Here is a 57671-nt window from a genome sequence, read left to right on the forward strand (position 1 = left end):
CATGGAAGTTTCGGCAAAAAAATGTAGGTATGTGGTGTAATTAAGGCCAAGTCAGTTGAACAATAATAAACAGTTGAAAACGAAGGTAGAGTATTTTACACAATATTGAGGACTTGACTTAAAAACACAGATCCTCCTCTTAAAGCCTGGGTTACCCCTCATAAAAACACAGATCCCCCTCTTAAAGCCTGGATTACCACTCATAAAATCTCAGAGCCCACTTAAATTCCGGATTTACTCCTCATAAAACACAGGTATCCCACTTGAAATCCATATAACTCCTACAAAAAAACACAGGTAATCCACGTAAAACTCGTTTTATCCTTCATAAACTGATGTACCACTCTTAAAAGGATATGGCACAATATGAGTGCACTGCAAAAAGGGGTAGATCGTACAAAAAAATTGCACCATAGTGTACTTTATTTATTCTTCGTCTCAAACCACATTTAATAGCCAGCATAAATTCCATTCCTGCCCCTCATGATAAAGATCGTATAGCCGGCCAAGTTCCTGCTTCCCCATTTTATTAAAATTAATTTTTTGCCCGTCAACGTCTGGAAAATTCTGTTTTCCTATGTAACGAAAATGTCATAATTATGTAATCTTTTATTAAAAATAGGACTATTAACACAGAAATATTCCATTTTGCGTCATAGACAGAGTGGGAGGATTTCATTAGAATAGGAAATGAGTTCTTGCGTTTACAAAATATGGCCTTATTCTACATAATTCTCCTTTTTTCCTAAAAATACTCATTTTTAAGAGGTGAACAAGATGAAGCTCTTTTCTAATTCAATAACAACACTAGAACGGGCCCTTGATTATTCATCAGTAAAGCAAAAGGTAATTTCTCAAAATATAGCAAATGCTGATACTCCAAACTATAAAGCTAAGGATGTATCGTTCAAAAATATGCTTCAGCAGGAAAAAGAGTTGGGACTAAATGCCTGTAAAACAGATAGCAGACACTTTGATTTTTATGGAAGTTCATCTGGGACTAATGGAGTATACACAAGAAATGACGTCCAGTATAACCATAACGGAAACAGTGTGGATGTTGATAAAGAAATGAGCGATCTGGCGACGAACCAAATCTATTACAATGCTTTAACGGAACGAATCAGTGGGAAATTCCAGACACTTCATTCTGTTATAAAAGGCGGGAGATAAACCATGAGCATGTTTCAAAGTATGAATACCACTACCTCGGCTCTGACGGCTCAGCGCCTTAGAATGGATGTTATCTCCTCAAACATGGCTAATGTAGATTCCACAAGAGGGACCTATAATGCTGAAACAGGGAAATGGGATCCTTATAAGCGGAAGGCTGTTGTACTTCAAGCCAATGAAGGAAGCTTTTCCAATTATTTAAACTCAGCTGTTTCAAATAGAAGCGCAGCGGAACAAGGTGTCCGGATAACAAAAATTGTCGAAGATGAAATTACTCCAAATAAACTAATATATGATCCTGAGCATCCTGATGCTGACCAGGATGGCTACGTACAAATGCCCAATGTGGATCCATTAAGAGAAATGGTCGATTTAATGAGCGCAACAAGATCATATGAAGCTAATGTAACAGTGTTCAATGCATCTAAAGGAATGCTTATGAAAGCGTTAGAAATCGGGAAATAGGCAGGTGGCAGATAAATGATTAATGGAATAACCCTTGCACCGCTTCAGCAGACAGCTAAACCGGAAAATTTGCAGACACCGGCTGCTGCTACACCATACGAAGCTCAGAAGAGTTTTGCGTCGGTATTAAAGGAATCAATAGAAAAAGTTAATGAATCACAAGTACTATCTGATCAATATACTTCGAAACTGGCCAGAGGTGAAAACGTGGATCTTCACCAGGTGATGATTGCTTCTCAAAAAGCGAGCATAACTCTTGAAGCTGCCATGGAAGTCAGAAATAAAGTAATCGAGACCTATCAGGAAATGATGAGAATTCAGGTTTAGGCGGTGGGCTTTACTAAATAGAGAGATAACTAGTGAAGAGATAAACAGATTAACCGGGGGATCAGGATGAACGAAACTATAGCTAATCTAAAAAATAGAATAACAGGGTTTTGGGGCAGCAGAACGAAAAAACAAAGAACGGTGCTAATCAGCTCCGTTATTCTTGTGCTCGTGCTGATTACTGCAGCAGCCCTTTTTTCTACCAGAAAAAATATGGTCCCTCTATACAGCAATCTCGCTCCGTCAGAAACAGGAACGATTAAGCAGAACCTGGATGGAAGAGGCATATCTTCAGAGATTGCAGATGACGGAAAAACCATACTGGTTCCTGAAGAGAATGTAGATTCCCTGAAAGTGGAGTTAGCTGCAGAAGGAATTCCTGAATCCGGAAGTATAGACTATTCTTTTTTCAGCGAGAACGCTGGATTTGGAATGACCGATAACGAATTTCAGGTTGTAAAGCTTGATTCCATGCAGACTGAGCTAGCCAATCTTATTAAAGGAATCGACGGGGCGGAAGAGGCGAAAGTCATGCTCAGCCTTCCCGAAAAAGGAATATTTGTCAGTGATTCAAAAGAAGAGGCCTCTGCTTCGATTGTCTTAAAAACAAGACCGGGTTACCAATTCCAGGAGAGCCAGATAAAATCACTGTATCATCTGGTTTCAAAGAGTGTTCCTAACCTTCCTACAGATAATATCGTCATCATGAATCAGAATTTTGAGTACTTTGATTTAAAAAATGAAAATAATTTCCAGAACGGTACTATTTTTACAGCACAGCACGAAATGAAAAAGGAAGTCGAACGGGATATTCAAAGGCAGGTCCAGAATATGCTGGGCACCTTAATGGGGAGAGACAAAGTGGTTGTCTCAGTAACTGCCGATATAGACTTTACCCAGGAAAATAGAGAAGAGAACCTTGTTGAACCGGTTGATAAAGAAAACATGAAAGGCATTGCCCTAAGCGCCCAAAAAATAACCGAGACGTTTACAGGAACGGGTAATCCGGCTGAAGGTACACCGCAGAGTGAAGATCCATCCGATTCGCTGGGAACTCAATACCTAGAAGGCACAAACGGGAACGGCGACTATGAAAAGATAGAAGATACCATAAATTATGAGGTAAATAGAATCAAAAAGGAAATTGTTGAAAGTCCGTACAAAGTCAGAGATCTAGGCATACAAGTCATGGTCGAACCCCCTAAGAAAAATGACACTAATTCTCTTCCTCAGGAAAGAATAGACGATATTACTAAAGTATTAGGAACCATTGTCCGGACATCGATTGATAAAGATTACCTTCCTGAAACAGTGACTGAAGAGGATATAGATAATAAAATTGCTGTTTCAGTCCAGCCGTTCAATGGAAAAATGGCGTTTGATTCAGAGACAAAAACTGCAATTCCGCTATGGGCCTTTATAGCAGGCGGGGTGTTACTGCTCGCGCTGGCTGCTGCCATTTTCTTATTCCTGCGTTCAAGAAGAAAAGATGAAGAGGAAGAGTATATAGTCGAGGAAGAAATTGAATTCAATATTCCTGATGTGACGGAAGAAACTGAAACAGAAGCAACGGCCCGCAGAAAACAGCTGGAAAAACTTGCGAAAGAAAAGCCAGAGGAGTTCGCAAAACTGCTGCGCACCTGGATTACGGAAGAATAGGAGGAGAAGAGGTTGTCACTTAAAGAAAGAAAAGGCGAATTATCTGGAAAACAGAAGGCAGCTATCTTGCTCATTTCACTAGGTCCAGATGTTTCTGCTTCAGTGTACAAGCATTTATCTGAAGAAGAGATTGAAAGACTCACTTTGGAGATATCCGGTGTAAGAAAAGTAGATTCAAAGAATAAAGAAGAAATACTTGAGGAGTTTCACCAGATAGCGATGGCCCAGGATTATATAAGCCAGGGCGGGATTGGATACGCAAAGCAGGTGCTTGAAAAAGCATTGGGAACAGAGCAGGCTTCAGCCATCATAAACAGACTGACATCTTCACTTCAAGTCAGGCCTTTTGATTTTGCCAGAAAAGCAGATCCCGGGCAGATCCTCAACTTTATCCAAAATGAGCATCCCCAGACCATTGCCCTGATTTTATCTTATTTAGATCCGGCACAAGCCGGACAGATTCTCTCGGAGCTTCCCCAGGAGGTGCAGGCGGATATTGCAAGGCGGATTGCAACAATGGACAGCACATCTCCTGAAATCATCAATGAGGTGGAACAGATTTTAGAAAGAAAGCTTTCAGCCACCGTTACTCAGGATTATACGCAGACAGGCGGAGTAGAGGCAGTTGTGGAAGTGTTAAACGGAGTAGATAGGTCGACAGAACGAACGATTCTTGACGCTCTCGAAATCCAGGATCCCGAGCTTGCTGAAGAAATCAAAAAACGGATGTTTGTCTTTGAGGATATTGTCACTCTTGACAGCAGGGCTATTCAGAGAGTCATCAGAGATGCAGAGAATGATGACCTCATGCTTTCACTCAAAGTTTCCAGTGATGAAGTCAAGGATATTGTGTTTAAGAATATGTCCAAGCGTATGGTGGACACCTTTAAGGAAGAAATGGAATATATGGGGCCAGTCCGCCTCCGTGACGTAGAAGAGGCTCAATCAAGAATTGTTGCCGTTATCCGCCGTCTGGAGGAAACAGGTGAGATTGTTATAGCACGTGGTGGAGGAGATGACATCATTGTCTAGGATTATCAAATCCAGTTATCCCATAAAGGAAAAAGAAAAAAAGCTTATCCGGATAAAGAGCTTTAATACTTCGCAGGAAGCCTTCGCTGATGATCCTGCGACTTCTGCTGACTTCTTGCATGAGTCGTATTTAGATGATGCCAAAAAGCAGGCAGAGGAAATAATTTCATTAGCACATGGACAAGCAAGCCAGATTACAAGTGAAATCGCCCTTCAAAGGCAGGAGTGGGAGCATGGTGAACTGCCCCTGCTGAAGGAGCGTGCCTACCAGGAAGGATATAACGAGGGGTTTGAAGCTGGAATTAAGAAGGGTTATTCAGACATATCTGCAAGTATTCATACAGCAAAAAAAGTGATTGATGCCGCAAGGGAGGATTATAAAGAGCATATTGAATCCTCTGAGGAAACCATTCTTGCTTTAAGCCTTAAAGTTGCAGAGAAAATAATCGGAGAAAAATTGGCAGAGTCAAAAGCCTCTTTTCTCTCATTGGTAAAACAGGCCATTAAAGAAGCAAGGGAATACAAAGAAGTCCAGCTTCATATTCATCCTGCCCATTTTGAATTTATTCTTTCTGAAAAGGAAAAGCTGACGGCTCTCTTTCCGAAAAATTCAGAATTATACATCTATCCAGATGAAGAATTAGCAGAAACAAGCTGTGTGATCGAGTCCTCCAACGGAAGAATAGATGCCAGCGTCGACAGCCAGCTGTGTGAAATTCAGGAAAAGCTGCTCGGGCTGCTAGAAGGGGATCAATCGTGAAAGCACAAGAATTGCTGCCATTCATAGATGAACTGAACACCTTCAAACATTATGGACGGGTAAAAAGAGTAGTCGGAATTATGATTGAATCCCAAGGACCGGAAAGCTCAGTAGGGGATGTGTGTTACATCCACACTGGTGTAAAAGGTGCTAAGAAACTGATTCGTGCAGAAGTGGTCGGATTTAAAGATGAAAATGTCATCCTGATGCCATATACAGCAGTTAGTGACATATCCCCAGGAAGCTTGGTGGAAACAACATCTCAGCCGCTTGAGATTAAAGTGGGTACAGAGCTGATCGGCAAAGTGGTCGATTCCCTTGGCCATCCGTTAGATGGTTCGCCGCTACCAAAAGGGTTGTCAGCTGTACCAACGGAGCAGGATCCGCCTAATCCAATGGAAAGGCCGCCTATCTCTGAGAGTATAGATGTCGGAGTCAGAATGATTGATTCGCTGCTCACTGTCGGTAATGGCCAGAGAGTCGGAATATTCGCGGGCAGCGGTGTGGGGAAAAGTACGTTACTTGGAATGGTAGCCAGAAATACAAAGGCCGATTTGAATGTGATTGGGCTGATAGGCGAACGTGGAAGAGAAGTCCGGGAATTTATTGAACGGGACTTGGGGGCTGAAGGATTAGCGAGATCCATCGTTGTCGTTGCAACCTCTGACCAGCCAGCTCTGATGAGGATCAAAGGTGCATTCACTGCTACAGCCATAGCGGAATATTTCAGGGATAAGGGTCTGAACGTCATGCTTATGATGGATTCCGTTACGAGGGTGGCCATGGCACAGCGTGAAATAGGGCTTGCAGTGGGTGAACCACCGACTACAAAAGGATATACACCATCCGTGTTTGGGATTCTTCCACGCCTTCTTGAGAGGACAGGTACAAATATTCATGGATCTATCACGGCATTTTATACCGTACTGGTCGATGGGGACGATATGAACGAGCCGATTGCCGATACTGTAAGGGGAATATTAGACGGACATTTTGTGTTGGACAGAAGCTTGGCCAATAAAGGTCAGTATCCAGCCATTAACGTCTTGAAAAGCATCAGCAGAATCATGAACCATATTGCGGATGAAGGACATGTCCACAATGCTGAGAGGCTTAGGGATTTACTGTCCACTTATATCGAATCCGAAGATCTTATTAATATTGGAGCGTATAAAAGAGGCTCCTCAAAGGAAATCGATGAAGCCATTAGAAAATATCCTGAAATCATTTCCTTTTTAAAGCAGAGTACAAAAGAAAAAGTGTCCAAGGAAGAAAGTGTATTTCGCTTGATGGAATTAATGGAAAGTGGTGAATAGGCCATGCAGTATCAATATAAGTTCGAAAAGATCCTTTCTATTAAGGAAAAAGAAAAAAATGATGCCTTTTCTAAATACAGCGAAGCCTTAAGGCAATTTGAAGAAGCAGCAGAGAAATTGTACAAGCTTTTAAAGAAAAAGGAAGAGCTCCATGAATTTCAGCAGCAAAGGCTGGGAAACGGGATGTCTGTACAGGATATCCGCCATCACCAGCTCTTCATGGAAAATCTGGAAAATATCATCAGCCATAACCAAAAGGCTGTAATAGATGCAAGGCACAAAATGAATGTTTTTCAGGAAAAGCTCATGGAAACAAATATGGAAGTCAGAAAATATGAAAAGATCAAAGAGAATGATTTAAAGAAGTTTATAGATCACAATAAATACCTCGAGAACATACAGATGGATGAAATTTCGATTCAGCAGTACTTAGCAGGGGCAGACAGGTGATGACATGGATAAGAACATAGAACTTGAAGAAAAAAAACAAAACAAACTTCAATGGTTTTTATTTGTTATACTGATTCCCCTTATGGCAGCGATTCTCTTTTCGATCGTGATCTTAAAGGTTGCCGGTGTAAACGTAGGGAGTGCGGCAAAGGATTTAGGAGTAAAACTGCCTGGTATATCCAGTCTGATGAAAGAAGAAAAAACAACACCATCCGTAAAACAGTACCAAAACAAAATAAAAAGTCTTGAAGCTTCTCTCAAACAAGAGAAAACAAAGATCGCTCAGCTGGAAAACTTAATCGACAGCCGTGATAAGAAAATTAATAACAATGAAATTGAAAAACAAAGGCTGGAGCAAGAAATAAAAGAATTAACAAAAGCTCAGGAAGAGAACAAACGGGCCTTCAAGGATATTATTCAAACCTATCAGTCCATGTCACCAGGAAAGGCAGCTCCCATACTTTCAGAGCTTAGTGAGGATGAAGCTGTGAAGATTTTATCCAATGTAAACAGTGAGTCTCTGACAGCGATTCTTGAAAAAATGGAACCGTCACAGGCTGCAAGCCTTACTCAAAAGCTTACAGTAAATATGGAAAAAGAACAGTCAGGGACGGAATAGGGAGCTTGAGTAATGAAAGGAGGTGAAAAAAGTGAACACAGCCATCGCAGGAGCCAGCCTGTCCGGCATGTTAAACAGCAGTTCAGTAAAAGAATCAGTTGCAAAAAACACTATAAACGGCCAGTTTGGCTCCGTTTTTGCCGGGATTAATCAGCTGCCGGCATCATCCGCCGAGGGTAAACAACTGGATGAACAGCAATTAAAATTAGTCCAGGATCTGCTGAATGTTTTAAACATGGGAAGCATTACTGAATCGGAAGGCGGACCCGGCTTCGCTAAAACGCTGGTTATGGGAGAAGGTGATGTAACCAGCCATCCTCTCGTTTCGGAGCTTGCTGAAAGCGGCTCGTTAAAAGAATCGATCATCCAGCTGTTAAAGCAGCTTGGAATCAAAGAGGAAGAAGCAGGAGGCGATGATAAAGATATTACTGATTTATCGCAATTAGTTTCTCTTATTCTGCCAATCTCACAGATGGAAATAAAAGAACTTGCTAATCTGAATTTTGATTCTCTTTCCCAAGTTTTAAAGTTAGCCAAATTGATGGTGCTAAGTGCCGAATATACTGATTTATCAAGCAGGGAAGAAGGATTGATTAAGAATCTTGATGAGGTTTTGCAGACAGTGGCCAGCAATCTTGAGAAAGAAGATTCCTTAACAATTAAATATATAGACACCCAGTCAAGTGGTAATACAAAAAGGACATATAACATAATCCATGATGTTTTTACCCGTATGAATCAAGGAGTAAACCTTGAAAACCAAAAAAATGCAGGAAAAGTTTCCGGCAGTGAGCTGCCGCCTGCTGCAGCGACTTTTCATATGCCTGTTTCTAAGGTCGAGCTTCTCGTCCTCAGTCTTGAAAAAGCAGGACAGCCCGTCAGCCAGGAACAGTTCATCAAGCAATTCGAGAACTTATTGGCTAAAGCAAACTTTTCAAGTATCCAGGGAACACAAAAGTTATTTATACGCCTAAATCCTGAGCACCTTGGTTCGCTGAGAATTGAGATCATTCAAAGAGATTCATTGATTACAGCAAAAATCATAGCATCAACTAGCCAGGCTAAGGAAGCTCTTGAAAACCATATCCAAAATCTGAAGCATGCTTTTTCAACTCAGAATATCGGACTTGAAAAAATAGAAATTTCACAGGCTATGAGCCAGTATACAGGTGAAAGGTTCTTCCAGAAAGATCACCAGCAGCAAGAGCAGCAGCCTTTCGAACAAGATATTCCTGATGAAGATAAACCGGATGGAACGCTTGACTTTAATCAGTCCTTTGAAGAGGCCTTAGTAACTATGAAAGTGTAGGTGATAGCATGGACAAGATTCAATCGTCGCTGCTCCTCAGCAGCTATCAGGAGCAAAAAAGGCAGACCCATGGCGACAATTTAGGGAAAGATGATTTTTTAAAAATCTTAATGACCCAGCTGCAAAATCAAGATCCGATGAACCCGCTGGAAGATAAAGATTTTATAGCCCAAATGGCCACTTTTTCCACCCTCGAGCAGATAACAAACATGGGAAAGTCCATTGACAAATTCACAGCCATGCAGCAGCAGAGTCAATTAGTTTCTTACAATCAATTCGTCGGCAAAGAGGTAACATGGCATAAAATAACTGAATCTGCTGATGGTGGGGCTCTTCCGAACATCGAAGAAGGAAAGGGCAGAATTACTTCTGTTCAGTTTAAGGAAGATACGGTCCAGTTTACACTTGAAGATGGAACGAAATTAGAGCCCGGAAATATCTCCGAAGTGAATCAATCTGCAAGTCAAAGTGGAAGTTCTCTTATGCAGGCAAGTGAATTGATTGGAAAAACCGTTACATGGCTTACTGATCAAAAACAAGAATCTACAGCCATTGTTAAATCAGTCGGGTTAAAGGACGGCAAAACCTCCATTGAAATGGATGATGCTTCCGGAACGAAGATTAATATGGATCAAATGATTAAGATCACCGGTTGATAAAAGGAGTCGTTTGTATGGAAAAGGTAAACATCAGGCCCATTTCCACCGCTCCGCTGTCTATTTATAAAAAACAGGGAGCAATCCAGCAGAAGGCGCTGAAAACAAGCTTTGCCCAGCAGCTGCAAAATGCCGCCCGCCCTGAACCCTCAAAGCTTATGGTGAGCAAACATGCAAAAGCCCGGCTCGAACAGAGAAATATCCAAATCGATCAGGCCAGCTGGAATAAACTTGAGGAAAAGCTGCAGGAAGCAAAGAAAATGGGAGTACAGGACTCGCTAGTCCTTTTGAAAAACGCAGCACTAATCGTCAGTGCCAAAAATAATACCGTCATAACAGCCATGGATCGAACGGAAGCCAGTGCACAAATATTTACTAATATAAATGGAACCATTGTAATGGAGTAGGCTGGACCTTTTAAGGAAAGCCTTGGCTGCGGACTGATAGAAGCAGCCATCATGAAAGGGGAAAAAAACATGCTTAGATCAATGTATTCAGGAATAAGCGGTATGAAAAACTTTCAAACGAAGCTCGATGTTATCGGTAATAACATTGCCAATGTAAACACATATGGATTCAAAAAAGGTCGTGTGACTTTCAAGGATACCATGAACCAAACCATCTCAGGGGCAAGTGCTGCCCAGAATAATCGAGGCGGGAAAAACCCGATGCAGGTGGGACTGGGTTCCACAATGGCTACTATCGATACGATCCATACTCAGTCAAGTCTGCAGACGACCGGCAGATCGCTGGACCTGGCGATTAATGGTGATGGGTACTTTGTGGTCAAGCAGGGGGATGCAGAGTTTTACACGAGAGCCGGTAATTTGTATTTAGATGATAATGGGAACTTGGTTACCGGTGACGGAATGAAAGTCCAGTCTTTAGAGAATGGAGTGCTAAAGGATATTGCTGTGAATGTGAATGAGCTATTACCGGCAAAACAAACGGTGAACATTCCCTTATCCGGGAACTTGCCGACTGACGCTAAAGGAAGTACCTCTACCACACAACAAATTAAAATAGTTGACGAAATCGGAATATCACATACTTTAGACTTGAAAATTACACCTGTAGATGCAAGTGCCGGCACATGGAAATTTTCTTTTGTTGATAACACTTTACCAGTAGACCCAGATAACCCCGAGGAAAATATTGTTTCTCAGGACATCACCCTTAGCATGGATCCGGCTACTCCGAACCCTGCTGTTCAATTTGATTTGAATATTAATGATGGGACTGGTGCTGTAAAGCAATTTGCGGTTAACGTTCCAATGAAAGATTTGACTGCCAAATCAGGTAACGTTTCAGCCCAGGCGAATCCTGACGGCAATACACAGGGAAGCTTAGAAAGCTTCAACATTGGTTCGCTTGGCGAAATTAACGGTGTATTCTCAAACGGTCTAGTTACTACACTTGGACAGCTTGCGATAGCAAAATTCAGTAATCCTTCCGGGCTCACCAAAACGGGGGGCAACCTGTTCCAAGAGTCGATTAACTCCGGTACTGCTAACATAAATATCGCAGGAGAAGGCCGTGGAACGATAGCATCCGGTTCTCTTGAAATGTCCAACGTCGACCTTTCAGAGGAATTCACGGAGATGATCACGGCGCAGCGCGGCTTCCAAGCCAACACTAAGATTATTACTACATCAGACGAAATTCTCCAGGAGCTTGTGAACTTAAAACGATAGATTTGGAGGGAGAGAGCTGGGGATAAATCTTTAGCTCTCCAACATAATTGATTAATGTAACGAAGTTAAACGGCAAAAGCTTTTATATAAATGCTATTTATATTGAAACTGTGGAATCTCATCCTGATACGATCATTTCATTAACAAATGGAAAAAAATATATCGTGGCTGAAACAGAAGAAGAAATTGTTCAATCCATGATCGGTTTCTACCGGGCCATTAATATTCTGGGACTGACTAATGATAAAGGGGGTGCTTTAGATGAAGAATAAACTGGTGAAAATCATGCTGATTTTATTATTGTCGATTACTCTTGTCGGAGGAATAGCACTCGTTGTTGTTATGAAGTTTACGGGAGAAGAGGAGGCACATGCTGAACCCAGCATTGATGAGATTATTGAATCTTCTGTTGATGTTCCTGAGATTACGACTAATTTAGCCAGCGGCGATTTTATCCGAATTACGTTTACGGTTCAAACAGACAGCAAGGATGCAAAAGAAGAACTGGAGAAGCGCAATTTTCAGGTGAAGAACATTATTGTTACTGAACTGTCAGACATGAAAGCGGCAGACCTTAAAGGAAAAACAGGGAAAACAAAATTTGAAGAACTAATTAAATCTAAAATAAACAGCATTATGCAGGACGGTAAGATTATCAAAGTATATATAACCTCCTCTATTCTTCAGTAGAAATTTCATAACATACTAGTTTGGGAGGTGGCGCAAATGTCTGGCGAAGTATTATCGCAGAGTGAAATAGATGCTCTATTATCCGCCATTTCCACAGGGGAAATGGATGCGGATGAATTAAAGAAGGAAGACACCGAACGCAAGGTCCGGGTCTATGATTTCAAACGGGCGCTCCGGTTTTCAAAAGATCAAATTAGAAGTTTAACCAGGATACATGAAAATTTCGCTCGCGGATTAACCACTTACTTCTCTGCTCAGTTAAGGACATATGTACAAATCAATGTGGCTTCTGCAGATCAAATTCCTTACGAGGAATTCATCCGTTCCATTCCGAAGATGACGATATTGAATGTCTTTGAAGTTCCGCCGCTTGATGGCCGGATCCTCATGGAAGTGAATCCGAATATCGCATATGCCATGCTGGACAGGGTACTTGGAGGCAGAGGCACCAGTGTCAATAAAGTGGAAAACCTAACGGAAATAGAAACCAAAATCATGTCCAATATGTTTGAGCGAGCGTTTGAACACTTGCAGGAGGCGTGGGCTTCCATTGCTGAGATTGATCCAATTTTCACGGATTTTGAAGTGAATCCACAGTTTTTGCAAATGGTGTCTCCAAATGAAACGGTTGTGGTGATTTCGCTGAATACCCATATAGGTGAAACAAGCGGAATGATTAATATTTGTATTCCTCATGTAGTGCTGGAGCCCATCATACCTAAACTCTCCGTCCATTACTGGATGCAGACAGCTAAGAAAGAGCGTCTGCCGCAGGAGATTGAAGTCCTTGAACAAAGAATCAAGAAGGCTGAATTGCCGATTGTTGCAGAATTGGGCAGCACGGATATATCCATCCAGGACTTTTTAACTCTGGATATAGGAGATGTGATCGAGCTGAATCAGATCATTGATGCTCCATTAGTCGTAAAGGTGGGGGATGTCCCGAAGTTTATTGGACAGCCAGGGAAGGCCAATAAAAGATTAGCTGTACAAATTCTCGAGAAGATAGAGGGGGGAGACGAAGATGGTAAGTGATGAAATGCTCTCGCAGGATGAAATTGATGCATTGCTAAGAGGCGATGATTTCGGAAGCGACGATAATACAACACCAGATATAGAAGATTATTTTACTACCATGGAAAAAGACGCTCTCGGAGAGATTGGAAATATATCGTTTGAAAGCTCTGCGACTGCACTGTCAACACTACTAAACCAGAAGGTAGATATTACGACACCGAGTGTGGATATCATTTCTGCAGCTAAGCTCGAAGATGAATTCCCCCACCCTTATGTCGGAATCCAAGTGAAGTATACAGCTGGATTTTCAGGTACAAACCTGTTTGTCATCAAGCAGAGTGATGCAGCAATCATTGCTGATCTCATGCTTGGAGGAGATGGATTAAACCCATCAGAAATGATGGGAGAAATTCAACTAAGCGCTGTTCAGGAAGCAATGAACCAGATGATGGGATCAGCGGCTACTTCCATGTCTACGATTTTTAATAAAAAAGTGGATATTTCACCGCCAAGTATTGACTTGTTAAATATGAAAGAAGGCTCGGGCGCAGGCTCCATCCCTGATGAAGATCTGCTTGCGCGCATTTCTTTCAGATTGAAAGTTGGCACTTTAATAGATTCAAATATCATGCAGCTGCTTCCGCATACTTTTGCAAAGAGTCTTGTACATGATCTGTTAAATCCACCGGCCCCTGAACCTCCGCCGTCAACGTTTGACAATGCTGAGAACCTTGCCGTGAAGCAGGCGCAGTCCTCACAACCTTCAAACCCGGAAAGCACGCAGAGTCCGCTGCAGGGAGTTGACCTTCAACCTAATTATCCAGCCGACCCTGTGTATATGCAGCAAAACCAGGGCGGGCAGTCTTATGCGATGCAGCAGCCCAAGGGACCGCAGCATTTTGGAACGGGGACTATACAGCCTCAGGCTGAGGTTAACGTGCAGCCGGCCAGCTTTTCCAGCTTCAACACGTCCCCGGTGCAGGAACAAGAGTCTAGTAATTTAGATATTCTCTTGGATATACCGCTCCAGGTGACAGTGGAACTCGGCCGTACAAAGCGTTCAGTTAAAGAACTGCTCGAGCTTTCTTCCGGTTCCATCATTGAGCTGGATAAACTAGCAGGTGAACCGGTTGATGTACTGGTAAACAACAGGCTCATCGCAAAGGGAGAAGTTGTTGTCATCGACGAAAATTTTGGAGTGAGAGTTACAGACATTATCAGTCAATCAGATAGAATCAAAAAATTACGATAGGTATGGGGGATAAAAAATGGCACACAGAATTTTAATAGTAGACGATGCAGCATTCATGAGAATGATGATTAAGGATATTTTATCCAAGAACGGTTATGACGTGGTCGCAGAAGCGGCTGATGGCCAGCAGGCTGTTGAAAAATACAAAGAACACCAGCCGGATTTAGTGACCATGGATATTACGATGCCGGAAATGGACGGAATTACAGCTTTAAAAGAAATTAAAAAAATGAACCCGGCTGCAAAGATCATTATGTGCTCCGCAATGGGACAGCAGGCTATGGTGATTGATGCCATCCAGGCTGGAGCTAAAGACTTTATTGTAAAGCCCTTTCAGGCAGACCGGGTATTAGAAGCAATCAGTAAAACATTAAGCTAAGCAATTTAGGTAAGAGGGTGTCTGAAGTTGGTTATAAAAAAAGTCATAGGGATCTTACTTCTGTTGTCGCTTATGTTTTATGGCACAGGTAACCATGTGGATGCCAAGCAGGTCGAAAAAAGTGTTAAAGACTGGTATGAACACCCTGACAAATCGAAAGAAACAGCTGATCAAAATCAAGAACCGGCCAGCACTAAGGGAACGGATGGTGCTGATTTTTCCGCAGGGGACTTCTTTCGTATGATTTCTGCAACTATTTTTGTAGTTGCTCTTCTTTATTTTATGCTTCGTTTCATGAACAAAAAAAATAGAAGCTACCAAAAAGCAAATTTTGTAGAAAATCTCGGAGGCACATCTCTTGGGGGAAACCGGTCGGTCCAGCTTGTTAAAGTTGGTGAGCGGGTGCTTGTTGTCGGTGTCGGAGATAATATTCAGCTGTTAAAAGAGATCAGTGAAGAACATGAATATAAAACACTCATTCAAGAACACAACAAAAAATTGGATGGAATGCTCCAGCCTTCCGATTTACTTTCAAAATGGAAGCAGCGGGGTAAGGAGCAAAGCAGCGAAAACCGCTTTACCGGACAGTTGAAAAAACAGCTGGAGGAACTTTCGACATCCAGAAAGAAAGCGATTGACGAGCTGAGGAGTAAAGGGGGAACAGAGGATGAATGAATTCATGGACTTTTTCAGCGGATCGGATCCTGAAAATGTCTCCACTTCTGTGAAACTCTTATTGCTTATGACCGTTCTGTCCCTTGCGCCAAGCATTTTAATCCTTATGACCTGTTTTACAAGAATTATTATTGTGCTGAGCTTTGTCAGAACATCGCTTGCGACACAGCAAATGCCTCCGAACCAGGTGCTGATCGGGTTAGCGCTGTTTATGTCTTTTTTCATCATGGCGCCTACCTTTCAAGAAGTGAATAAAACAGCGCTGACTCCTTTATTCGAGGAGAAAATTGAGCTCGATGAGGCTTATGAACGTGCATCGATACCGTTTAAGGAATTCATGAGCGCGCATACAAGACAAAAAGACCTGGAGTTATTTCTATCATATGCAAAAATGGACAAACCAAAAAAGATAGAAGATATTCCAATCACGGCTCTTGTCCCGGCTTTTGCCATCAGTGAGATCAAAACGGCTTTCCAAATCGGTTTTATGATTTTCATCCCGTTTTTGGTCATCGACATGATTGTCGCAAGCGTCCTAATGTCTATGGGGATGATGATGCTTCCGCCAGTCATGATTTCGCTGCCATTTAAAATACTGCTTTTTGTGCTGGTTGATGGCTGGTATTTAGTAGTTAAATCTTTACTTCAAAGCTTTTAAGCAGGTGATAAAGGATGAATTCAGAGTTTGTCATTTCCGTTGCAGAAAAAGGAATTATGACGGTATTAATAATAAGCGGCCCGCTGCTCGCACTTGCATTGGTTGTAGGTTTAATCATCAGCATTTTTCAGGCTGCTACGCAGATCCAGGAACAGACACTTGCTTTTGTTCCGAAAATCGTAGCCGTTTTGGTAGCGCTTGTGTTTTTTGGCCCATGGATGCTGAGCCATATGCTTTCCTATACAACCGAAATATTCTCAAATTTAACAAGGTTCATAGGGTAATAGAATGGAAGAATTGGTTCCGAAATTCGCAGTTTTCTTATTGGTGCTTGTCAGGGTGGCGTCCTTCTTTGTCGTCAGTCCCATATTCGCCTACAGAACCATTCCTGCGATGCATAAAATAGGCTTAAGCTTTTTTCTGGCCTGGATCATGTATTACACAATCAAAGCACCGACGATAGATATTGATGCAGCTTACTTTTTATTAATCATCAAAGAAGCGATAGTAGGACTGGCACTTGGGTTCATTGCCTATATGATTATGTCTGCGGTCCAGATGGCAGGCGGCTTTATAGACTTTCAAATGGGCTTTGCCATTGCCAATGTAATCGATCCCCAGACTGGTGCCCAGGGACCGCTGATGGGGCAGTATTTCTATACGATAACACTTCTCTTTTTACTGGCGACAAATGGACATCATCTCCTGCTGGATGGAATTTTTTACAGCTATGAGACCATTCCGATAAATGAAATGTTTATCCCGTTTGGTGATGAGAACGTCGTGAGTTATATGGCACGCGCCTTTAACCAGACCTTTCTCGTTGCTTTTCAGATGTCCATTCCTCTCGTGGGGAGTTTATTCCTGGTTGACGTCGCCTTAGGCATTGTTGCGCGGACAGTTCCCCAGGTGAATATATTCGTAGTTGGCGTGCCGGTGAAAATCATTGTCAGCTTCATTATCCTTATAGCGGTATTTGGGGCCATGATGATGTCTGTTCGCAGCTTGTTTGAATATGCACTGCTTACCATGCGGGGATTCATGCACCTGATCGGAGGAACATAATGAAACAGCTTCAGCTTGACCTGCAATATTTCTCAGGGGAAAAAACAGAAAAAGCCACTCCAAAGAAAAGGGAGGACGCAAGAAAAAAAGGCCAGACAGCCAAAAGCCAGGATCTGAACACAGCTATTGTCCTGCTTGCGGTATTTTTCCTCTTGATGATCACGGGTCCGTCGATGCTTGAAAAAATGATGTTCCTTTTTACGGAGTATCTGAGGGATTTCAGCACTGTGAGCCTGGAGGCCGAAAATATCCAGCCGCTGTTTGTCGGTGTCATCACAGAACTTGCAAAGCTGCTTGCCCCTGTGTTAGGCGTTGCACTTATTGCAGGAGCCGCTGCCAATTATTTTCAGGTAGGCGTTATGTTTTCCACGGAAGCCATCCAATTTAAGCTTGAGAAATTAAATCCTATCAGCGGGTTCAAACGGATCGTTTCCATGAGGGCTATTGTTGAGTTATTGAAATCCATCCTGAAAATCGCGATTGTCGGACTTGTCACTTTCCTGGTGATTTGGAATAAGCTTCCCGAAATCATGCTGTTATCCCAGAAGACCGCCGGCGCTGCACTGTCAACCCTTGCTAAAATAACCATCACGGTCGGTTTATTTGCTTCAGGTGCCTTATTGTTTTTGTCGCTGCTTGACTATATGTACCAGAAGTTTGATTTTGAAAAAAGTATCCGAATGTCCAAACAGGATATTAAAGATGAATATAAAAACATTGAGGGCGACCCTTTAATCAAATCAAAAATTAAACAGAGACAGAGAGAAATGGCCATGCAGCGAATGATGCAGGAAGTCCCAAAAGCGGATGTAGTGATCACGAACCCGACTCACTATGCTATTGCCTTAAAGTACGATGAGGAAAAGGGGGATGCGCCCTATGTGGTGGCTAAGGGCGTTGATTTTATGGCCCAGAAAATAAAGTCTGTGGCAGGCGAACATGATATTGTCATGGTTGAGAACCGGCCGCTGGCAAGAGCCCTGCATGATGGCAGTGAAATAGGACAGGCCATTCCCGAAGAGTTTTTTAAAGCAGTTGCTGAAATTTTAGCGTATGTCTATAAGTTAAAAGGTAAAATTTGATTCATTTTTGATAGGAGAGAGATTTATGCCAGCAAGAGATTTATCAGTCCTAATGAGCGTTATCCTAATTGTTGCCATGTTGATTATTCCATTTCCTACCTGGCTGTTAAGCTTATTGATCATTATCAACATTTCTCTTGCATTATTGGTGCTGCTCACATCCATGAATATGCAGGAACCGCTTCAATTTTCTATATTTCCATCTCTCTTGCTGTTATTAACATTATTTAGGCTGGGCCTGAATGTTTCTACAACCCGATCGATTTTAAGCACAGGAGAAGGCGGTGGGGTTGTAGAAACATTTGGAACCTTCGTGGTGGGCGGAAATATTATTGTCGGGCTGGTTGTTTTCTTGATTCTGGTCATCATTCAATTTGTTGTCATTACAAAAGGAGCAGAGCGTGTGTCAGAGGTAGCAGCCCGATTTACATTAGACGCGATGCCGGGTAAACAGATGAGTATTGACGCAGACTTGAATGCCGGGATGATTTCCGAGAAAGAAGCCAGAGAAAGACGAGAAAAAGTAAGCCGCGAAGCTGATTTCTATGGAGCTATGGATGGTGCCAGTAAATTCGTTAAGGGCGACGCTATTGCGGGGATCATCATTGTCCTGATCAACCTTATCTTCGGGATTGTAATCGGAATCATGCAGCAGGATATGAGTTTTGCAGAAGCTGGACATCACTTTTCATTGCTGTCCGTTGGGGATGGCATCGTAAGCCAAGTGCCGGCTCTGTTGATTTCTACCGCAACAGGAATCGTTGTAACCCGTGCTGCGTCTGAAGGCAATTTAGGCTCTGATATTTCCTCACAGCTTCTGGCATTTCCCCCTATGCTGTATGTGGCGGGTGGAACAATTGCACTTCTCGGTTTATTTACACCGATAAATGATCTCGTAACTTTGCCGGTTGCTGCGTTCTTAATTATTGGGGGATATATGGCAAATCGAAAGCCTCGGGCAGACGAGGCAGAGCTTCAGGAAATAGAAGAAGAAATTGAAACAGACGAAATGAAAAGTCCTGAAAGTGTCGTCAATCTTCTGAGTGTCGATCCAATCGAGTTTGAGTTCGGCTATGGACTTATCCCTCTGGCTGATACCAATCAGGGAGGAGATTTACTGGATCGGATTGTGATGATCAGGAGACAGCTGGCGATAGAAATGGGACTGGTCATTCCGGTGGTGCGGATCCGGGACAATATACAGCTTAATCCAAACGAATATCGTCTGAAGATTAAGGGAAATGAAATGGCGAGAGGGGAGCTTCTGCTGGATCATTATCTAGCGATGAGCCCGGGCATTGAAGATGATGGCATTGAAGGAATTGATACGATAGAACCTTCCTTCGGTCTCCCGGCGAAATGGATTTCCGATGAAGCCAAGGAACACGCTGAAATGATGGGATATACAGTGGTAGATCCTCCAAGTGTCGTTTCAACACACATTACTGAAGTGATAAAAGCAAATGCACATGAGCTGCTTGGAAGGCAGGAAACAAAACAGCTGATCGATCATTTAAGGGAAAGTTCGCCGATTTTAGTCGAAGAAGTAACGCCAAACCCGCTTACAATCGGTGAAGTTCAAAAAGTGCTGTCAAAGCTGCTTAGAGAAAAAGTATCGATTAGGAACCTGCCGATCATTTTTGAAACATTGGCAGATTTCGGCAAGCTTTCTACAGACACAGATCTTTTAACGGAGTATGTCAGACAGGCTCTGGCCAGACAGATCACAAGTCAATATACAGTACCGAATGAAAGCATGAAGGTCATCACCTTATCAGGCAGAGTGGAAAAGCTGGTCGCTGAAGGTGTACAACAAACCGAGCATGGGAATTACCTAAGTCTCGATCCGGAAGTTTCGCAGGCCATTTTAGAATCCATAGCCAATAAACTCGAAGAATCGTCTCTGATGGAGCAGACCCCGATTGTCTTATGCTCCCCTGCGGTCAGGATGTATATCCGGCAGTTATCCGAAAGGTATTTTCCGCAAGTTCCCATACTTTCATACAATGAACTAGAAGCAAACGTTGAAGTACAAAGTGTAGGGGTGGTGAACGTAGAATGAAAGTGAAAAAATATGTGGCGCCGACAATGGCACAGGCAATGAATGAAATCAGAAGTGAACTGGGAAATGATGCCGTCATTCTAAATTCAAAAGTGATACATTCAGGCGGTTTTATGGGCCTGTTCAAAAAAAGGAATTTTGAGGTAGTGGCAGCCATCGACCCGATGGCTGCCAGGCCCCAGAAACCTTTAGTGAAAGAAAAACCGAGAAAAGCAATCGTTAAAAAGGAAAAAAAACCCGAGCAAAACAACATTGAACCTGCTGAGAAGATAAGCAGGCTGCACAATGAAACGCCGCCATTTCCTGCAAAAGTCATGCATGAAATCTCTCAGCTTAAACAGATGCTTTCCGGGTTATCTCAAGATAACGCTCTGTTAAAAGAGAGTCTTCCTGAACCGATTCGACTTATCGATATTCATCTTCAAAAAATCGATGTGGATCTTAAGGTCCGGCAGGCGCTGGTCCATAAGCTGCTGGAGAAATGGTACTCCAGCCAGGGAAAGGCAGCAGTCAGCGACGTCAAGAGCTGGGCCAGGGAAGAGCTTAAACAGCAGCTTGCAGCCATCAGGCTCCCTAAGCGGGTCTTTACGAAAAAATTTATTAATGTTGTGGGTCCAACAGGAGTAGGTAAAACGACCACTCTAGCGAAGATAGCGTCAGAAATTGTGCTGAAGCAGCAAAAAAAAATCGCTTTTATCACGACAGACACCTACCGGATCGGAGCTATCGAACAGCTCAAAACGTACGCGCAAATATTGGGTGTTCCGCTGGAGGTTGCCTACAATGCGGAAGACTTTAGCCGGGCATCCAAAAGGTTCGCCGAATATGACCATATTTTTGTCGATACAGCCGGACGGAATTTTCGCAATCAGTCATATGTCCAGGATTTAAAGGGAGTAATTCAATTCCAGGAAGAGATGGAAACCTATTTAGTATTGTCCCTGACTTCGCGGCAATCTGATATGGAAGATATTTTCCGCCAGTTTTCCATCCTTCCAATTAACGGATTTATTTTTACAAAAGCTGATGAAACCGCGTGTCATGGGGCGATGCTCAATGTGATGCTGGAGCACCAAATGGGTGCGGCGTTTCTTGCTTCAGGCCAGAATGTTCCAGATGACATTGAAGAAGCGACTCCTGACACTATTATAAAAACATTATTTGGGGATATGAAACATGAAGGATCAAGCTGAAGTATTACGGCACAGATTAGACAAGCTGAGGACAAAAAAGCACACAAAAGCCATCTCCGTGATCAGCGGGAAGGGCGGTGTAGGTAAATCCAACTTCTCCTTGAATTTTGCCATTGCCCTTTCGCAAAAGGGGAAGTCTGTCCTTGTGTTTGATATGGATATCGGGATGGGCAATATAGATATTCTTATGGGAAGTACATCTTCAAAGAATATCGTCCATTTTTTTGAAGGGAGCCTGCCGCTCGAAGAGGTGATTTCCAAAGGGCCGGCGGATATTTCGTATATTGCGGGCGGCACCGGGTTACCAACTATCTTTCAGATGGCACCTGAAATGGTCGATCAATTTTTCAAAGAGTTTGAAAGAATCATGGAAGATTACGATTATATTATTTTTGACATGGGTGCAGGAATTTCGGAAGATACCGTCCCTTTTCTTCTAGCGGGGGACGAGATCTTTGTTATTACCACTCCTGAGCCGACTTCAGTAACCGATGCATATGCAGCCATTAAATATCTGGCATTACAGCAGCAGTCTATTCCTTTTTTTCTTATATGCAATAAAGCAGGAGATGAGAAGGAAGGAAAGCTGACATTAAACAGGCTGCAGAACGTGGTTAGACAATTTTTGAAGCTTGAGATGAATGTGCTGGGAGTTCTGCCCGATGACAAAATAGTCTCGAAGTCAGTGATCAGACAGACGCCTTTTATTATAAACAGCCCTTCTTCAAAGATTTCGACAGCATTGAATATATTAATTTCTTCATATTTGTCAAACGAATATCCAGAAGTGCCTTTAGAATCAATCAAAGGCTTTGTCAGCCGCCTTCGACAGTTTGTGTTCGGGAGGAAGGAAAGCCCATGGAAACAATAAAAGTCCTCGTGGTCGATGATTCCGCTTTTATGAGGAAATTGATTACAGGATTCTTATCAGAACATGCCAGGATTGAGGTAGCGGGAACAGCAAGGAATGGGAAAGATGCCATTGAGAAAGTCAAAGCTCTAAGGCCCGACGTTGTAACCCTGGATATTGAAATGCCTGTGATGAATGGCTTGGAAGCACTTGAAAACATAATGAAGGAAAAGCCTGTACCCTGCATTATGCTCTCAAGCACAACCGTGGAAGGAGCTGAAAACACACTGCATGCCATTTCTTTAGGTGCGTTTGATTTTGTTCCTAAGCCATCCGGTGCTATTTCTCTCGATTTACATAAAATCAAAGAATCATTGATTGGGAAGGTTCTGGCTGCAGGAAGCATCAATACGGAATTGTTAAGCAGGCAGACCGACAGGATTAAAGAGACAAGTTTAATTAAAGCGGCTGGGGACAACTCTTTGAAAAGAGACACCAGGCAAAAGTCTGTGCCCGGGAAAAAAATCATTTGTATCGGTACCTCCACCGGCGGGCCGGGAGCCCTTCAAAATGTATTATGCAGAATGACTGCAGATTTGGATGCCCCCATTCTGATCGTTCAGCATATGCCAGAAGGATTTACGAAGTCGCTGGCAAGGCGTTTGGATACTCTGTCTGACATTCATGTAAAGGAAGCCGAAGAAGGAGATATCCTTCAAAACGGTACTGCGTACATTGCGCCGGGGGGCTCCCATCTGAGAGTAAAAAAGGCAGGGGATCACCTGGCCGTTTCTCTTAGCAGAGATGCAGTCCGAAACGGTCACAGGCCATCTGTTGATGTGATGTTCGAATCTGCCGCCGAACTTGAAGATTATATGAAAATAGCGGTCATTATGACAGGAATGGGAAATGATGGATCACATGGACTTTTAGCCATGAAAAAAACAGGAACCACCAAAGCAATCGCCGAATCGGAGGGCACTTCCGTAGTATATGGAATGCCGAAAGCCGCCATTGCAACCCGATGTGTTGATGCAATAGAAGATGTAAACAACATTGCACAGGCCATACAAAAATTATTGTGAAAGTTGAAGGATGTGTAGATTATGGATATGAGTCAGTATCTTGAGGTTTTTATCGAGGAAAGTAAAGAACACCTTCAGACCTGCAGTGAACAATTATTGGAGCTGGAAAAGAATCCAGAAGACTTGGCCATCGTTAATGAAATATTCCGTTCAGCCCATACATTAAAAGGGATGTCCGCCACTATGGGGTACGAAGACTTAGCTAATCTAACTCACAAGATGGAAAATGTCCTGGATGGCATTCGTAATGAAAAAATCAGGGTGTCTACAGAAATCCTCGATGTAGTGTTTCAGGCGGTGGACGATCTGGAAGCCATGGTGTTTTCCATATCGGACGGTGGAGACGGCAAAAGAAACATTTCAGAGGTAGTTAACAAGCTGATGCTGATCGAAAAAGGAGAACCTCTGACAGAGGCACTCGCAAAGCAGGAGATGTCGGCTGCTTCAGCACCTGAAATGCAGGAAGGTACGTTACTGATTTCGTATGATGAGTTTGAGCTGACTGTTCTCCAGCAGTCTAGGGAACAAGGCTTTGACAGCTATGAAGTGACTGTGCAGATCCGGGAGGACTGTCTTTTAAAAGCGGTAAGAGTGTTCATGGTCTTCGAAGTCTTAGAAAAGGCTGGGGAAGTGATTAAATCAACCCCTTCTGCTGAAAAATTGGAAGAAGAACAATTTGACCGGGAATTTATTGTCACATTGATTACAAAAGAAAGTGCTGAAGACATCTGCAAAAAAGTGATGAAGGTGTCTGAAGTTGAGCATGCAGAATGCCGGCCCGTCATCCTGGAACAAAATGAAAACCAGCCTGAAAACGATTCAGGAAATGTTCCTGACGAAGAGAAAGCAGATGACATAAAGACTGAAGAAAAGAAAAAAGTGGCACCAGGCACGAGGCCTGCAGGCACTGGAAATAAAACGATCCGGGTAAATATTGAGCGCCTGGACAGTTTGATGAACTTATTTGAAGAACTGGTAATCGACCGCGGCAGGCTTGAACAAATCTCAAGAGAAGTGAACAACCAGGAATTAAATGAAACGGTTGAGAGAATGTCGCGGATTTCCGGCGATCTTCAAAATATCATCCTGAATATGAGGATGGTTCCAGTAGACACGGTGTTTAACCGTTTTCCAAAAATGGTGCGCCAGCTTGCTAGAGACCTGAATAAAAATATTAACCTGGAAATTATCGGAGCGGAAACAGAATTGGACCGGACTGTTATAGATGAAATTGGGGATCCGCTGGTCCATCTGTTGAGAAATGCCCTTGATCATGGAATTGAAATGCCTTCTGTACGGAGGGGAAAAGGCAAAAGCGAAGAAGGAAAAGTGACCCTGAAAGCGTATCATAGCGGCAACTATGTGTTCATTGAAATCGAAGACGACGGTGCAGGCATGAACAGGGAAAAAATCCTGCGTAAAGCGATTGAAAAAGGAATTCTGTCCGAACAGGCTTCTGAAACCATGACCGATAAACAGGTGTACAACTTAATCTTTGCTTCAGGCTTCTCAACAGCTGACCAAATTTCAGATATTTCCGGCCGCGGGGTCGGGCTGGATGTGGTAAGAAATACGATCGAGTCCCTGGGCGGTGCTGTGTCAATCGATTCGCAGGAAGGAAAAGGATCTGTTTTCTCCATACAGCTTCCGCTTACACTTTCTATCATATCGGTCATGCTGATTGAAATACAGAAAGAGAAATATGCAATTCCACTCTCTTCTATTATAGAGACAGCCATTATTAAAAAATCTGAAGTGCTGAATGCACACAGCCAAAAGGTCATTGATTTCAGGGGCAGAGTTGTGCCTTTAGTTTTTCTGAAAGAAGTTCTTGAAGTCCCGCAGATGTTTGAAGAAGATGAATTTTATTCATTGGTTATGGTCCGAAAAGGAGATAAAATGGCTGGGCTTGTAGTGGACCGGTTCATTGGCCAGCAAGAGATTGTCCTAAAAGCACTAGGCAGCTATCTGCAATCAGCCTTTGCCATTTCAGGTGCCACCATTTTGGGCGACGGACAGGTAGCCTTGATTATTGACTGCAATGCTCTTATAAAATAATGAATTTTTATAGATTATGGTTAGGAGAATGATAGGTATGGCCGAATCAGCAGCACTCAGTACAGCTTCTGAACTAAAAGTGATTATATTTCAGCTGGTAGACAAGGAATATGCGCTCCCTGTTAGTCAGGTGAGATCGATTGAAAAGCTTCAGCATATTACGCGTGTCCCAAAAACCCCCCACTTCGTTAAAGGAGTATTGAATCTCCGCGGAGTTGTTACGCCGATAATAGACCTTCGTCTGCGGTTTGGGCTTGAACAGGAGCCATATTCAGACAGTACCAGAATTATTATTGCGGCAGCCCAGGAATCTGAAGTCGGATTAATCGTGGATGCGGCTAATGATGTACTTGATATTCAAGCGGAATCCATTGAACCCCAGCCGGAGGTAGCTGGTACGATCGATGAAGAATATATAGAAGGAATTGTGAAGATCGATAAACGGCTTTTTATTTTATTGAATTTAGATAAAGTCTTAAATCCAGAGGAACTGAACAATACTTCTGGAAAAGAAGGCTGATCATGAGTTTTATTCATCATATCACTCATTTACAATTAGATAGTTTAAAAGAAATCGGCAATATTGGGGCGGGAAATGCTGCCACCGCTTTATCCAGGCTTTTGAACAAGAAAGTGGATATGAAAGTACCCGACGTCAGAATCGTCTCTTTTGATGAGATGATGGAAATGGCTGGCGGAACAGAGACCGTTGTGGCCATCGTTTTTTTTAGAATTGAAGGTGATGCACCCGGCAGCATGTTTTTCCTTCTGCCGCTAAAACAGGCATCAAGCTTTATTTCTCAATTAACTGGAGAAGAAACAAACATTGGAGACCAGCCTTACTTTTCGGAGCTGGCCAGCTCCGCTCTTAAAGAGCTGAGCAACATCCTCGCAGGGTCATACTTATCGGCACTATCCGATTTTACCCATTTAAATATCTATCCATCGATACCTTATTTGGCAGTGGATATGGCTGGGGCGGTCATAAGCCAGGGATTGATAGAGATTTCACATGCAGGCGACTATGCCATTGTGATCAATACAGCTTTACATGAAGAAGATGGCAAGAGCAGGAATAATATGGACGGCCAGTTTTATCTCATTCCAGATCCCGAATCCTTTGAGATTATATTTAAAGCATTAGGAGTTAACGAGAATGGCAGCTGCTGAGATAAGCAACATTATAAAAGTCGGAATTGCTGATATGAATATAGTAAAGTCCCCCGGTTTCATCCGAACGTCAGGTCTCGGCTCCTGTGTGGGTGTTGTAATTTATGATTTGAATAAAGAAATAGCCGGACTTGCCCATGTCATGCTGCCGGATTCCTCCCTCTCAAAAGGGGAATCCATCAATAAGGCTAAATATGCCGATACGGCTGTCCCGGAATTACTGGAACTGCTCAAACAGGCAGGGGCATGTCCTGCACTATTAAAGGCTAAGCTTGCAGGCGGCGCTCAAATGTTCCAGTTTTCGAACGGAAATGAATTGCTGCGGATTGGTCCGCGGAATGTAGAGGCGGTCAAACAGCAATTAGAACGACTCCAAATCCCGGTGCTGAGTGAAGATACTGGAGGTAACAGCGGGAGGACGATCGAGTTTGATCCAAAACAAGGTATTTTGAATATCAGGACAGTGAATAAGGGAGTCATGGATATATAGGATCATTGACGCCTCTTCGGCCTTTATTCATGAAAATTCAGATGAAAATATTCCTATTTTACTAGTTTCTAGGGGGCAAAAGCTCTTATTAAACGAAAATGGTACTGATATAATATCAGTTGTTCAGTTCAAAAAATGTATTCAACGATACTGTGAGGAGGAGTTCCATGTCTCAAACGACTACTGGAGAAGAGCAGCTGCAATGGAAAAAGTGGACAGACTGCCGTGATCCCCAAGCAGGAGACGCTCTTGTAAAAAAGTACATGCCTTTAGTGTCCTACCATGTACAGCGGATCTCTGTTACGCTGCCTAAAAGCGTGAGCAGAGATGATATACGCAGTCTGGGAATGGTAGGTTTATTTGATGCATTGGAGCGATTTGATCCGAGCAGGGACTTAAAATTCGACACTTACGCTTCTTTTAGAATAAGAGGCGCCATAATAGACGGCCTGCGGAAAGAAGACTGGCTTCCACGCAGCTCAAGAGAAAAAGCGAAGAAAATAGAAGCGGCAATAGAAAATTTAGAACAACGATACATGCGTGCGGTCACACCAGCTGAAATAGCCATGGAGCTGCAGCTGACCGAAAATGAAGTTTCATCGGCAATCAATGAAAACTTTTTTTCTAATATTTTGTCTATGGATGAATCGCCGCAGGAGCATGAAGAAAAAGATAGCAAGCTGGTGCTGAAGGATGAAAGAGCACTTCAGCCGGAGGAACAGCTTTTAAAGGAAGAATTATACTCAGAGCTTGCTAAGGTTATTTCCATGTTAAATGAAAAAGAACAGCTTGTTTTACAATTATTTTATAAAGAAGAGCTGACATTGACTGAAATTGGACAGGTAATGGAACTTTCCACCTCCAGAATTTCGCAAATCCATTCGAAAGCGATCTTTAAATTGAAATCTACGTTATCAAAGGCTATGTAGCAGGAATGGGATATTTATTAATGGCTCTTTTCTAAAAGATTGTTGTTTTCTAATAATTTTTGTTACGTCACCCTGTTGTTCAGTCAGGTCGAATGGAGCGTAAGGTGCGAGACTCCTGCGGGAGCTGCGGGACAGGTGAGATCCCGCAGGCGAAGACGAGGAGGCTCACTTATTAATAGAGTTCCGGTTTATTAAGAGAGCCCTGGACGTCATGCAAAAAGGGAAGCGGGATCAAGGAAAGGATTCGATGTTTGTGAGCTTGAAAGCTATTGAAATGCAAATCGCCCTGCCGCGAACCCAGGAAACAGGGAAACTTCATGAACAGCTTCAGCAGAGAGGACAGCTCCAAAACGATCTTGCTTCCTTTGAGGTACAAAAGGAAGATAGACGCAAAACAAATACAGTCACCAGAAAAAATCAGAAGGAAAAGCTGCACCTTACGGATGATCAAATATCAAGGGAAGTTCTTGCAGAGTCAGAAAAAGAAAATCCTCAAGCGGTCGAACCATCAGCCCCCCATCCGTTCAAGGGAAACTTTGTTGACTTTTCCGGTTAGTGAGGATCGATGACAGCATTTCTATTAATCGTCAGTTTCATATTAAATATCATTGCACTGCTCGGAATTATCATTTTATATACACGACAGAACCGAATGCTTCAATTTGAAAAAAATCAAAGAGAGGCAGTGAAAGAAATGGAAACCATCCTTTCGTCATTTGCAGCGGAAATGAAGGAGGATCACGAAAACCTTTTGGCCAGCCTTCCCACAGGTAAGGCAGCAAAAAAAGAAAAGGGGAACACCCCTGAGCCCCTGCCAGCAGGAAGTCCAGTAAATAGCGGAAATAAATCAGGGCGTTCACTGCCGCCGTCCGGCCAGCCCTATAAGAAAGGCAAGAAAAAGGCAATCACTTCCTATAAAGACTCGAAGCCACCAGATGAGTTCGGAGGAGCAGAAAGTTTAATCAATCAGCTTCCCGGTGATATTGTTGAAATATCCAGCGCATCATCACAAGAAAGTGCCAAATCAGGCAATAGTTTCAAGGCACATTTTAATAAACAGCTGGACGGGCAGGCAGGCGCTGAGCAGCTCTATGTAAATTCGATCCTGCATCAGGCATTAGAATTAAAAAAATCCGGACTTTCTAATGAACAGATCGCTAAGAAATTACAAAAAGGAAAAACTGAAATCGATCTTTTATTAAAAATCAGAAGTTAATACATGAAAATGCTTGAATGTCTCAACTGAATATGCTATATTAGTCAACGGTGTTAATACACACGTTCAGGGATTCGGGCATTTGGTGCTGTAAAACAGTTAATGCCTGGAGATGATTAGGACGGAGGAAATAAAAACCATTAGGAGGAAACAAAACATGTCAGTAATTTCTATGAAGCAATTACTTGAAGCTGGTGTACACTTCGGTCACCAGACTCGCCGCTGGAACCCAAAAATGAAGAAATATATCTTCACTGAGCGTAACGGCATCTATATCATTGACCTGCAAAAAACAGTTAAGAAGGTAGAAGAAGCTTATAACTTCGTAAGAGAAGTTGCTGCAAACGGCGGAACTATCCTTTTCGTAGGTACTAAAAAGCAAGCACAAGAATCTGTTAAAGAAGAGGCTGCTCGCGCAGGTATGTACTATGTTAACCAACGCTGGTTAGGTGGTACATTAACTAACTTCGAAACAATTCAAAAACGTATTACTCGTCTTAAGCAAATCGAAAAGATGGAACAAGACGGTACATTTGAAGTGCTTCCTAAAAAAGAAGTTATCCAACTTAAAAAAGAATGGGATCGCCTTGAAAAATTCCTAGGCGGTATTAAAGATATGAAGAGTATTCCTGATGCAATCTTCATCATCGATCCTCGTAAAGAGCGTATCGCTGTTGCAGAAGCACACAAGTTGAACATCCCGCTTGTAGGTATCGTTGATACTAACTGTGATCCGGATGAGATCGACTATGTAATCCCTGCAAACGATGATGCAATCCGTGCTGTTAAACTTCTAACTGGTAAAATGGCTGACGCTATCCTTGAAGTTAAACAAAGCGAAGAACAAACAGAAACAACAACTGCTTAATGTAGCAAAAGGTGATAAGAGGATAAGGCCTTTTATCACCTTTTTTTAAGAAGATGTTAAAGCTCATTTTTAATTTGAGCACCATGTTGATTGGAATGGAAATCGACAGACAAGTTTAACAAACCTTATAGAAAACCGCTGTCTCTGCAAAAATCTTTTGTAAAAAAAGGATGTTACGGGACACTATGTAAGGGACCAAACGATTTTACATATATTTAAAGGAGGAGTTTTACAATGGCAGTAACTGCTCAAATGGTTAAAGAACTTCGTGAAAAAACAGGCGCAGGTATGATGGACTGCAAAAAAGCATTGACTGAAACAAACGGTGACATGGAGGCAGCAATCGACTTCCTACGTGAAAAAGGAATGGCAAGCGCTGCTAAGAAAGCTGACCGTATCGCTGCTGAAGGATCTACTTATATCCTGACAGAAGGTAACGAAGCAGTCATTCTTGAAGTTAACTCAGAAACTGACTTTGTTGCGAAAAACGAAGGTTTCCAAGTACTTGTTAAAGAACTTGCTTCACACCTATTAAACAACAAGCCTGCATCTGTTGAAGAAGCTCTTGAGCAAACAATGGAAAACGGCGCTACTGTTGCTGAACATATCAATGCTGCAATTTCTAAAATTGGAGAAAAACTTACTCTTCGCCGTTTCGAAGTAAAAACAAAAACCGAAGCTGATGCTTTTGGTGCTTACCTTCACATGGGCGGCCGTATCGGTGTTCTAACAGTTCTTGAAGGAACTACTGATGAAGAAGCTGCTAAAGATGTTTCTATGCACATTGCAGCTTTAAGACCTCTTTATGTTTCTCGTGACCAGGTTACTTCTGATGAAATTGAACGTGAGCGCAAAGTATTGACTGAGCAGGCTCTTAACGAAGGCAAACCAGAAAAGATCGTTGAAAAAATGGTTGAAGGCCGCATCAATAAATTCTATGAAGAAATTTGTGTAAATGACCAGAGTTTCGTAAAAAATCCTGACGTAAAAGTTGGAAAATTTGTTGAATCTAAAGGCGGTAAAATCGCAAGCTTCGTACGTTATGAAGTTGGCGAAGGCATCGAAAAACGCCAAGATAACTTTGCTGAAGAAGTAATGAGCCAAGTTAAAAAAGACTAATTTTCTTTTGATATGTGAGAATATAAAAATAGGGGACACCTTGTGTTCCCTTTTTTTAAAATCATCGCAGCAGGTTGAACAAGGAATCAGATTTTTACATAGTTGGAGGTTTATATGAGCAGCGCAAAATATAATCGTGTCGTATTAAAACTTAGCGGTGAAGCCTTAGCGGGAAATCTAGGATTTGGACTGGATCCTGCAGTTATCAAATCTGTTTCAGAGCAGGTAAAGGAAGTAGCAGAGCTTGGAGTAGAGGTAGCAGTTGTTGTTGGCGGAGGAAATATCTGGCGCGGCAAAGTAGGCAGCGAAATGGGCATGGACCGTGCAACTGCTGACTACATGGGAATGCTGGCAACAGTTATGAACTCACTTGCCCTGCAGGACAGCCTCGAACAACAGGGAATTGAAACAAGGGTTCAAACATCCATAGAAATGAGACAGGTAGCAGAACCTTATATCAGAAGACGTGCTATCAGACACTTAGAAAAGAAACGAGTAGTCATTTTTGCTGCTGGAACCGGCAATCCGTATTTTTCAACAGACACAACTGCTGCATTAAGAGCTGCTGAAATAGAAGCCGAAGTGATTTTAATGGGTAAGAATAATGTGGATGGTGTATATAGTGCAGATCCGCTTAAAAATCCAAATGCAATAAAATATGATGAGCTTTCCTACCTGGATGTACTAAAAGAAGGACTTGCTGTTATGGACTCTACTGCTTCATCTTTATGCATGGATAATGACATACCACTTATCGTGTTCTCTATCATGGAAAAAGGAAATATTAAACGTGCCGTAATGGGCGAAACAATCGGTACCATTGTAAGGGGGAAATAAACAATGCCAAAACAAGTAACCGCAAATGCAAAAGATCGTATGGATAAAGCAATCGGTGCTTACAGCCGTGTGCTGGCAAGTATTCGTGCCGGCCGTGCTAATGCTTCACTTCTTGACAGAATAACAGTGGATTACTATGGTGCACCAACACCGATAAACCAGGTTGCGGGAATTTCTGTTCCTGAGGCTCGTCTTCTAGTTATTCAGCCTTATGACAAGACTGTCTTATCAGAAATTGAAAAGGCCATCTTGAAATCGGATCTGGGTCTAAACCCTACGAATGACGGCTCTGTTATCCGCCTGGCTATCCCAGCGCTTACTGAAGAAAGACGTAAGGATCTGGTTAAGCAGGTTAGAAAAGAGTCTGAAGAAGCAAAAATCGCAGTCAGAAATGTACGGCGTGATGCGAATGATGATCTGAAGAAGCTTGAGAAAAACGGTGAAATTACAGAAGATGATCTTCGCAGATATTCTGATGAAATCCAGAAGACAACCGATTCTTATATCGCGAAAGTGGATTCAATTACCAAAGATAAAGAAAAAGAGATCTTAGAGGTATAATTTAATAAGATTACATGCCCCTGCCAGAGGGGATTTTTTTTTATCCGGACCCTATTCATAGTATTTGATGCCGAGAGAAAGGTTCTAACGCTCCAGCACGGGTGTATAAATAAAGTAATCTGCTGATAAATTTTCATGCGCAGCCACAGAATAAATTTCGGGCGGCTCGCTGCCTTTTCGGGAAAAGTGATTTTTAAAATATAACAATTCCGCAGCCGTGCGGGTTTGCTGGCCATTTCTCATTAATAATAGGAGATTGCTGCTTTTTTTGTTATTATTAAATAGATTCATTTTTAACATCAATACATATTGAAATTACTCTGTCCGAATCTTATTTAGAGTTAATTCAGGTGGGGGATACATGTTATGGAAATCTTGAAACGCTGGAAAAATAAAAGCGGCTCAAACAATGTAACGGATAAAATAAATGAAGCAAAAAGAAATCCAATACCGGAGCATATTGCAATCATCATGGATGGCAATGGCCGCTGGGCCAAGAAACGTTCTCTGCCCCGGATTGCAGGCCATCATGAAGGCATGAAGGTTGTAAAAAAGATTACCAAGCTTGCAAGCCAGCTGGGTGTCAAGACACTGACTGTCTATGCATTCTCGACTGAGAATTGGAAAAGGCCTCAGACAGAAGTAGAATTTCTCATGAAACTGCCACAGGAATTCTTAGGTACATTTCTGCCTGAACTGATCGAAGAAAACGTTAAAGTCCAAATGATGGGGGAAAAAGAAGCCCTCCCGCAGCATACTTTAAACTCTGTAGAAAAAGCCATTACAGAAACAAGCCAAAATACGGGCATGATCTTGAACTTTGCCCTCAATTACGGCAGCCGTGCAGAAATCCTGCATGCCATGAAAAAGGTCTTAATAGATGCGAAAAGTGGTATAATAGATGAAAATCAGGTCAACGAGGAACTCTTCTCCAGCTACTTAATGACAGACGGACTCAAGGATCCAGACCTGCTCATCCGTACCAGCGGGGAAATCCGCCTAAGCAACTTCATGCTGTGGCAATTAGCATACACAGAATTCTGGTTTACCGATGTCTATTGGCCCGACTTTAGCGAAGAGCACCTGCTGGAAGCAATAACAGACTTCCAGAAAAGGTCCAGGAGGTACGGCGGGGTTTAAACAGGGTTTCTGCGCAGATTCATTCAGTTTTGATGCAGTATGCCTTTTAATTAGATGGCTCCGAGAGGTGTATGTTGGTAAAATCAATGAATTTTCGCCATTACCTCTTGCCATATCGCTTTTTTGAAGTACTTATAGGGCAGACTGCGATTTATGAGGGGTAATTCGGTTTTTATGTGGGGAAAACAAGATTTTATGTGGCGAAAATCGGTTTTTATGAGGGGTAAACCGGATTTTATGTGGCAAAATCTAATTTTATGTATGAGCATCCCTTTTTATGTGGATTTACCTGATATATTGTGAAGGTCTGCGGACGCAGGTCAGGACGGCCTTGCCAAAGGACGTGGCGGTCTTAGCCATTCATCCTTAAACAGGCGCTTCCGCTTTTCTATTTGTCCAGCTCCGGTATCCTGCCCCTCCCGACACAAGCCAATCAGTCCATGAGAAGAAAATCACTTCTCACCGCCCGCTTGTCTTGTGCAATTCGGAGGCCTGCGGACGCAGGTCAGAACGGCGTTGCCACAGGACGTGGCGATCTTAGCCGTTCAATCTTAAAGTGCGGATACCTGCGCTTTTCTTTGATTGTCCAGCTGCAGCGCCTAGCCCCTCGAGTCATAAGCTGATCAGTCCATGGAAAGGAAAACCGCTTTCCACGGCCTGCTCATCTTATGCTTGTCGGAGGCCTGCGGACGCAGGTCAGGACGGCGTTGCCACAGGACGTGGCGGTCTTAGCCGGTCATCCTTAAACAGGCGCTTCCGCTTTTCTATTTGTCCAGCTCCGGTATCCTGCCCCTCCCGACACAAGCCAATCGGTCCATGAGAAGAAAATCACTTCTCACGGCCCGCTTGTCTTGTGCAATTCGGGGCAAAACGCGGATACCTGCGCTTTTCTTTGATGTCCAGCTGCAGCGCCTAGCCCCTCGAGTCATAAGCTGATCAGTCCATGGAAAGGAAAACCGCTTTCCACGGCCTGCTCATCTTATGCTGTTCGGGGCTGCCCAAGGCGCTTCCGCTTTTCTATGAAGGTGAGGAATTTTAATTTTATGAGACAGAGAATTATTACTGGAATAATTGCTGCTGCAGTTTTTTTGCCGCTTGTTATAATGGGTGGAGTTCCCTTGATGGCTACGGCTTATCTCTTGGGAACGATTGGTTTGTATGAGTTGCTTAAGATGAGGAAGATGCCTTTGGCGAGCCTGCCTTCTGTGCTGTCTTATGTTGCATTGTGGCTGGTGCTGATGCCAAGGTCTGCTTTTAATAATCTTACAAATGATACGTATACAAAACTTGAAGTTGTTTTGTTACTGGTACTTGTGTTGTTAACGTATACGGTATTATCTAAGAATAAGTATACCTATGATGACGCTGGATTTATGATCATTTCTGTTTTATATGTGGGGATGGGCTTTTATTATTTTTATCAGACACGCGGTATGGATAATGGGCTGACCTATATATTCTTTACCCTATTTATTATCTGGGCCACCGATTCAGGCGCTTATTTTGTCGGACGAGCCATGGGGAAACGAAAGCTTTGGCCTGATATCAGCCCGAATAAGACAATAGAAGGTGCAGTAGGCGGAATTATTTGCGGCTTGCTGGTTGCCGTTATTTTCTTCTTGTTTACCAACATAACTGATCCATTATGGAAGCTTGCTGCCATCTCTATTTTCATCTCTATTTTTGGCCAGATTGGCGATTTGGTCCAGTCTGCCTATAAAAGGCTATATGGAATCAAGGATTCCGGAAATATCCTTCCAGGCCACGGCGGCATATTAGACCGCCTGGACAGCTTGATCTTTGTATTGCCTATTCTTCATCTGCTTCATTTACTTTAAGTAATGCTTGTTTCAAAGTGTAGGAGTTGAAATTGTTGAAGTATATCAGTCTTTTAGGAGCGACTGGTTCTATTGGGACCCAGACTCTGGATATTATCCGCTCCCACCCAGAGCAATTTAAGCTTGCAGCTATGTCTGCAGGGAGAAACCTCGATCTGACCAGAAAATTTATTGGAGAATTTAAGCCTGAGCTTGTTTCCGTACAAGATAAAGAAGATTGTACCGTATTAAGGCAGGAATACTCACATTTGAACATACAATTTATATATGGGGAAGAAGGCCTTGTAGAAACAGCTTGTTATCCTAAAGCAGACATTGTTGTCAATGCAGTAATTGGCAGTGTCGGTCTATATCCTACCCTTCAGGCCATTGAGGCTAAAAAAGATATTGCCATTGCCAATAAGGAGACTCTTGTAACCGCAGGGCACCTGGTCATGAAGGCGGCGGAAGACAATAACGTCAAGCTTCTTCCTGTAGATAGTGAGCATTCTGCTATTTTTCAGGCACTACAAGGTGAAAATGATAAAAATATTGAAAATCTCATCATTACTGCCTCAGGTGGCAGCTTCAGGGACCGCACCAGGGATGAACTGAAGGATGTGACTGTTGAAGATGCTTTGAACCATCCGAATTGGTCAATGGGTGCAAAGATCACCATTGATTCGGCGACCATGATGAATAAAGGGCTTGAAGTCATAGAAGCTCATTGGCTTTATCAGATTCCATACGATAAAATTAAGGTGCTTCTCCACCGGGAAAGCATCATCCATTCAATGGTGGAGTTTCATGATTCAAGTATTATGGCTCAGCTTGGTACACCGGATATGAGAGTTCCTATCCAATATGCTCTTACATATCCTGACCGAATTCCTTTTCCTTCTGCGAAGAGGCTGAATCTTGCAGAGTTTGGAAAACTTCATTTTGACGAAATGGACTTCAACCGTTTTCCTTGTTTACGGTTTGCGTATGAGGCGGGGAAAGCCGGCGGTACGATGCCAGCAGTTTTAAACGCAGCCAATGAAGCGGCTGTCGCGAGTTTTCTGGACGGGAAAATCGGATTCTTAGAGATCGAAACAATGATAGAGAAAGCGTTGAGCCGGCATACTGCGATAAGTAATCCAAGTTTGGATATTATTCGGGAAGTAGATGCAGAAGCACGTCAATTTATTCGATCTATTTCATAAAAAAAGAGGTGGTTGAACAAGTGCAAACTTTGCAAACAGTGATTGCGTTCATTTTGATATTTGGAGCTCTCGTGTTTTTCCATGAACTGGGGCATCTCGTTTTTGCGAAAAGAGCTGGTATTCTATGCCGCGAATTCGCTATTGGGATTGGCCCAAAGGTCTTCTCAATGAAACGAAACGAAACTCTTTACACCATCCGTCTGCTTCCAGTCGGCGGCTATGTAAGGATGGCTGGAGAAGATGCGGATACAACAGAGCTTAAACCAGGATACAGGGTTGGTTTGTTGTTTGATCAAGATGGTTTAGTAAATAAAATCATCTTAAATAATAAAGAAAAATACCCGAATATTAAGGTGGTAGAAGTAGAGGCTGCAGACCTCGAACACAAACTTGTCATTGAGGGGTATGAGGACGGCGAGGATCAAGAACTCGAGACATTTAGGGTCCATCCTGAAGCTATGCTTGTTGAAGATGGTGCAGAGAATCAGATTGTCCCGTATGACCGTCAGTTTGGTTCCAAAACATTAGGCCAGAGAACCATGGCTATATTTGCCGGACCGATGATGAATTTTCTGTTGGCAATTGTCCTCTTCTGGATCATAGGTGCATTTCAGGGAATTGTGGTGGATGAACCGAAGCTTGGGGGTTTGACAAAGGACGGTGCAGCCATTTCTTCCGGGCTTAAGAAAGGTGATGCTGTCCAATCAATCGATGGTACTGAAGTGTCCGATTGGATGGATATCCAGGAAGCTATCCAGAAGCATCCGGGAGAAGAAATTGTCTTTATTGTCGATCGCGATGGTAAAACGCTCGAGATTCCTGTAACTCCGAAAGAAATTGAAAGAGAACAGCAAAAAATCGGTGTAATCGGTGTATATCCTCCAGTTGAAAAATCACCGACTAAAGTATTGGCATCCGGCTTTACTGAAACCTACTTTTGGACAAAGCAGATTGGCTCCATGCTGGGTCAGCTGGTAACAGGCCAATTTTCCATTGATGCATTATCCGGTCCTGTAGGGATTTATAAATCTACTGAAGAGGTGGCCAAATCAGGGGTCGTGTATCTGTTAAAGTGGGCTGCTGTTTTAAGTATAAACTTAGGGATTATGAATCTGCTTCCGATACCTGCTTTAGATGGTGGAAGGCTGTTATTCTTCGCGGTTGAAGCCGTACGCGGAAAACCGATTGACCGTCAGAAAGAAGGTATGGTCCATTTTATTGGATTTGCCTTGCTGATGCTTCTTATGCTGGTGGTAACCTGGAATGATATACAGCGTTTCTTCCTATAAGAGATTAAGAAGTTTATGATTTTTCTTAAGGCTATGAAAATGGGAACGGAACGCGAGACTCCTATATGAGGAGCGGGACAAATGAGACCCAGCATGGCGTTAACTTAAGAGGAGGCTCCAGGACCACCCCGCGGAAAGCGAGTGCCTGCTAGCTGCAATCAACAGCCATGTTTAACAGAGCTATTAGTAAAAGAAAAAACCAGGGCAGGGGCAAAGGGGCATCCTTTCGCTTCTGCTCGCATTTTTTTGGATAGAATTAAGATGGGGTGTGTATTGATGAAACAGAGTATGACATTGATTCCAACATTAAGAGAAGTTCCTGCAGACGCAGACACAAAGAGTCATCAGTTATTGCTGCGTGCAGGGTTTATCAGGCAGAATTCAAGCGGTGTGTACAGTTATTTACCGCTTGCTAAGAAAGTCCTTCATAAGATTGAAACCATTATCCGCGAGGAAATGGACAATGCTAGTGCGGTTGAACTATTTATGCCGGCCCTGCAGCAAGCCGAATTATGGCAGGAGTCAGGCCGCTGGTATTCCTATGGGCCAGAGCTGATGAGGCTTAAAGACCGTAATGAACGTGATTTTGCACTTGGGGCGACACATGAAGAGGTAATCACGAGCATAATTCGCGATGAAGTGAAGTCATATAAGCGCCTTCCGCTTGCGTTGTATCAAATCCAAACCAAATTCCGTGATGAAAAAAGACCGCGGTTTGGGTTATTGCGCGGGCGTGAATTTATCATGAAGGATGCGTATTCGTTCCATTCTGACTTTGACAGCCTGGATGAGGTCTACCAAAAAATGTACAACGCTTATTCAGCTGTATTCCGCCGCTGCGGCTTAAACTTCAGGGCGGTTATTGCAGACTCTGGAGCAATGGGTGGAAAAGATACACATGAATTTATGGTTCTTTCAGATATTGGAGAAGATACAATAGCCTATTCTGACACATCAGACTATGCTGCTAATATCGAGATGGCACCAGTAACAGCCGAATATACCCGGAAAAATGAAGAACAAAAAGAGCTTGAAAAAGTGCTGACAGAAAATCAAAAAACGATTGAAGAAGTATCTTCATACTTGAATACAGCTCCAGAGAATTGCATTAAATCGCTAGTGTTTAAAGCCGATGATCAATATGTGCTTGCTCTAGTAAGAGGAGATTTTGAAATTAATGATATCAAGCTGAAAAATCTTCTTGAAACTTCTGTGGTTGAGCTTGCCTCCCCTGCTGAAACAAAAAAAATTATTGGGTCTGAAATTGGCTCAATTGGACCGGTCCATGTCGAAGGGGATCTGGAAATTGTGGCGGACTACAGCATTCAGTCCATTGTAAATGGAGTGTGCGGTGCCAACGAAGATAATTATCATTTCATCAATGTGAATCCTGAACGGGATTTCACCGTTTCCCGTTATGCGGACCTGCGTTTTATAGAGGAAGGCGATGCTTCGCCTGATGGAAATGGCGTCATTAAGTTCGCTAAGGGCATTGAGGTAGGCCATGTATTCAAGCTAGGAACCCGTTACAGCGAGGCAATGAATGCTGCGTTCCTTGATGAAAACGGCCGCTCTCAGGCAATGATCATGGGATGTTATGGAATCGGGGTATCACGTACACTAGCTGCGGTGGCAGAGCAGTTTAATGATGAAAACGGTCTTGTATGGCCTGCAAACCTGGCTCCATATCAGGTTCACATCATTCCTGTCAATATGAAGGATGAAGCTCAAAAAGGGCTAGCGGAAGAGTTATATCAAGAGCTTAAGGCATCTGGAATTGAAGTTCTTATGGATGACAGGCAGGAAAGACCAGGAGTTAAGTTCGCAGATTCAGATTTAATTGGGATTCCTGTCCGCATAACTGTTGGGAAAAAAGCAGCGGAAGGCATCGTGGAGATTAAAGACCGTAAGAATGGCGAAGTTATTGAATCCGATAAAGCGCAGATCAAAGAAGTAATCTCTAAACTTTTGACTGTTTAATCACAAAAACGAGGAAGGTATCCATTACAAAATAATGGTACCTTTTTCTTTTTCCGGGAGTTTTTTTATTAATAATCCATCGACCTAAGTGTGTTATAATTACCAGAGCCAATATAAGAAAACTGTTTTATAAATGGGGAGAGAGAATAATTAATGGACCAAAATCCAAATCCAAAAAAAGAAAGATTCCAGCTCTTGCTCCAGCAGCTTCAGCTAACGGAAGACGCGTTTGTGAAATATTTCTATAACGCAGAAATCGAGAAGCTTTTTGTAGAAAGAGATTCGAAGAAATGGCATTTCTCCTTTCAGCTGGAAGAACTGATTCCCTGCAGTGTTTATACAAGATTTTCAACGCAGCTTACACAATCATTTGCTCATATAGCAAAGGTTTCTTTTTCTATAAATGTTCTAAATCCGCAGGTTACGGAAGAGTTAGTCAGAGAATACTGGAATAATTGCATAAAAGAAATAGATGGGATGTCTCCGGTACTCTTGTCACTGCTGAATGAGCAAGTACCAAGACTGGCCGGCAATAGGATTCTGATTTCTGCTAGAAATGATGCCGAAGCAGGACAGCTAAAGAGAAAATATTCGGGAATCATATCCAATATTTATCAAACTCTGGGCTTTCCGGCTTTTTCAATAGAACCGGAAGTAAAACCTGAGAGTGAAAATTCCGAGTACAAAATGTTCCTGGAGCAAAAGCAAAAGGAAGATCAGGAACGCGGTCTTGCCGCCCTCATTGCAATGCAGGAGAAAGAAAGCGAAAAGTCTAAGGAAGATGGTGGAGCGGATGAAGGTCCACTTCTTATCGGGTACCGCATTAAAGAAGATGCTGATTTCCGCAGACTTGAGCATATTGTTGACGAAGAGAGAAAAATAGCAATAGAAGGATATGTATTTGATGCCGAAACGCGTGAACTGCGCAGCGGACGTACACTGTTAACCTTCAAAGTCACTGACTATTCAAGTTCCATACTTGTTAAAATGTTCTCGCGTGATAAAGAAGATGCGGTACAGCTTGCGCGTGTCAAAAAAGGTATGTGGGTAAGAGTGCAAGGCAGTATCCAAAACGATACCTTTGTGAGAGACCTGGTTATGATCGCGAATGACATTAATGAAATTAAAGCAAAAGGCCGTATGGATACAGCGCCTGAGGGGGAAAAAAGAGTAGAACTCCATCTTCATTCACCGATGAGTACGATGGATGCTGTTTCTTCTATTAGTTCACTTGTCGCACAGGCGAAAAAATGGGGCCACACAGCCATTGCCATTACCGATCATTCTGGTGCTCAAGGTTTTCCAGAAGCTTATGGAGCCGGCAAGAAAAATGACATTAAGGTGATGTATGGCATCGAGGCGAATCTTGTGAACGACGGTGTGCCTATAGCCTATAATCCGCAGCACAGAATGCTTTCACAGGATACGTATGTGGTGTTCGACGTAGAAACAACCGGTTTATCAGCTGTTTATGACACAATCATTGAGCTGGCAGCAGTAAAAATCAAGGATGGCGATATTGTTGACCGCTTTGAATCATTCGCAAATCCACATCATCCACTTTCAGCAACAACGATTGATCTCACAGGAATAACAGATGATATGGTGGAAAATGCCCCTGAAGTGGACGAGGTCATCACGAAGTTTAAGGAATGGGCAGAGGATAGTATATTAGTAGCTCACAATGCAAGCTTTGATATGGGCTTTTTAAATGTCTGCTATAAAAAGCTGGGTTATGGAAAAGCTGAGAACCCGGTAATCGATACGCTGGAATTAGGCCGCTTCCTATATCCGGAAATGAAAAACCACCGGTTAAATACACTGACTAAAAAGTTTGATATCGAATTAACACAGCACCATAGAGCCATTTATGATGCTGAGGCTACCGGCTATTTGATGATCAAGATGTTAAAAGATGCCCTTGAGCATGGTGTTGAATATCATGACCAGCTGAATGACAATATGGGGAAAGGCAACTCCTATCAGCGTTCAAGACCTTCTCACTGTACACTTCTTGCTGTCAATGAGACAGGGCTGAAGAATTTATTTAAGCTCGTATCGATATCCCACTTAGAATATTTTTATAGAGTTCCAAGGATTCCCCGCTCTGTTCTTCAAAAGCATAGAGAAGGGCTGCTTATAGGATCCGGCTGTGACAAAGGGGAAGTTTTCGAAGGGATGATGCAGAAATCTTTTGAAGAAGTAGAAGAAATTGCAGAATTCTATGATTACCTGGAAATCCAGCCCAAGGAAGTGTATTCCCATTTAATAGAGATGGAATACGTCCGCGATGAAAAATCGCTTGAAGGGATCATTAAAAATATTGTTAAGCTTGGTGAAAAGCTTGAAAAGCCGGTTGTAGCCACAGGAAATGTTCACTATAAGGATCCAGAAGATAAGATATACCGCAAAATTTTAGTAAGGTCACAGGGCGGAGCGAATCCGTTAAACCGTCATAAATTGCCAGATGTCCATTTCCGTACAACGGATGAGATGCTAAAGGCATTTTCATTCCTTGGCGATGAGAAGGCAAAAGAAGTGGTCGTGACCAATTCAAATCTGGTTGCCGATAAAATAGAAAACATCAAAGTTATTAAAGATGACCTTTTCACTCCGAAAATTGAAGGTGCCGAAGAGGAAGTCCGTGAAATGAGCTATGCCATGGCCCGCAGTATTTACGGTGACGAACTGCCTGAGATCGTTGAAGCGCGTCTTGAAAAGGAACTAAAAAGTATTATTGGCCACGGATTTGCCGTAATCTACTTAATTTCTCATAAGCTCGTAAAAAAATCGCTGAATGATGGATATCTGGTTGGTTCCCGTGGATCGGTAGGTTCATCGCTTGTTGCAACCATGACCGAAATTACGGAAGTAAATCCGCTGCCGCCGCACTATGTCTGCCCTAAATGCAAGCATTCAGAATTCTTCAATGACGGATCAGTAGGATCAGGGTTTGACCTGCCGAATAAAAGGTGTCCGGAATGCGGTGCGAACTACAAAAAAGACGGGCATGATATTCCATTTGAAACGTTCCTTGGCTTTAAAGGGGATAAAGTTCCCGATATCGACTTGAACTTCTCCGGTGAATACCAGCCCCGGGCCCATAATTACACAAAAGAGCTGTTCGGGGAGGATTATGTATATCGTGCGGGAACCATCGGCACGGTTGCGGAAAAAACGGCATATGGTTATGTGAAGGGATATGCATCCGATAATAATCTACATGTGCGGAATGCTGAAATAGACCGGTTAGTGGCTGGATGCACAGGAGTTAAGAGAACAACCGGACAGCATCCAGGAGGAATAATAGTTGTCCCTGATTATATGGATATCTACGATTTCTCGCCGATACAATTCCCTGCAGATGATAAAAATTCCGAATGGAAAACAACCCACTTCGACTTCCATTCGATTCACGATAACCTGTTAAAACTCGATATCCTGGGACACGATGATCCGACCGTGATCAGGATGCTTCAGGATCTAAGCGGCATTGATCCAAAAACCATCCCTACAGATGACCCTGAAGTAATGAAGATCTTCAGCGGTCCTGAAACACTCGGGGTGACCGAAGACCAGATTATGTGTAAAACGGGGACACTCGGCATACCTGAATTTGGTACACGCTTTGTCCGCCAGATGCTTGAAGACACCAAACCGACCACATTCTCTGAACTTGTCCAGATTTCCGGTCTATCCCACGGAACCGATGTATGGCTCGGCAATGCCCAGGAACTGATTCATAATAAAATCTGTAACCTGAGCGAAGTAATCGGCTGCCGTGATGACATCATGGTATATCTAATCTATCAAGGTTTAGATCCGTCACTAGCCTTTAAAATTATGGAATCCGTACGTAAAGGTAAAGGACTTTCCGAAGAATTCGAAGCGGAAATGAGAAAGAATGAAGTTCCGGAATGGTATATTGATTCTTGTAAGAAAATCAAATACATGTTCCCGAAAGCCCACGCGGCTGCATATGTATTGATGGCCGTAAGGATTGCTTATTTCAAAGTACATCATCCAATTCTATACTATGCCGCATACTTCACTGTAAGAGCAGAAGACTTTGACATCGAAGCCATGACACGCGGTTCTCAGGCAATCCGGGCAAAAATTGAGGAAATCAATGCCAAAGGCCTGGATGCTTCAACCAAAGAAAAGAACCTGCTGACTGTCATGGAACTGGCACTCGAAATGTGCGAACGCGGCATGTCCTTTAAAAAGATCGACTTATACAAATCACATGCCAGTGAGTTCATCATCGAAGGAAACTCACTGATCCCGCCGTTCAACTCACTGCCGGGCCTTGGCACAAACGTTGCCTTAAACATCGTCCGTGCAAGAGAAGAAGGAGAATTCCTATCCAAAGAAGACCTCCAGCAGCGCGGAAAAGTATCAAAAACCATATTAGAATATCTGGACAAGCAAGGCTGCCTGGAATCACTTCCAGATCAGAACCAGCTGTCGTTGTTTTAAAAAATGGAACCGGAGAAATTTTTCCGGTTCTTTTTATGTTAGAGGGGCGTTGGGTTAGGTCAGGAATAGAGATAATGTCAAAGACTAGAAATGGCAGGAAAATCTTATTACTCGATGTTGGATAGGGGGCGGCTGCCGGCAGAAGCTTTATGAGGGGAAAGGGACTATCGTAATTAGGATAGGGATAACTAGGATAAGCATAACCAGGATTAGACAAGCATAAGAGGTTTTAAATAAGCATACCTGTCCACAGATAAGCATAAAACCCTCTAACATAAGCATAAACCCTCCAAACATAAGCATAAACCACTGAAATATCAGCATAACCTCCGGAAACAGAAGCATAAATGAAAAATCCATTGTGTGTAACCTTTTAAACTACCTGGATATAACCGAAATCCTATAGCTAGAAACAGTTTTGTTGCAATCTGACCTGGATTTTCTAGAGTTATTTACTAAAAAAAGGTTGTTTTATTAAAAAAACCACCTTCTAGGTAACTGCTCTTGTTGCTGGCCTTTTATGTTGCTTTAAGTAGACATGTCTTTAATCCAAGCTGAGACCCTCGAGACATAAGCCAATCAGCCCATGAGAAGAAGGGCGCTTCTCACGGTCTGCTCGTCTTATGCTTGGCTGGCGCATAAGTGCGACTAAACTTCTGTCTTCGGTATCGCTCGCCAATCAGCAAGTCTTCTTTATGGAGTCTCTGCCAGCATTCTATGTAAGGCTTAAACTATGGGGTGTGTAAATCATGGATTTTTAGAATTATTAAGCGGGGCAGGCACCGCTTTCCGCTTTTCTTAAATGTCCAGCTGCGGACTGACCCCCTCGAGACATAAGCCAATCAGTCCATAAGAAGAAAAAGCGCTTCTCACGGCCTGCTTGTCTTATGCTTGTCGGGAGTCTGCTTTTCTACTTATAGGGTGTTTACCATAAAAGTATTTAACATTGTTCCTGTAAGGAGATAATCGTGAAAAGCACCGTCCTCCGCTTTTCATGTGACCCAGCTGCGGACAGCCACCTTCGGTCATAAGCCCATCGCCATCAAAAGGCAAAACCGGCCTTTAGCTGCCGCTCGTCTTATGCCTTTCAGGTTTCTGCTTTTCTATTAAGAATCGGGGCTGAATATTTGTTGTTAATCATTCACCGCTCAAGGAATCGTGCTATGAAAAGCACCGCCCTCCGCTTTTCTTGAGATCCAGCTCCAAGCTGAGACCCTCGAGACAAAAGCCAATCAGTCCATGAGAAGAAAAAGCGCTTCTCATAGCCTGCTCGTCTTATGCTTTTCGGGTCTCTGCCTTCCTAAGATTTCTGAGGGATAATAGTATACGCTTATCATGGAAGTTTTAAAAAGTGTTAAAGGGGAAGGCACCGCTTTCCGCTTTTCTTGCATAAACTTCTTGGTTATGGTATATTTTTATTGGAAATACTAAGGCTGAGCGAGAAGAGTGGGGAAACCCACTCTTTCGTTGTTTACATAAATTTTATTTGGGTGATGTGTAGGAGCAGGGGTATCTTCCTGCTTATTTCATACAAATACACTTCTTCTTTCTTATTTTAAGGAGGGACACGATGAGTAATAAAGTTACTGAAATAGTAGAAGAACAGGTGCAGCCGATATTGAGTGATTTGAACCTTGAATTAGTGGACATTGAATATGTGAAGGAAGGCAAGAATTGGTTTCTTCGGGTTTTCATTGATAAGGAAGGCGGCGTCGATATTGAGGAATGCGGCACCGTTAGTGAGCGTTTAAGTGAAAAGCTTGATGAGACGGATCCGATTCCGTATAACTATTTTCTTGAGGTTTCATCACCTGGTGCTGAGAGGCCGCTTAAGAAAGCGGAGGATTTCACTAAGTCCATCGGCAAAAATGTATTTATTAAGACTTATGAACCCATTGATGGGATAAAAGAATTTGAAGGTATTTTAGAGTCGTTTGACGGTACGGTCATAACGGTAAATATGAAAATTAAAACCCGCACCAAGACTGTAGAAATACCATACGAGAAAGTAGCTAAGGCAAGGCTTGCTGTTACTTTTTAATCAGGTGCAGGGTGATTTTTTTGAGGGGGATAAAAAATGAGCAGTGAATTACTGGATGCCTTGGTCCTGTTGGAAAAGGAGAAAGGCATTTCAAGAGATGTTATAATAGAAGCGATTGAGGCGGCTCTTGTATCAGCCTATAAACGAAACTTTAACCAGGCACAGAATGTGCGGATTGATATGAACCTTGAAAGAGGTACAATGAGAGTTTTTGCTAGGAAGGAAGTCGTGGATCAGGTTTTTGATGCACGCCTTGAGGTTTCTGTAGAAGAAGCCCGCCGGATTGATCCGAACTATCAGGTTGAAGATGTTGTGGAGATGGAAGTGACTCCTAAGGATTTCGGACGCATCGCAGCACAGACAGCTAAGCAGGTTGTGACGCAGAGAGTCCGCGAAGCCGAGCGCGGCATCATTTATTCTGAATTCATTGACCGTGAAGAGGATATTATGACTGGGATTGTCCAAAGGCAGGATTCCCGTTTTATCTATGTCAGCCTTGGGAAAATTGAAGCTCTTCTTCCAATCAATGAGCAGATGCCAAATGAACACTACAAGCCCCATGACCGCATTAAAGTGTTTTTAACGAAGGTTGAGAAGACTTCAAAGGGTCCGCAGATCTTTGTTTCTAGAACACATCCTGGACTATTAAAGCGTTTGTTCGAGATTGAAGTTCCCGAAATTTATGATGGAACAGTTGAGATAAAATCTGTTGCCCGTGAAGCCGGGGACCGTTCGAAAATTTCCGTTCATTCAGAGAACCCTGAAGTGGATCCTGTAGGTTCATGTGTTGGTCCAAAAGGACAGCGGGTTCAAGCTATCGTGAATGAACTCAAAGGTGAAAAAATAGATATTGTAAATTGGTCTGAAGATCCAGTGGAGTTTGTTGCGAATGCACTCAGCCCTTCAAAAGTACTTGAGGTCATCGTGAAGGAAGAAGAAAAAGCTACTACTGTTATCGTGCCAGACTTCCAGCTTTCCCTTGCAATCGGCAAGCGCGGGCAAAATGCACGTCTTGCAGCAAAATTAACGGGCTGGAAAATTGATATAAAGAGTGAATCAGATGCTCGTGAAGCCGGAATTTATCCTGTGGATAATGAAAAGCTTCTATCCTTTGACGAGGAAGATGAGCTGGGAGAAGAATAGAGAGGTGAGCTTTAGGTGATTAGTCGCAAGAAGATTCCCATGAGGAAGTGTGTGGCTACCGGAGAAATGAGGCCCAAAAAAGAACTTATCCGTGTGGTTCGGAGCAAAGAGGGAGAAGTCTCTGTTGATCCTACCGGGAAGAAATCGGGGCGGGGAGCCTATTTGACACTTGATAAAGAAGCAATCCTTCTTGCCAAGAAGAAAAATATACTCGCCAATCAGCTTGGTGCAGCCATTGATCCTTCTCTATATGATGAGCTGCTGGCCCTAGCTGAAAAGGAGAACCGCTGACCCTCATGAAGAATGATCAATGGATGTCTCTGCTGGGTTTAGCAGCTCGTGCCAGAAAAATGATTTCCGGTGAGGAACTGGTGGTAAAGGAAATTAGAAACGGCAAAGCAAAGCTGGTCATTTTAGCCCAGGATGCTTCCCATAATACTGAAAAGAAAATTACGGATAAATGTAAGTTTTATAAAGTTCCCCTTTTTAAGGTGGAAGATAGATATTTGCTCGGTCAAGCAATCGGTAAAGACGCCCGTGTAACCGTTGCAGTCCTCGACGAGGGTTTTGCAAAAAAACTTCAGACGTTGCTCGATTAAATTTTATGGGGGTGAACGTATGACGAAGATCCGTGTATACGAATATGCAAAAAAACATAATGTTTCTAGCAAGGACGTCATTACGAAATTAAAAGAAATGAATATAGAGGTAACCAATCATATGACAGCAATAGACGATTCTACAGTAAACAAATTAGATAGTGCTTATAAGCCAAATAAAGATAATAATCAAAAAACTGCCAGCGGGCAAAAACCAGCCCCAAAACCAAACACTCAAAACCAGCAGCGTCCTCAAAATTCAGGCTCGAACCAGCAGCCTGCTGCAGCTAAGCCAAAATCGTTCGACGAACATGACAACGATAACAGCGTTAATAAACAAAAGCTGACTAAAAAGACACCAAACAAGCCTGTGGCTGCTGGCAAGAAACAGACTCAGGAAAACCAATCCAAAGAAACTAAAGCCTTTAATAATAAGGGTGGCAGAAACAACAACAACAATAATAGAAACAACAACAATAGAAATAGAAACAATAAACGCCATCAAGTCTCTACTTATCAGGCTCCGCCTCGTAAAGAAAGAGAGCTGCCGAAAAAAATCACCTTTACTGAGTCTTTGACGGTTCAGGAGCTTGCTAAAAAGCTTCATAGGGAACCTTCAGAACTGATTAAGAAATTATTCCTGCTTGGAGTAATGGCTACAATCAATCAATCACTAGATAAAGATGCAATTGAGTTAATTGCTTCTGAATATGGGGTAGAAGTAGAAGAAGAGATCAAAGTAGATCTTACTGATCTTGAAACTCTTGCTGCCGAAGAAGATGCACCTGAAAGCCTGGTTGAGCGCCCTGCGGTTGTAACCATTATGGGACACGTTGACCATGGTAAAACTACGCTGCTAGATTCAATCCGTAATACGAAAGTAACGGAAGGCGAAGCTGGCGGAATCACTCAGCATATCGGGGCTTATCAAGTTGAAGTAAATGACAAAAAGATTACGTTCCTTGATACTCCAGGCCACGCTGCGTTCACAACAATGCGTGCACGCGGAGCGAAAGTTACGGATATCACTATTTTAGTAGTAGCGGCAGATGACGGTGTTATGCCACAGACTATTGAAGCTATTAACCATGCAAAAGCGGCCGAGGTTCCAATTATCGTAGCTGTGAACAAAATGGATAAACCGGGAGCTAATCCTGACCGTGTGATGCAGGAGCTTTCAGAACGCAATCTAGTACCGGAAGCATGGGGCGGCGACACAATCTTTGTTCCGATCTCTGCTAAGAATGGCGAAGGAATTGACAGCCTTCTTGAAATGATCCTTCTCGTGAGTGAAGTTGAAGAGTACAAGGCGAATCCAAACCGCAAGGCAGCAGGATCTGTCATTGAAGCCCAGCTTGATAAAGGCCGTGGTGCGGTAGCGACGCTGCTTGTCCAAAACGGTACCCTTAAGGTTGGAGACCCAATCGTAGTAGGTAACTCATTCGGCCGTGTAAGGGCGATGGTGAACGATCTTGGACGGAGAGTGAAGGATGCAGGCCCTTCTACACCTGTAGAAATTACCGGTCTTAATGAAGTGCCTCAGGCTGGAGATCTGTTCATTGTATTTGACGATGAGAAAACAGCCCGTCAGGTCGGGGAAGCACGTTCTCAAAGACAAGTTCAATCAAATCGTACAGAGAAAGCCCGTGTAACTCTGGATAATTTATTCGAACAGATGAAGCAGGGTGAAGTGAAGGATATTAACTTGATTGTAAAAGCTGACGTTCAAGGGTCGGTTGAAGCAATGAGCGCTTCGCTTCAGAAGATTGAAGTGGAAGGCGTCAAAGTTAAAATTATCCACTCCGGCGTAGGTGCCATCAATGAGTACGACATCATGCTGGCAACTGCATCCAATGCTATAGTTATTGGTTTTAATGTGCGCCCAGATGTAAATGCTAAACGTGCAGCCGAATCTGAAAATGTAGATATCCGCTTACACCGAATCATTTATAAAGTAATCGAAGAGATTGAATCTGCAATGAAAGGTATGCTTGATCCTGAATTTGAAGAAAAAATCATTGGTCAGGCTGAAGTCCGTACTACTTTCAAAGTTTCTAAAGTCGGTACGATTGCAGGCTCATATGTAACGGATGGTAAAATCACCCGTGACAGCGGCATCCGCTTAATCCGCCAGGGAGTTGTTATTTTCGAAGGCGAAATTGATGCTCTTAAACGATTTAAGGATGATGCAAAAGAAGTATCTCAGGGTTATGAGTGCGGCATTACCATTAAAAACTATAACGACCTTAAAGAAGGCGACATAATTGAAGCCTACGTTATGGAGGAAATTGAGCGCAAATGATCGGCTATGCCGAATTTGAATGCATCATATACGATGCGCATTCCCTCAAGGAAAAGCGTGCAGTCCTTCAGCGTGTGCTGACAAGGCTTAAGCAAAAGTATAATATTTCCATTGCTGAGACGGGGCATCAGGACGTATGGCAGAGAACAAAGCTTGCCATCGTAACCGTGTCCTCCTCAAGGCAGTCTTCGGAAAGAGAACTGCAAAATGCACTTCGTTTTGTAGATTCCTTTCCTGAAATAGAAAGAACAGTTACAGAGATAGAATGGCTTTAAATGAACGGGGTGATGAATATGAGCCTTCGTGCAAACCGAGTTGGCGAACAGATGAAAAAAGAGCTTAGCGAAATAATCGGCCGTAAAATTAAAGACCCGCGGATCGGCTTTGTAACCGTCACGGATGTTGAAGTAACTGGCGACCTTCAGCAGGCAAAAGTTTATATATCTGTGCTTGGAGATGAAGAACAGCGGCAGAATACGTTAAAAGGGCTGGCTAAAGCGAAAGGTTTTATCCGCTCTGAAATAGGCCAGAGAATCCGTCTTAGAAAAACTCCAGAGATTTTCTTTGAGTTTGATGAGTCCGTTGATTATGGGAACCGCATTGAAAATCTGCTTACCCAAATCAACAAAGAAGAGCATAATACGAGCGGCGAATAATCAGATCTTTCCCTTTTAGGGAAATATATGCGGCCAATCTGGCTTTTTAGGGAAAGGATAGATCTTAATGGTCTATCCTTTTTCTCTTATTAATGTACTGGAGGTAAGTGGGTTGGAAGGTATTTTGCCACTATTAAAACCAAAGGGATTAACATCCCATGACTGTGTGTTTAAATTAAGAAAGATTCTGCGCACAAAGAAAGTCGGACATACAGGCACTCTTGATCCTGACGTGACAGGGGTGCTCCCGATCTGTGTAGGGAAAGCAACTAAAATTGCAGAATACATAACGGATGCTGGAAAGGCTTATGAAGGAGAAGTGACACTGGGGTGGTCTACCACGACAGAAGATTCTTCCGGGGAAACAGTAGAGACGAAGCCTGTCGACAGAGTTTTTACCAGAGAGGAAATCCTCTCTGTTTTATCAGGATTAACCGGAACGATCACTCAGACACCTCCCATGTTTTCCGCCGTCAAGGTGAATGGGAAAAAGCTTTATGAGTATGCCAGGGCCGGTATTGAAGTAGAAAGGCCTTCACGGGAAGTAACCATCTATGATATCGAACTTCTGGACTCTAGAGATATCTTTGATGGAGAGAGGATTTCTTTTTCCTTCAGGGTCACCTGCAGTAAAGGCACATATATCCGTACCCTGGCTGTAATGATCGGAGAAAGACTAGGATTTCCTGCACATATGTCTTCACTTGTCCGGACAAAATCCGCATCATTCACCATTGAGGACTGCCTGACATTAGAGGAAGTGGAAGAAAAAGTTCAGGCTGGCGTTGATGTATTGCTTCCGTTAGAGGACGGGTTATCTCATTTGCCTAAATACAGGATAAGTGATAAAGTAGCAGAGAAAATTAAAAATGGGGCTGTTTTGCAGCAGCCAGCTGATGTAAAGACGCTTGAGGGCGAGCCTTTTGTAATGGTGGATAAAGAAAGCAAGGCGGTTGCCATCTACCAAGTTCACCCTTCAAAGCCTGGCCTGATCAAGCCTGTTAAAGTGCTTCGAAACGATCAGGAATAGACAGCCGGCCTGGCTCTTTTGTAACAAGGAAGAGGAGAATTCAAGTTGAAGGTATTTTATTTAAATCATCCTCACCAGTTTAATAAGAACGATTTTCCTCCGCATGTATTAGCCCTTGGCTTCTTTGACGGAGTCCATCTTGGACACAGGCAGGTCATACAGACCGCAAAGGAAAAGGCCGGAGGAATGTCCCTGCCTGTATCAATTATGACCTTTGATCCTCATCCTTCTGCTGTGCTGGGAAAAAGTACGAAGGTAGTAAAATACATTACACCTCTTAAAGAGAAAATCGAAATTATTAACAGGCTGGGAATAGACAATCTATTTGTAGTCCATTTTACAGAGTCTTTCGCAAAACTGCTTCCGCAGGAATTTGTGGATCAATACATCATCGGCCTCCATGTGAAACATGTTGTAGCTGGTTTTGACTATTCCTATGGTAGGCTTGGAAAAGGAACGATGGAAACTATGCCATTTCATTCTAGGGAAGAATTTACTTCAACAACTGTAGAAAAACATACATTGAATGACGAAAAAGTCAGCTCAACTCAAATTAGAGAAATGCTTGCAGACGGCAGGACAGAAGAACTCCCAAGTCTGCTTGGCCGATTCTATACAACATCAGGAACCGTCATACATGGTGAAAAAAGAGGGAGACAATTAGGCTTTCCTACAGCTAACATTTCTCTATCTGAAGAATTTATTTATCCATCGCCCGGTGTATATGCTGTCCGGATCCAAATAAATGATGAATGGTATCATGGAGTCTGCAATGTGGGCTTCAAGCCGACTTTTCATGAAAAAAGACCTGAAAACCCTAATGTAGAGGTCCATATCTTTGATTTTGACCGTTCTATTTACGGGGAAAACGTAAAAGTAGAATGGCATAAACGTTTAAGAAGCGAGCAGAAATTTAATGGTCTTGAGGCGCTTGTCGAACAAATATCTAAGGATAAGCAGGAGGCCAAATCATATTTTGGAGAATAAGAGCAGATGTACTTGCTTTTTAATCTGAATAGTTGTATGATATTATTTGTATGAGATGAACCACTTCTTGGCAATGCGAGTCACCAACGCTTGCTCAGTTTTCGGGGATTTTTAAGATTATTTGGAGGTGAACTACATGGCAATCACTAAAGAACGTAAGAATGAGCTAATCAACGAGTACAAAACTCACGAAGGCGATACTGGATCACCAGAAGTTCAAATTGCTGTCCTTACTGAAGACATCAACAATTTGAATGCGCATCTTCGCACTCATAAGAAAGACCACCACTCACGTCGCGGTCTTCTAAAAATGGTAGGTAGACGCCGTAACTTGCTTACTTACTTGCGTAATAAAGACGTTACTCGTTACCGCGAGCTAATCAACAAATTAGGTTTACGCCGATAATTTTCGAAGGAAAGCGGGAAATATTCCCGCTTTTTTATATATCAGCATTTTGTTTTTTACATACGGTCTAAAAGAGTACATAAGCTTCTATCTGAGAGCATTACCTTGTGTCTTTAGTTTTAAAACGGCCTATAAAGGGAAAATATCCCTTAATTCCGTCGAAAGTTTCACATAATTACTGTTATTCAAGGCTTTTTTCGTGCATAATATGAATAGTTTGTTTTATTTAAACATATGACAGATTTCACATATACCACATTAGCAGGAACACAAGTACATACCGCGTTTCCGGCTAATTGTTTAGAAAAGATGTATTTAGTGAAGAAGCAGAGAGGGGTTTTATTTTTAATGGAACAAAATAAAAAAACTTTTTCAATTGACTGGGCAGGACGCCCGCTGACAGTTGAAATAGGACAGCTTGCAAAGCAGGCTAATGGTTCTGCGTTAATCCGCTACGGCGATACGGCAGTGCTCAGCACCGCGACTGCATCTAAGGAACCTAAGACGGTTGACTTCTTTCCTTTAACTGTGAACTATGAAGAAAGACTGTATGCAGTAGGTAAAATACCTGGAGGATTCATCAAACGCGAAGGCCGTCCCAGTGAAAAGGCAATATTGGCAAGCCGTTTGATAGACCGCCCGATTCGTCCTTTATTTGCTGATGGTTTCCGAAATGAAGTTCAGGTTGTGAGTATGGTAATGAGTGTGGATCAAAGCTGTTCTTCAGAGATGGCAGCCATGTTTGGTTCTTCATTAGCTCTTACTGTATCCGACATCCCATTTGAAGGTCCGATTGCCGGTGTGGTTGTAGGAAGAATCAATGATGAATTCTTAATCAATCCAACGGTTGAACAAATGGAACAGAGTGATATCAACTTAACGGTAGCGGGAACAAAAGATGCGATCAACATGGTTGAAGCAGGAGCAGATGAGGTTCCCGAGGAAGTTATGCTCGAAGCCATTATGTTCGGGCATGAAGAAATCAAGCGTTTGATCGCATTCCAGGAAGAAATTGCGGCAGAGGTCGGAAAAGAGAAAACACAAGTGACTCTTTACGAACTGGATGCTGAGCTGGAAGCGGAAATCCGTGCATTGTCCGAGGCAGATATAAATAAAGCGGTACAAGTCCAGGAAAAGCATGCAAGAGAAGACGCAATCAAGGTAGTAAAAGACCGCGTTGTGGCAGAATTCGAAGGAAAAGAAGCGGATGATGCAACTCTTAAGCAGGTAAAAGAAATCCTGAGCAAGTTTGTAAAAGCCGAAGTCCGCAGACTGATTACGGAAGAAAAGGTTCGTCCTGATGGAAGAAATCCTGATGAAATCCGTCCGTTGTCTTCAGAAGTTGGCATTCTGCCAAGAACACACGGTTCTGGATTATTCACACGCGGACAGACTCAGGCACTCTCCACGTGTACACTTGGAGCTCTTGGAGATGTTCAGATCCTGGACGGCCTTGGTGTGGAAGAATCAAAACGGTTCATGCATCATTATAACTTCCCGCCATTCAGTGTCGGTGAAACAGGATTCATGAGAGGCCCAGGCCGCCGTGAAATCGGACATGGTGCATTGGGTGAGCGTGCCCTTGAGCCAATCCTGCCATCTGAAAAGGATTTCCCTTACACAGTCCGCCTTGTGGCAGAAGTGCTTGAGTCTAATGGTTCCACTTCTCAAGCAAGCATCTGTGCGAGCACCCTTGCGATGATGGATGCCGGTGTACCAATTAAAGCTCCTGTAGCAGGTATTGCGATGGGATTAATTAAATCCGGCGAGAACTACACAGTACTGACTGACATTCAAGGAATGGAAGACCATCTTGGAGATATGGATTTCAAAGTGGCTGGAACTGCAAAAGGTGTTACTGCTTTGCAAATGGATATCAAAATTGAAGGGCTTTCCCGCGAAATCCTTGAAGAGGCATTGCAGCAGGCTAAACGAGGCCGCATGCATATCCTTGAACACATGCTGAGTGCAATTAATGAGCCGCGTACCCAGCTTTCACAATATGCTCCGAAGATCCTGACCATGACGATCAATCCGGATAAAATCCGTGACGTCATTGGACCAAGCGGTAAGCAGATCAATAAAATTATTGAAGAAACAGGCGTTAAAATCGATATTGAGCAGGACGGCACTGTATTTATTTCTTCTACCAATGAAGAGATGAATCAAAAGGCCAGAAGAATAATCGAGGATATCGTCCGCGAAGTGGAAGTAGGCGCTCTTTATCTTGGTAAAGTAAAACGAGTGGAGAAGTTTGGGGCATTCGTTGAAATCTTTAACGGAAAAGATGGACTTGTTCATATATCAGAGCTTGCTGAAGAACGTGTCGGTAAAGTTGAAGATGTGGTAGCGGTCGGAGATGAGCTTCTAGTTAAGGTTCTAGATATAGATAAGCAGGGAAGAGTGAACTTGTCACACAAAGCGGTTCTTAAGGAACAGAAGGAAAAGGAACAGGCAGCGGCTAATTCTAATTCATAAGGCTGGGGAAACCCGGCTTTTTTTTAGCATAAAAAACGAATGAATCGTCAAGAATGTTCTACCTTGTCCCAAGCAGACATAAATTATCTAAAGCGAGTCGAGGCTTACGATTATTATGATGTTTGTTTCAGGAGGACAAGTGAGATGAATAGTAAATTTCAACATTTTATTGCTTTATCTGTAATTGCAGGTATATCATGGGTATTAGTCCAAAACCCGCTGACGGAGACTTTTGTGCAGGGATTGAATAATAGGCCGGACTCCACAGCTGCAGTCAGCCGTTTATATGCAGAAATTCAGGCTAAAGCACCAGACTATGAATTTCCTCCGCAGGATGCTAGAATTGATTCTGTCTGGAAAACAGTTCCTGGATATAACGGATTGAAGGTTGATCTGGAAGCCTCTTATAAGATCATGAAAAAGACAGGCAAGTTTGACAGTAAGAAGCTTATTTATAATCAGGTTCGACCTAAAAAGCATTTAAAGGATCTGCCGCCTGCGCCGATCTATAGAGCCAATACGGAAAAACCGGCTGTCAGCCTGCTCATAAATGTTGCCTGGGGAAATGAATATTTGCAGGACATGCTGTCCGTATTAAAAAAGAATGATGTAAAGGCTACGTTCTTTTTAGAAGGCAGATGGGCAAAAAAATATCCTGAGCTTGCTAAGATGATTAATGATGGCGGCCATGAGATAGGGAACCATTCATATTCGCACCCGGATATGAAACGTATTTCTGCGTCCCGGGCTGAGGAAGAGATTAAAAAGACAAGCGAAATTATCAAAGCGGTTACAGGAGTGACCTGCCGATGGTTTGCGCCGCCCAGCGGTAGTTTTAAAGATGAAACGGTCAAAATTGCAAGTGCAAACAAGATGGGTACTATAATGTGGAGTGTGGATACAATAGATTGGCAAAAGCCAAGTCCGGAAGTTTTGACTGAACGGGTACTATCCAAACTGCATCCTGGAGCGTTTATTTTAATGCATCCGACAGAATCCAGTGCAAACTCTTTGGATAAACTGATAAAAAGCATCAAAGCGAAAAATCTTCACCTCATGACCGTCTCCCAATCACTTAGTGAGGATAGGATCATGCATTAATAGTAAGAAAGAAGTTTGTTTTGCAGCTAGATTAGGAGGAATTTTATGATTAAAAGATATACTTGCCAAAATGGTGTAAGGATTGTATTGGAAAATATCCCAACAGTCCGTTCTGTTGCAATCGGCATTTGGATTAAGACAGGATCTAGAAATGAAAATCCGGTAAACAATGGCATTTCGCATTTTCTTGAGCACATGTTTTTTAAAGGGACAACTACACGTTCCGCAAGAGAAATTGCCGAGTCATTCGATAGTATCGGCGGGCATGTCAATGCTTTCACTTCCAAGGAGTATACATGCTA

57 protein-coding genes (1 of these 57 running past the window's edge) are annotated in these 57671 nt (G+C 42.8%); all 57 read left to right on the forward strand.

Features of this window, described 5'->3' with window-relative positions; genetic code table 11:
• The first annotated feature begins 777 nt into the window (after positions 1 to 777).
• A complete protein-coding gene (gene flgB / locus CUU66_RS01400) occupies positions 778 to 1173 on the forward strand; it encodes a flagellar basal body rod protein FlgB (protein ID WP_101639900.1) in 396 nt (131 codons plus the stop codon).
• A gap of 9 nt (positions 1174 to 1182) precedes the next feature.
• The gene (gene flgC, locus CUU66_RS01405) at positions 1183 to 1638 is read left to right on the forward strand and encodes a flagellar basal body rod protein FlgC (protein WP_101640007.1); all 456 of its coding nucleotides are present in this window, start codon (positions 1183 to 1185) and stop codon (positions 1636 to 1638) included.
• Between the two features lie 15 nt (positions 1639 to 1653).
• Positions 1654 to 1965, forward strand: a complete 312-nt coding sequence (fliE, locus tag CUU66_RS01410) for a flagellar hook-basal body complex protein FliE (RefSeq protein WP_101639901.1) — start codon at positions 1654 to 1656, stop codon at positions 1963 to 1965.
• Positions 1966 to 2031: 66 nt separating this feature from the next.
• A complete protein-coding gene (gene fliF, locus CUU66_RS01415) occupies positions 2032 to 3624 on the forward strand; it encodes a flagellar basal-body MS-ring/collar protein FliF (RefSeq protein WP_101639902.1) in 1593 nt (530 codons plus the stop codon).
• Positions 3625 to 3636: 12 nt separating this feature from the next.
• Positions 3637 to 4656, forward strand: a complete 1020-nt coding sequence (gene fliG, locus CUU66_RS01420) for a flagellar motor switch protein FliG (protein ID WP_101639903.1) — start codon at positions 3637 to 3639, stop codon at positions 4654 to 4656.
• Positions 4649 to 5416 (forward strand): flagellar assembly protein FliH, encoded by a 768-nt coding sequence (gene fliH, locus CUU66_RS01425; RefSeq protein ID WP_180955119.1) that lies wholly within the window; start codon positions 4649 to 4651, stop codon positions 5414 to 5416. The genes fliG and fliH overlap by 8 nt, the downstream gene beginning before the upstream one ends.
• Entirely contained in the window at positions 5413 to 6732 is a 1320-nt protein-coding gene (gene fliI, locus CUU66_RS01430; protein WP_101639905.1) for a flagellar protein export ATPase FliI, read from the forward strand. Before fliH ends, fliI begins: the two co-directional genes overlap by 4 nt.
• Positions 6733 to 6735: 3 nt before the next feature.
• Complete coding sequence (gene fliJ, locus CUU66_RS01435) at positions 6736 to 7182, forward strand: flagellar export protein FliJ (RefSeq protein ID WP_101639906.1); 447 nt, start codon at positions 6736 to 6738, stop codon at positions 7180 to 7182.
• A gap of 4 nt (positions 7183 to 7186) precedes the next feature.
• Entirely contained in the window at positions 7187 to 7801 is a 615-nt protein-coding gene (locus CUU66_RS01440; protein WP_101639907.1) for a MotE family protein, read from the forward strand.
• A 31-nt stretch (positions 7802 to 7832) separates the two neighbouring features.
• Complete coding sequence (locus CUU66_RS01445; RefSeq protein WP_101639908.1) at positions 7833 to 9110, forward strand: flagellar hook-length control protein FliK; 1278 nt, start codon at positions 7833 to 7835, stop codon at positions 9108 to 9110.
• An 8-nt stretch (positions 9111 to 9118) separates the two neighbouring features.
• Positions 9119 to 9766 (forward strand): flagellar hook assembly protein FlgD, encoded by a 648-nt coding sequence (flgD, locus tag CUU66_RS01450; RefSeq protein WP_101639909.1) that lies wholly within the window; start codon positions 9119 to 9121, stop codon positions 9764 to 9766.
• Positions 9767 to 9783: 17 nt separating this feature from the next.
• Positions 9784 to 10173 carry a TIGR02530 family flagellar biosynthesis protein gene (locus tag CUU66_RS01455; RefSeq protein WP_101639910.1) on the forward strand — a complete coding sequence of 130 codons (390 nt, stop codon included), beginning with the start codon at positions 9784 to 9786 and terminating at the stop codon, positions 10171 to 10173.
• 69 nt (positions 10174 to 10242) lie between these two features.
• A complete protein-coding gene (locus CUU66_RS01460; RefSeq protein ID WP_101639911.1) occupies positions 10243 to 11460 on the forward strand; it encodes a flagellar hook protein FlgE in 1218 nt (405 codons plus the stop codon).
• Between the two features lie 47 nt (positions 11461 to 11507).
• A complete protein-coding gene (locus CUU66_RS01465) occupies positions 11508 to 11732 on the forward strand; it encodes a flagellar FlbD family protein (protein WP_101639912.1) in 225 nt (74 codons plus the stop codon).
• Positions 11722 to 12150: a flagellar basal body-associated protein FliL gene (gene fliL, locus CUU66_RS01470; protein WP_101639913.1), complete on the forward strand. Its 429-nt coding sequence runs from the start codon at positions 11722 to 11724 to the stop codon at positions 12148 to 12150. Before CUU66_RS01465 ends, fliL begins: the two co-directional genes overlap by 11 nt.
• A 36-nt stretch (positions 12151 to 12186) precedes the next feature.
• Complete coding sequence (gene fliM, locus CUU66_RS01475) at positions 12187 to 13185, forward strand: flagellar motor switch protein FliM (RefSeq protein WP_101639914.1); 999 nt, start codon at positions 12187 to 12189, stop codon at positions 13183 to 13185.
• Entirely contained in the window at positions 13175 to 14419 is a 1245-nt protein-coding gene (fliY, locus tag CUU66_RS01480) for a flagellar motor switch phosphatase FliY (protein ID WP_101639915.1), read from the forward strand. The genes fliM and fliY overlap by 11 nt, the downstream gene beginning before the upstream one ends.
• Before the next feature lie 16 nt (positions 14420 to 14435).
• The gene (locus CUU66_RS01485) at positions 14436 to 14798 is read left to right on the forward strand and encodes a response regulator (RefSeq protein ID WP_101639916.1); all 363 of its coding nucleotides are present in this window, start codon (positions 14436 to 14438) and stop codon (positions 14796 to 14798) included.
• A 27-nt stretch (positions 14799 to 14825) separates the two neighbouring features.
• Positions 14826 to 15473: a flagellar biosynthetic protein FliO gene (locus tag CUU66_RS01490; protein ID WP_101639917.1), complete on the forward strand. Its 648-nt coding sequence runs from the start codon at positions 14826 to 14828 to the stop codon at positions 15471 to 15473.
• Positions 15466 to 16131, forward strand: coding sequence for a flagellar type III secretion system pore protein FliP (gene fliP / locus CUU66_RS01495; RefSeq protein ID WP_101639918.1), 666 nt, complete (start codon positions 15466 to 15468; stop codon positions 16129 to 16131). Before CUU66_RS01490 ends, fliP begins: the two co-directional genes overlap by 8 nt.
• Positions 16132 to 16145: 14 nt before the next feature.
• Positions 16146 to 16415, forward strand: coding sequence for a flagellar biosynthesis protein FliQ (fliQ, locus tag CUU66_RS01500; protein ID WP_101639919.1), 270 nt, complete (start codon positions 16146 to 16148; stop codon positions 16413 to 16415).
• 4 nt (positions 16416 to 16419) lie between these two features.
• Positions 16420 to 17196: a flagellar biosynthetic protein FliR gene (gene fliR / locus CUU66_RS01505; RefSeq protein WP_101639920.1), complete on the forward strand. Its 777-nt coding sequence runs from the start codon at positions 16420 to 16422 to the stop codon at positions 17194 to 17196.
• Positions 17196 to 18278, forward strand: a complete 1083-nt coding sequence (gene flhB / locus CUU66_RS01510) for a flagellar biosynthesis protein FlhB (protein ID WP_101639921.1) — start codon at positions 17196 to 17198, stop codon at positions 18276 to 18278. The genes fliR and flhB overlap by 1 nt, the downstream gene beginning before the upstream one ends.
• 25 nt (positions 18279 to 18303) lie before the next feature.
• Entirely contained in the window at positions 18304 to 20340 is a 2037-nt protein-coding gene (flhA, locus tag CUU66_RS01515) for a flagellar biosynthesis protein FlhA (RefSeq protein ID WP_101639922.1), read from the forward strand.
• A complete protein-coding gene (gene flhF / locus CUU66_RS01520) occupies positions 20337 to 21533 on the forward strand; it encodes a flagellar biosynthesis protein FlhF (protein WP_101639923.1) in 1197 nt (398 codons plus the stop codon). Before flhA ends, flhF begins: the two co-directional genes overlap by 4 nt.
• The gene (locus CUU66_RS01525; protein ID WP_101639924.1) at positions 21517 to 22404 is read left to right on the forward strand and encodes a MinD/ParA family protein; all 888 of its coding nucleotides are present in this window, start codon (positions 21517 to 21519) and stop codon (positions 22402 to 22404) included. The genes flhF and CUU66_RS01525 overlap by 17 nt, the downstream gene beginning before the upstream one ends.
• Positions 22392 to 23468 carry a protein-glutamate methylesterase/protein-glutamine glutaminase gene (locus CUU66_RS01530; RefSeq protein ID WP_101639925.1) on the forward strand — a complete coding sequence of 359 codons (1077 nt, stop codon included), beginning with the start codon at positions 22392 to 22394 and terminating at the stop codon, positions 23466 to 23468. Before CUU66_RS01525 ends, CUU66_RS01530 begins: the two co-directional genes overlap by 13 nt.
• A 21-nt stretch (positions 23469 to 23489) precedes the next feature.
• Complete coding sequence (locus CUU66_RS01535) at positions 23490 to 25526, forward strand: chemotaxis protein CheA (RefSeq protein ID WP_101639926.1); 2037 nt, start codon at positions 23490 to 23492, stop codon at positions 25524 to 25526.
• A 37-nt stretch (positions 25527 to 25563) separates the two neighbouring features.
• Positions 25564 to 26046, forward strand: a complete 483-nt coding sequence (locus CUU66_RS01540; RefSeq protein ID WP_101639927.1) for a chemotaxis protein CheW — start codon at positions 25564 to 25566, stop codon at positions 26044 to 26046.
• 2 nt (positions 26047 to 26048) lie between these two features.
• Complete coding sequence (locus CUU66_RS01545) at positions 26049 to 26696, forward strand: chemotaxis protein CheC (RefSeq protein ID WP_101639928.1); 648 nt, start codon at positions 26049 to 26051, stop codon at positions 26694 to 26696.
• Positions 26683 to 27186 (forward strand): chemotaxis protein CheD, encoded by a 504-nt coding sequence (locus CUU66_RS01550; RefSeq protein WP_101639929.1) that lies wholly within the window; start codon positions 26683 to 26685, stop codon positions 27184 to 27186. Before CUU66_RS01545 ends, CUU66_RS01550 begins: the two co-directional genes overlap by 14 nt.
• A 167-nt stretch (positions 27187 to 27353) precedes the next feature.
• Positions 27354 to 28115, forward strand: coding sequence for a FliA/WhiG family RNA polymerase sigma factor (locus CUU66_RS01555; protein ID WP_101639930.1), 762 nt, complete (start codon positions 27354 to 27356; stop codon positions 28113 to 28115).
• A gap of 211 nt (positions 28116 to 28326) precedes the next feature.
• Positions 28327 to 28671: a hypothetical protein gene (locus CUU66_RS01560; protein ID WP_101639931.1), complete on the forward strand. Its 345-nt coding sequence runs from the start codon at positions 28327 to 28329 to the stop codon at positions 28669 to 28671.
• A gap of 9 nt (positions 28672 to 28680) precedes the next feature.
• Positions 28681 to 29331, forward strand: coding sequence for a hypothetical protein (locus tag CUU66_RS01565; RefSeq protein ID WP_101639932.1), 651 nt, complete (start codon positions 28681 to 28683; stop codon positions 29329 to 29331).
• A 157-nt stretch (positions 29332 to 29488) separates the two neighbouring features.
• The gene (rpsB, locus tag CUU66_RS01570; protein ID WP_101639933.1) at positions 29489 to 30199 is read left to right on the forward strand and encodes a 30S ribosomal protein S2; all 711 of its coding nucleotides are present in this window, start codon (positions 29489 to 29491) and stop codon (positions 30197 to 30199) included.
• Between the two features lie 234 nt (positions 30200 to 30433).
• On the forward strand, positions 30434 to 31318 hold the full coding sequence (gene tsf, locus CUU66_RS01575; RefSeq protein WP_101639934.1) for a translation elongation factor Ts: 885 nt from the start codon (positions 30434 to 30436) through the stop codon (positions 31316 to 31318).
• Positions 31319 to 31432: 114 nt separating this feature from the next.
• Positions 31433 to 32155 carry a UMP kinase gene (gene pyrH, locus CUU66_RS01580; protein WP_101639935.1) on the forward strand — a complete coding sequence of 241 codons (723 nt, stop codon included), beginning with the start codon at positions 31433 to 31435 and terminating at the stop codon, positions 32153 to 32155.
• A gap of 3 nt (positions 32156 to 32158) precedes the next feature.
• A complete protein-coding gene (frr, locus tag CUU66_RS01585) occupies positions 32159 to 32716 on the forward strand; it encodes a ribosome recycling factor (protein WP_101639936.1) in 558 nt (185 codons plus the stop codon).
• Positions 32717 to 33082: 366 nt separating this feature from the next.
• Positions 33083 to 33856, forward strand: a complete 774-nt coding sequence (locus CUU66_RS01595; protein WP_101639938.1) for an isoprenyl transferase — start codon at positions 33083 to 33085, stop codon at positions 33854 to 33856.
• Between the two features lie 1043 nt (positions 33857 to 34899).
• Positions 34900 to 35694, forward strand: coding sequence for a phosphatidate cytidylyltransferase (locus tag CUU66_RS01600; protein ID WP_101639939.1), 795 nt, complete (start codon positions 34900 to 34902; stop codon positions 35692 to 35694).
• A gap of 35 nt (positions 35695 to 35729) precedes the next feature.
• Positions 35730 to 36878 carry a 1-deoxy-D-xylulose-5-phosphate reductoisomerase gene (locus CUU66_RS01605; protein ID WP_101639940.1) on the forward strand — a complete coding sequence of 383 codons (1149 nt, stop codon included), beginning with the start codon at positions 35730 to 35732 and terminating at the stop codon, positions 36876 to 36878.
• A 29-nt stretch (positions 36879 to 36907) separates the two neighbouring features.
• Positions 36908 to 38167 (forward strand): RIP metalloprotease RseP, encoded by a 1260-nt coding sequence (rseP, locus tag CUU66_RS01610; protein ID WP_101640008.1) that lies wholly within the window; start codon positions 36908 to 36910, stop codon positions 38165 to 38167.
• A gap of 276 nt (positions 38168 to 38443) precedes the next feature.
• On the forward strand, positions 38444 to 40147 hold the full coding sequence (locus tag CUU66_RS01615) for a proline--tRNA ligase (RefSeq protein WP_101640009.1): 1704 nt from the start codon (positions 38444 to 38446) through the stop codon (positions 40145 to 40147).
• A 153-nt stretch (positions 40148 to 40300) separates the two neighbouring features.
• Positions 40301 to 44626 (forward strand): PolC-type DNA polymerase III, encoded by a 4326-nt coding sequence (locus CUU66_RS01620; RefSeq protein WP_101639941.1) that lies wholly within the window; start codon positions 40301 to 40303, stop codon positions 44624 to 44626.
• Between the two features lie 1570 nt (positions 44627 to 46196).
• Entirely contained in the window at positions 46197 to 46667 is a 471-nt protein-coding gene (gene rimP, locus CUU66_RS01630; RefSeq protein ID WP_101639943.1) for a ribosome maturation factor RimP, read from the forward strand.
• A gap of 36 nt (positions 46668 to 46703) precedes the next feature.
• Positions 46704 to 47810: a transcription termination factor NusA gene (gene nusA / locus CUU66_RS01635; protein ID WP_101639944.1), complete on the forward strand. Its 1107-nt coding sequence runs from the start codon at positions 46704 to 46706 to the stop codon at positions 47808 to 47810.
• A 15-nt stretch (positions 47811 to 47825) separates the two neighbouring features.
• Positions 47826 to 48101: an RNase P modulator RnpM gene (gene rnpM / locus CUU66_RS01640; RefSeq protein ID WP_101639945.1), complete on the forward strand. Its 276-nt coding sequence runs from the start codon at positions 47826 to 47828 to the stop codon at positions 48099 to 48101.
• 5 nt (positions 48102 to 48106) lie between these two features.
• Positions 48107 to 48409: a YlxQ family RNA-binding protein gene (locus CUU66_RS01645; protein ID WP_101639946.1), complete on the forward strand. Its 303-nt coding sequence runs from the start codon at positions 48107 to 48109 to the stop codon at positions 48407 to 48409.
• Between the two features lie 19 nt (positions 48410 to 48428).
• Positions 48429 to 50711 (forward strand): translation initiation factor IF-2, encoded by a 2283-nt coding sequence (gene infB / locus CUU66_RS01650; RefSeq protein WP_101639947.1) that lies wholly within the window; start codon positions 48429 to 48431, stop codon positions 50709 to 50711.
• Positions 50708 to 50986, forward strand: coding sequence for a DUF503 domain-containing protein (locus CUU66_RS01655; protein WP_101639948.1), 279 nt, complete (start codon positions 50708 to 50710; stop codon positions 50984 to 50986). Before infB ends, CUU66_RS01655 begins: the two co-directional genes overlap by 4 nt.
• Positions 50987 to 51004: 18 nt before the next feature.
• The gene (rbfA, locus tag CUU66_RS01660) at positions 51005 to 51367 is read left to right on the forward strand and encodes a 30S ribosome-binding factor RbfA (protein ID WP_101640010.1); all 363 of its coding nucleotides are present in this window, start codon (positions 51005 to 51007) and stop codon (positions 51365 to 51367) included.
• Positions 51368 to 51479: 112 nt separating this feature from the next.
• Positions 51480 to 52397 (forward strand): tRNA pseudouridine(55) synthase TruB, encoded by a 918-nt coding sequence (gene truB, locus CUU66_RS01665; RefSeq protein WP_101639949.1) that lies wholly within the window; start codon positions 51480 to 51482, stop codon positions 52395 to 52397.
• A gap of 45 nt (positions 52398 to 52442) precedes the next feature.
• Positions 52443 to 53384 carry a bifunctional riboflavin kinase/FAD synthetase gene (gene ribF / locus CUU66_RS01670; RefSeq protein ID WP_101639950.1) on the forward strand — a complete coding sequence of 314 codons (942 nt, stop codon included), beginning with the start codon at positions 52443 to 52445 and terminating at the stop codon, positions 53382 to 53384.
• A 136-nt stretch (positions 53385 to 53520) separates the two neighbouring features.
• On the forward strand, positions 53521 to 53790 hold the full coding sequence (gene rpsO / locus CUU66_RS01675) for a 30S ribosomal protein S15 (RefSeq protein ID WP_101639951.1): 270 nt from the start codon (positions 53521 to 53523) through the stop codon (positions 53788 to 53790).
• Positions 53791 to 54138: 348 nt separating this feature from the next.
• Entirely contained in the window at positions 54139 to 56268 is a 2130-nt protein-coding gene (gene pnp / locus CUU66_RS01680; RefSeq protein WP_101639952.1) for a polyribonucleotide nucleotidyltransferase, read from the forward strand.
• A gap of 144 nt (positions 56269 to 56412) precedes the next feature.
• Positions 56413 to 57369 carry a polysaccharide deacetylase family protein gene (locus tag CUU66_RS01685; protein WP_101639953.1) on the forward strand — a complete coding sequence of 319 codons (957 nt, stop codon included), beginning with the start codon at positions 56413 to 56415 and terminating at the stop codon, positions 57367 to 57369.
• Positions 57370 to 57414: 45 nt separating this feature from the next.
• Positions 57415 to 57671 carry the 5' portion of a M16 family metallopeptidase gene (locus CUU66_RS01690; protein ID WP_101639954.1) on the forward strand. Its footprint extends 976 nt past the window's final position, so only the first 257 of its 1233 coding nucleotides appear in the window; its start codon is at positions 57415 to 57417; its stop codon lies beyond the right edge, outside the window.

It is taken from the genome of Peribacillus deserti (assembly GCF_002863585.1).
Classification (GTDB): domain Bacteria; phylum Bacillota; class Bacilli; order Bacillales; family DSM-1321; genus Paraperibacillus; species Paraperibacillus deserti_A.

Excerpts from the sequence above, each read along its gene's own strand:
- flgD (WP_101639909.1), top strand. The coding sequence starts at position 9,119 with ATGGACAAGATTCAATCGTCGCTGCTCCTCAGCAGCTATCAGGAGCAA.
- pyrH (WP_101639935.1), top strand. The coding sequence starts at position 31,433 with ATGAGCAGCGCAAAATATAATCGTGTCGTATTAAAACTTAGCGGTGAA.
- CUU66_RS01530 (WP_101639925.1), top strand. The coding sequence starts at position 22,392 with ATGGAAACAATAAAAGTCCTCGTGGTCGATGATTCCGCTTTTATGAGG.
- tsf (WP_101639934.1), top strand. The coding sequence starts at position 30,434 with ATGGCAGTAACTGCTCAAATGGTTAAAGAACTTCGTGAAAAAACAGGC.
- CUU66_RS01535 (WP_101639926.1), top strand. The coding sequence starts at position 23,490 with ATGGATATGAGTCAGTATCTTGAGGTTTTTATCGAGGAAAGTAAAGAA.
- CUU66_RS01565 (WP_101639932.1), top strand. The coding sequence starts at position 28,681 with ATGACAGCATTTCTATTAATCGTCAGTTTCATATTAAATATCATTGCA.
- CUU66_RS01525 (WP_101639924.1), top strand. The coding sequence starts at position 21,517 with ATGAAGGATCAAGCTGAAGTATTACGGCACAGATTAGACAAGCTGAGG.
- fliR (WP_101639920.1), top strand. The coding sequence starts at position 16,420 with ATGGAAGAATTGGTTCCGAAATTCGCAGTTTTCTTATTGGTGCTTGTC.
- CUU66_RS01555 (WP_101639930.1), top strand. The coding sequence starts at position 27,354 with ATGTCTCAAACGACTACTGGAGAAGAGCAGCTGCAATGGAAAAAGTGG.
- fliY (WP_101639915.1), top strand. The coding sequence starts at position 13,175 with ATGGTAAGTGATGAAATGCTCTCGCAGGATGAAATTGATGCATTGCTA.
- CUU66_RS01440 (WP_101639907.1), top strand. The coding sequence starts at position 7,187 with ATGGATAAGAACATAGAACTTGAAGAAAAAAAACAAAACAAACTTCAA.
- CUU66_RS01685 (WP_101639953.1), top strand. The coding sequence starts at position 56,413 with ATGAATAGTAAATTTCAACATTTTATTGCTTTATCTGTAATTGCAGGT.
- flhB (WP_101639921.1), top strand. The coding sequence starts at position 17,196 with ATGAAACAGCTTCAGCTTGACCTGCAATATTTCTCAGGGGAAAAAACA.
- fliQ (WP_101639919.1), top strand. The coding sequence starts at position 16,146 with ATGAATTCAGAGTTTGTCATTTCCGTTGCAGAAAAAGGAATTATGACG.
- flhF (WP_101639923.1), top strand. The coding sequence starts at position 20,337 with ATGAAAGTGAAAAAATATGTGGCGCCGACAATGGCACAGGCAATGAAT.
- pnp (WP_101639952.1), top strand. The coding sequence starts at position 54,139 with ATGGAACAAAATAAAAAAACTTTTTCAATTGACTGGGCAGGACGCCCG.
- nusA (WP_101639944.1), top strand. The coding sequence starts at position 46,704 with ATGAGCAGTGAATTACTGGATGCCTTGGTCCTGTTGGAAAAGGAGAAA.
- CUU66_RS01595 (WP_101639938.1), top strand. The coding sequence starts at position 33,083 with ATGGAAATCTTGAAACGCTGGAAAAATAAAAGCGGCTCAAACAATGTA.
- fliL (WP_101639913.1), top strand. The coding sequence starts at position 11,722 with ATGAAGAATAAACTGGTGAAAATCATGCTGATTTTATTATTGTCGATT.
- fliF (WP_101639902.1), top strand. The coding sequence starts at position 2,032 with ATGAACGAAACTATAGCTAATCTAAAAAATAGAATAACAGGGTTTTGG.
- fliJ (WP_101639906.1), top strand. The coding sequence starts at position 6,736 with ATGCAGTATCAATATAAGTTCGAAAAGATCCTTTCTATTAAGGAAAAA.
- rpsO (WP_101639951.1), top strand. The coding sequence starts at position 53,521 with ATGGCAATCACTAAAGAACGTAAGAATGAGCTAATCAACGAGTACAAA.
- rbfA (WP_101640010.1), top strand. The coding sequence starts at position 51,005 with ATGAGCCTTCGTGCAAACCGAGTTGGCGAACAGATGAAAAAAGAGCTT.
- flhA (WP_101639922.1), top strand. The coding sequence starts at position 18,304 with ATGCCAGCAAGAGATTTATCAGTCCTAATGAGCGTTATCCTAATTGTT.
- CUU66_RS01540 (WP_101639927.1), top strand. The coding sequence starts at position 25,564 with ATGGCCGAATCAGCAGCACTCAGTACAGCTTCTGAACTAAAAGTGATT.
- frr (WP_101639936.1), top strand. The coding sequence starts at position 32,159 with ATGCCAAAACAAGTAACCGCAAATGCAAAAGATCGTATGGATAAAGCA.
- CUU66_RS01560 (WP_101639931.1), top strand. The coding sequence starts at position 28,327 with ATGCAAAAAGGGAAGCGGGATCAAGGAAAGGATTCGATGTTTGTGAGC.
- CUU66_RS01460 (WP_101639911.1), top strand. The coding sequence starts at position 10,243 with ATGCTTAGATCAATGTATTCAGGAATAAGCGGTATGAAAAACTTTCAA.
- CUU66_RS01485 (WP_101639916.1), top strand. The coding sequence starts at position 14,436 with ATGGCACACAGAATTTTAATAGTAGACGATGCAGCATTCATGAGAATG.
- flgB (WP_101639900.1), top strand. The coding sequence starts at position 778 with ATGAAGCTCTTTTCTAATTCAATAACAACACTAGAACGGGCCCTTGAT.
- fliP (WP_101639918.1), top strand. The coding sequence starts at position 15,466 with ATGAATGAATTCATGGACTTTTTCAGCGGATCGGATCCTGAAAATGTC.
- fliE (WP_101639901.1), top strand. The coding sequence starts at position 1,654 with ATGATTAATGGAATAACCCTTGCACCGCTTCAGCAGACAGCTAAACCG.
- CUU66_RS01600 (WP_101639939.1), top strand. The coding sequence starts at position 34,900 with ATGAGACAGAGAATTATTACTGGAATAATTGCTGCTGCAGTTTTTTTG.
- CUU66_RS01655 (WP_101639948.1), top strand. The coding sequence starts at position 50,708 with ATGATCGGCTATGCCGAATTTGAATGCATCATATACGATGCGCATTCC.
- CUU66_RS01455 (WP_101639910.1), top strand. The coding sequence starts at position 9,784 with ATGGAAAAGGTAAACATCAGGCCCATTTCCACCGCTCCGCTGTCTATT.
- CUU66_RS01550 (WP_101639929.1), top strand. The coding sequence starts at position 26,683 with ATGGCAGCTGCTGAGATAAGCAACATTATAAAAGTCGGAATTGCTGAT.
- CUU66_RS01615 (WP_101640009.1), top strand. The coding sequence starts at position 38,444 with ATGAAACAGAGTATGACATTGATTCCAACATTAAGAGAAGTTCCTGCA.
- CUU66_RS01645 (WP_101639946.1), top strand. The coding sequence starts at position 48,107 with ATGAAGAATGATCAATGGATGTCTCTGCTGGGTTTAGCAGCTCGTGCC.
- fliM (WP_101639914.1), top strand. The coding sequence starts at position 12,187 with ATGTCTGGCGAAGTATTATCGCAGAGTGAAATAGATGCTCTATTATCC.
- rimP (WP_101639943.1), top strand. The coding sequence starts at position 46,197 with ATGAGTAATAAAGTTACTGAAATAGTAGAAGAACAGGTGCAGCCGATA.
- infB (WP_101639947.1), top strand. The coding sequence starts at position 48,429 with ATGACGAAGATCCGTGTATACGAATATGCAAAAAAACATAATGTTTCT.
- CUU66_RS01620 (WP_101639941.1), top strand. The coding sequence starts at position 40,301 with ATGGACCAAAATCCAAATCCAAAAAAAGAAAGATTCCAGCTCTTGCTC.
- flgC (WP_101640007.1), top strand. The coding sequence starts at position 1,183 with ATGTTTCAAAGTATGAATACCACTACCTCGGCTCTGACGGCTCAGCGC.
- CUU66_RS01545 (WP_101639928.1), top strand. The coding sequence starts at position 26,049 with ATGAGTTTTATTCATCATATCACTCATTTACAATTAGATAGTTTAAAA.
- rpsB (WP_101639933.1), top strand. The coding sequence starts at position 29,489 with ATGTCAGTAATTTCTATGAAGCAATTACTTGAAGCTGGTGTACACTTC.